We start from the raw sequence: 55365 nt of genomic DNA, 5'->3' as shown, positions 1-55365 counted from the left end.
ACCGTCAGCCGCCTGCTGGACGCAGGTCAGATTTCACCGCGAGCCCGGGCTTACATCATCGATGCCGGCGGCAATCTCGTTGCCCATTCCGACCCTGCTATCATGAGCAGGATCATCGGATTATGGTCGAGAACATCAGGCGCCTTTGCCGTAACGGCAAACAGTTTCGACCCGAGCCTCGAAACCGTGGCGCGGCTCAGGCAGGATCCGGCCTTTGCAGGCGGCGGCCTGGCACGGGTCGATTTCGATGGCGAAACCTATCTGGTGCAGATCGCCCCGGTCAGCGTGTCCGGCCTGTTCGAGGGCAGCGTGGCGGCAATCGTCGTGCCGCTGGAGGACCTGGTGGCGGAGGCCAATCGGCTGTTGCTGCGCAATCTCTTCGTTGCCGCCGCCTTCGTGATCGCCGGTGTCGCCGCATCGGTCCTGCTGTCCCGCATGGTCAGCATCTCGCTCTATCGCCTGGCCGACGAGGCGCGCAGGATCGGCGATCTGGATGTCGGCGAGCAAGGTGTGTCACATTCGTGGATATCGGAGATCAACACGCTGGCGACCGCGCTGGCGGCAAGCCGCCATGCCATCCGCCAGTTTGCCCTCTTCGTTCCGCGTGAAGTGGTTCGGCGGATCGTCAGTCCGGAAGGAAGAACGGTCGTCACGGCGAAGCGACAGGATGTGACCGTGCTGTTCACCGATATCAGAGACTTCACGACCATCGCGGAGCAGCATTCGCCCGAGGACGTGGTCGATATACTCTCGGCCTATTTCGAGCTGCTGAACACCATCGCCGAGCGCAATGGCGGGACAGTCGTGCAATATCTCGGCGATTCCATTTTCGTCATGTGGAACGCCCCGGTCGACGATATCAGCCATGCCGAACATGGTTGTCGATGCGCGCTGGCGATGAAAGCGGCGGTCGACGGCCTGAACGACGCCAATCTCAGCAATGGCCGCCCCGAACTGTTCACGCGATTTGGATTGAACACCGGCCCGGCCGTCGTCGGCAGCTTCGGAGCGATTTCGCGCCAGCAGTACACGGCCATGGGCGATACGATCAATATCGCCTCACGGCTGGAAGGCATGAACAGGGAGCTGAACACATCGATCCTGGTGAGTGCCGCCACCCGCGACGCCGTCGCCGATCGCTTCGACTTTCGGCCGTTCGGCCTGGCTGAGGTCAAGGGACGCGCCGAGAAGGTCGACATATGGGAGCTTGTCGGGGAAATCGGCGCCTAAAGCCTGGCGCGCGATGGCCTGCCCCGGTTGTGAAAGCAGCGCCCAGCCTTATCGGGAATGAGAGCGGGAAAATTCCCGGAGCGCGATCATCACCGGCATCAGGCCGCGGCCGGCATCGGTCAGCCGATATTCGACATGCGGCGGCTGCTCGCCAAAGTCTTGCCTCGCCACCAGCTCGTCGTTCTCCAGCTCCCGAAGATGTTGCGTCAGCATCTTCTGGGAGATGTCTGGAATGTCGCGCATCAGCTGCGACGTCCGCATCGATGGCGCGGCGAACAGACGAAACAGGATCGGCAGCTTCCATCGTCCGCTGATCATGCGCAGGACCCTGGTGACATGGGCAACCGATCCATCCGGCCCGAGGCAGGCATGCCTTTCCCCCCGGTCCATGGGCACTTTTAAGTGCGTAATTGCCTCATCCATCGTCCTGTCCTCTTAATCCGATCTCTCAAACATAGGAGTTGCGCCGTGGATTTGAAACTTGATGGGAAGGTTGCGCTGGTCACCGGCAGCAGCAAGGGCATCGGCGAAGGCGTAGCTCGAGGGCTGGCGCGCGAGGGCGCCATCGTCATCGTCCACGGCCGCAACAGGACGAAGACCGAGGAGGTCGCTCACGATATCATCACCGGCGGCGGGCGGGCGCATACGGTGATCGGCGACCTGACGGATGAAGACGCTGTGCAACGCCTGGCCGAGGAGGCGCAGGCCTTCGTTCGCCCCGTCGAGATTGTCGTCAACAATGCCGGCGGCTCCGGTGGAACGGAAGACTGGGCGACGGCGCGGCCGGAGACATGGGCGGCGAGCTATGACCGGAATGTGCTTGCGGCTCTCAGGATCACCACCCGGCTGTTGCCGGCCATGCGGGAGGCGAAATGGGGCAGGATCGTCAACATCTCCAGCCTTGCCGGGCTGATGCCTCCGCCCAGGAAGCCGGACTATGCGGCGGCAAAGGCGGCGATGATCGCAATGACCGCCTCGCTCGCCAAGGCCGTCGCCATGGACGGCATTACCGCAAATACCGTTTCACCCGGGACGATCCATAGCATCAGCCTCGATGAAGCCTTCCGCAAGGCTGCGATCAGCCAGGGGCTTGCCCCGGATGCGCCGTGGACGGAGATCGAGCAGAGCGTGCTGCCGATGTTCGCCCAGGTGCCGATCGGACGGGTGGGAACGCTCGAGGAGATTGCCGACGCCATCTGCTTCCTCGCCAGCCCGCGCGCCGGTTATATCACCGGCACAAACCTGCGGCTCGATGGCGGGGTCTGGCCTGGGCTCTAGCCTTCTCTTGGGGTTGAGGCCGCGCCATACTTGGCGGGCCGTTGCTTAGACCGCTCGAACTTCGGCAAGTCGCTTGATAGCGTATTCGTCCTCCCAGCAGACGGCGGCTTCCCATGCGGCCGATGCTTGGGCGGCAATGTCATTGGCACTGCCTTCCAGACCGGCGGCATTGTAGGGCAGGACGAGGTCAAGGTCGGGGACGTCAACATGCGACTCATCCCAGTCGATCAGTGCGACGCGGTTCGCGGTCATGCGGATGTTGCCAGGGTTATTGGGGTTGCCGTGGACGACGCTTGTCTCGCGACCGATAAGCCGCGCCCACGCTGCTCGGCATCGAGCGACGCCATTTGGCGGCATCGCGGCAAGATCGATCCTCGTCCCGGTTTCGGCGTGCAGGAGGTCAGTCGAGGATCGCCAACCGGGGCGCTGCTGCCAGCCCTGCGTCAACCGATGCAGCTCGCGGAGTGTCTCGGCCACGCGACGCCAGTCGGCCTCCGTCTCGGGTGGCCCGCCATGGATGTATTCCATCACCATCAGGCCATCGGCGAACAGGCGGCCATCGGCCGTCGGGATCGGCACCGGCACGCTCAGACCTTCGCTGTCAAGATGGCGTAGGAGCTCGGCCTCCCACGCGAGATCAGCGTCGCTCCTGATACCCAGACGACCGACTGCAAGTTGCCCGTGGACGCGAACGCTCCAGACATCATTGGCAACTCCGCCAGAGAGCTTTTCGATGCGAGCCGCGTCTTTGTCCCACAGCTCTAGTGCTTCCCATCCCACTAGCGGCATCCTCGACTAACCCGATGCGACTTGCGTAAACCAAGCTCCCGATCGGCACAAGTCGGACCAGCTCGGCCAAGACGACGCTGCTAAGCTGCCACTGGTCGGTCGCAGATCGCACGGCAGTCCTGGACCAATTAGCAGGCGAGAGGTTCTGGCAGAAACGGGCCAACGGATACATGCCTGGTATTGCCGACACAGGCCCCTCAGCGACCTGCGTTGATATCACCAGCGAGGAGGAGCAATTCGGCTTCCTCATCCGGCACGCCCTCCGCCAGGCGCGCCGCGGCGACCGGCGACAGCCAGGCGAATACATCGTGGGCCTTTATCCCAGCTTCGGAAACGTAGGCTTCGACATAGTCGTTCGCCAATTCGGGCGCAGCATGGCGCAACAAAACATACGTCCGGCACACGTCCGCTAACGGATCGCCCGTGCAGGCATCGAGCCAATCCACCACGATATCTCCAATCACGTTCCATGGATGGAAGTCTCCGTGACAGAGGCAGTCGCCGTCCGGCAAGTCATGAAGTTGGCGAATTAGCCGCTCACGCAGCGCATCGTCCAACAAACTGGCGCGTCGAATATTGGCCGCCAGTCTGGACTTCATGGAAGTCAGTCCATGACCGGGACATGCGTGAATTTGGCGATGTAACCGCGCCATCTTGTTGAGCATCGGCATCCGGTCCGTGGATGGCATCACATCGCCTAAACACGGACCTTGCACCCGGTCCATGACCACGCCCCAGCGGCCATCATATTCATTCACGGCATGAACTCTAGGAGCGGATAACCCATTCCTCTCGACGACAGCAAGGTGAGCAGCCTCTCTGAATGAGGATGCTTTCGACACTTCCGGCTTGTAGAGCTTGAGTGCCAGTTCTCCGAATGCGAACACCTCGGCTTCCTTGCCGACGCCAAGCAAACACCCGATTTCGTTCATGGCGAATCCAACTTATCAGTTCTCTCTCCTGCCACGATATAGGACGTTGCGGCGCGAACGCTGAGGATTTTGCGGGCGGGCTGACCTGTCACTTCGCGACGGCACCACAAGACTGCAAAGGGCCAAGAGCGATCATGACGCAGAAGCGCCCCTTGCTGTCATCGCAACAGTCAGCAACAACCCCTATGGGTTTTTCCGACCATTCGCCTATCTCCACCCAACATCGCCAACCATTGGAGCCCGAGACAATGATCTCAGCCGGATATTGCCGACTTATGGCCCGTTACAACAGCTGGCAGAACAGCTCTCTGGTGACTGCCGCCGATGGGCTTACGCCTGCGGAGCGCTGGAAGGATCGAGGGGCGTTCTTCCAATCGATCGCCGCGACGCTGAACCATCTTTATTGGGCCGACGCCCTGATACTGGAGCGATTGAAGGGCAATGGGCGCCCCGAGGAAACCATCAAGCACTCGCTGACAAGCCCATCGGATTGGGATGAGTTCAAGACACTGCGTCTGCAACGCAATGCGGAAATCGAAGCGTGGGCCGCAGGATTGCGCGACGCAGAGCTTGACGGCATGCTCGTCTGGTATCCCGGCGATGGTGCAACGCGGGTCGAGAGGCCAAAGGCGCACTGTGCCGTCGAACTGTTCAACCACCAGACCCACCACCGCGGCCAGGTGCACGCGATGTTGACGGCAGCGGGTGCAAAACCGGAGCCGACCGACCTTTCGCGTCTGCCATAGCCTGTCCGCCTCGGGCTCGACGAACCTGCCCCCAGCACTCGGCAAGCGCCACTGCCTAAACCTGCACGTTCCAGATTGTGTCGTTTCCGCATCACTTTCTGTCAGGTTGTAAATTCCCGGTTGGCAACGGCGATCGCCTTCGCTACAAGAGGCTTACCGCGTCAGATCGAACATAAGGGAGGCGTTGCATGACAGCAGTATTCACCAAAATCCTCCCGTGTGGAATGTCCCGACACTAGGTCATTTCCATTCGCGGCCCGCCTCGGGCGCGCCCGACATGCGGTTTTCACTCCCTTCATAGCCCGATTGATCTGACGGGATCATTTCGTCTCCCGCTTGGGCTGTGCCAATTCACTCTCGATTTTGAGGACCGGTTGCCGATATGCGGCCGGGTTGGTTCAAATGACTCGCAAGAAGCTCGATTTCCGCGCCGATGCCTATCGCAACGTACTCGGCTTTATCTTTCATCATTGGACCCACCGGCCTGCTTTGGTGGGGCTGATCATCGTGCTGGTGATATCGAGCACGCTGGCCGAAGTCATGGTGCCGGTCTTCTCCGGCCAGATCGTCGATGCCATCGCCGGCACGAATGCGGCCGACGGCGCGCTCAGGGCCTTCGTCATTGTCGTGGCTTTGGGCTTCAGCAGCGTGGCGCTGCGTTATTTCATCTTCAACGGCATCATCCGGCTGACGCTGCGCACCATGGCGGATGTCACCAATGGTGGTTTCCACAAGGTGCAGCGCTTCTCCACCGACTGGCACGCCAACAGCTTTGCCGGTTCGACGGTGCGCAAGATCACCCGCGGAATGTGGGCGCTGGATTCGCTCAACGACCTGCTGCTGGTGGCGCTATTGCCGTCGATCGTCATGCTGGTCGGCGCCAGCATCGTGCTCGGCAGTTACTGGCCGATCATGGGGCTGATCGTCGGCCTGGGATCGCTGATCTATATCGGCGTCACCGTGGCGCTTTCGATGGGCTTCGTGTCGCCGGCGGCAAGGCTTGCCAATGCCTGGGATACCAAGCTCGGCGGCGCGCTGGCCGATGCGATCAGCTGCAATTCGGTGGTCAAGGCATTCGGCGCCGAAAACCGCGAAGAGATCCGGCTCGGCCATGTGCTCGGCAGGTGGGACAAGCGCACGCGGCGGACATGGAAGCGCGGCACATTGAGCGGCACGATCCAGGGCTTCATGATGGTCTCCATGCAGGCCGGCATTCTGGGAACGGGCCTCGTCATGTGGCAGCAGGGGCTGGCGACGCCTGGAGATGTGACCTTCGTGCTGGCGATGTTCTTCGTCCTGCAGGGCTATTTGCGCAATGTCGGTCAGGACATCCGCAATCTGCAACGGGCCGTCAACGACATGGAAGAGTTGGTGCTGCTCGACAAGATGCCGCTCGGCATCGAAGACAGGCCGGACGCCACACCGATCAGGATTGGCAAGGGCGAGATCGTCTTCGATCACATCACCTTCCAATACGGCGCGCATCCCAGCCCGCTTTATGAGGATTTCTCGGTCGTCATCGAGCCGGGCGAGCGTGTCGGGCTGGTGGGGCATTCGGGCTCGGGCAAGACGACCTTCGTCAAGCTCATCCAGCGCCTTTACGACGTGAACTCGGGCGCAATCCGCATCGACGGGCAGAATATCGCCAGGGTCGAGCAAGCAAGCCTGCGCGGCCAGATCGCCATCGTCCAGCAGGAGCCGATCCTGTTTCACCGCACGCTGGCCGAAAACATCGCCTATTCCAGGCCGAACGCCTCGCGGCGGGAAATCGAGCAGGCGGCGAAACAGGCGAGCGCCCACGACTTCATTCTGAGCCTACCGAAGGGCTATGAGACGATGGTGGGAGAACGCGGCGTCAAACTCTCGGGCGGTGAGCGGCAACGCGTCGCCATCGCCCGCGCCTTCCTGGCCGATGCGCCGATCCTGATCCTCGACGAGGCGACCTCCAGCCTCGACAGCGAGAGCGAAGTGCAGATCCAGCAGGCGATGGAACGCCTGATGGACGGCCGCACCACACTTGTCATCGCCCATCGGCTATCGACGGTGCGGGCGCTCGACCGGCTGCTGGTCTTCGACAAGGGCAAGATCGTCGAAGAGGGCGATCATCAGGCGCTGATCCGGCGCAGCGACGGCATCTATCGCCGACTGTTCGAGCGGCAGGCGCTGGAGCTGACCAAGGGTCTTGTGGCCTGAACCGAAACGCCAGGGTTTTGCTCTGGCGTTTCCTTTCTCGTGTTCAGCGAACAATGGCTGCGCTGTTCTGCAGGCAGTCAGGAAAGTGGGTCTATGGGGGTGTCCGCTCAGACCTTCATATTTAGGAAGCAGTCGAGGAAACGATTAGATCGGCAGCTCTTCTAGCCGTGATGAGGAAATTCATCAATCGACTGCGAATGAGTGTCTCTGTGGATAGCGGAGCGCTTTGATCACCGCTTGGAAAGCCGGTGTGGCCTGCCGTTTACTTGGATAATAGATGTGATATCCGGAATAGGTGGGGCTCCAGTCGTCGAGCAGCAGGACCAACTGCCCATTCTGGATGTGCTGCACCACCATTTGCTCCGGCATATAGGCCAGGCCGTGGCCAGCAAACACCGCATGAAGGATCATGTGAGCCGTGTTGAACACGAGCTGCCCTTTGACGCGGACATTGACCTCTCTGCCATCTTTGCGGACTCCCACGGATAGACGCCGCCGTAGGTCGGAAGCCTGTGGTTGATACAGTCATGGGAGGTGAGATCCTTGGGATCGAGCGGAAGCTCCCGGCTTTCCAGATAGGTCGGTGAGGCGACCACCACCATGCGCATGTCCGGTCCGATGCGCACTGCAATCATGTCCTTGGCGATGTATCCCCCGGACCGTACGCCAGCATCATACTGCTCGGCCACGATGTCGCTGAGGCCGTAGTCGACTACGACCTCGACCTCAATGTCAGGATATTCGGGCAACAGGCGATGAATGGTCGGCCATAGGATGGATTCCGCTGCGTTTTCGTCAGAGGTCAATCGGACCTTGCCCGAAGGTTTGTCTCTAAGTTCGCTGAGCGCATCGAGCTCGTGCTTTATGCCGTCTACGTAAGGACCAACCGTGCGAAGCAAGCGCTCGCCGGCCTCGGTCGGCGCAACGCTTCGGGTCGTTCTGGTGAGCAGCCTGAGCCCCAGCCTCGCTTCCTCGCGACGGCGAGAAATGCCACGAGGTCCTGGATGTTGTCCTGCGCCATTCATGAGCTCCGTTTCTGAAATCATGCGCATATTAGCGGATTATCGTTCAGTGGGAAATCCGTTAGTTTCGTCTCGTTAGATGAGGAAAGGAATTTTGGATGAAGAAGAGAGTTTTGGGTCGCGAAGAACTGAACGTCTCGTCCATCGGCCTGGGATGCATGGGCCTTTCGTTTGGTTATGGCCCGGCGACGGATCGCGATGACGCCATTGCGCTGATCCGCGCAGCGCATGTTCGCGGTGTGACTTTTTTTGATACCGCCGAGACCTATGGTGCGGCAAACGAAGAACTGCTGGGCGACGCCGCCGCTCCATTCCGCAAGGACGTAGTGCTCGCCACTAAGTTCGGCATGAAGGATGGCAACGCGCGAGCGGGAATGGACAGCCGTCCCGAACGTATTCGCTTCGTCGCAGAGCAGTCGCTCAAGCGGCTCAAGACCGACGTGATCGACCTGTTCTATCAGCATCGCGTCGATCCCAATGTCCCTATCGAGGACGTCGCCGGCGCCGTCAAGGACCTGGTGGCAGAAGGCAAGGTGAAGCACTTCGGTCTGTCCGAGGCAGGGGTCGATACCATCCGCCGTGCCAATGCCGTTCACCCCGTCACTGCCCTGCAGAGCGAATACTCCATGTGGACGCGCGAACCAGAGAACGAGATCCTGCCGACCCTTAACGAACTGGGGATTGGCTTCGTCCCCTTCAGCCCACTCGGCAAGGGGTTCCTCACCGGCAAGATCGACACCGGCACCAGCTTCGGTGACGGCGATATTCGCAGCACGCTGCCTCGGTTCACCGAAGAAGCTCGCCAGTCTAACTTGAAGCTCGTGGAACTGGTGGGGCGCATCGCCGAGCGCAAGAGTGCAACGCCGGCTCAGGTGGCCCTTGCATGGTTGCTGGCGCAAAAACCTTGGATCGTTCCGATCCCCGGCACCACCAAGCTGCATCGTCTCGCGGAGAACGTCGGCGGCGCGGACGTCGAGCTGACCGAGGAGGACAGACAGGATCTGGCAAAGGTTCTTGCTGCGGTGAAGATCCAGGGTGAACGCTACAATGTCCAGCAGCAGAGCATGATCAACCGCTGATCAATGGGCTCGCGGCCAATCGCCGCGAGCCGCCCGGTCATCTGCCAATTGCACGAACCGCGGTGCACCCACGGGCAGGCTGCCGTTGGCATAAGCGAAACTGCGGCGATTTGGGACGAGATCACATGGACGAGCAGCGCACGGTAGCAGAGCGGATCGGGAGCAGCGTATCGACACCTTCGCGTCTGCGGGAATTTCAACGACTGGCGATCCTCAGCACGCTGATGGCCTTTGCGGCGATCTCGACGGACCTCTATCTGCCCGCCATTCCCAATATGAGCGCGTCGCTCGGTGCCAGTCAGAGCACTCTGGAATGGACGGTGTCGGGCTATCTTATCGGCTTCAGCCTGGGCCAACTCTTCTGGGGGCCGATCAGCGACCGCTTCGGGCGCCGTATGCCGATAGCGATTGGGATCGTCATATTCATTATCGGTTCGGCAGGGTGTGCCCTCGCCACGGACGGATGGCAATTGATTGGTTGGCGGATCATTCAGGCGCTTGGGGCATGTGCGAGCGTAGTGCTATCCAGAGCCATTGTCCGTGATCTCTACGGCAGAGATCGCGCGGCACGCGTTCTGTCGACCCTGATAACGGTTATGGCTATTGCACCATTGGCGGGACCAAGCCTTGGAGCCCAAATCCTTGTGTTCGGCTCGTGGCAAGTCATCTTCTGGGTGCTCGTCGTGATCGGTATGGCGACCTTGGCGGGCCTATTTACGCTGCCGGAATCTCTGGCATCAGACAACAGGAACCATGAACCCCTGACCAAAGCCTTAGCTGCTTATGGCTCACTCCTCCGAAACCGAAAGCTTGTCGGCTACGCGGGCACGGCCGGGTTCTTCTTCAGCGGCACCTTTGCCTATATAGCCAGTTCGGCTTTTGCGTTTATCGACTTCTATGGCTTGTCGCCTGAGAGATACGCATTGCTGTTCGCAGTGGGAATCGTGGGGCTCATGATCTCAAACCAGATCAATGCCCGACTGGTCACTCGGCTGGGTTGCGACCGAATGCTGTTGATCGGTGCTATCGGTGCAGCGATTACCGGACTTGTCGTGGCCGTGGTTACCTTCACTGGTCTTGGCGGCGTATGGGGATTGGCGATATCAACCTGGCTCTTTATCGGGATGAACGGCTTCATCGTTGCCAATTCGATCTCCGGCGCATTGGCGGATTTCCCGCATCGCGCGGGAACGGTTTCGGCACTCCTCGGTGCCATCCAATACGGTAGCGGTATAGGCGGCTCAGCGGCTGTTGGCCTCTTCGCCAACGGAACGCCCGCTCCCATGGGATGCATGTTCGCCGTGGCAGGGTTGGGCTGCCTATTGTCCGTCCTTTGGATGAGCAGCACTGGCGATCATGAAGTAGGACCTTCAACCAGCAAGAATGGCAGCTACGCAGCCTTGGGTGCTGGAAACCGGTGTTGCGGCTCTCCCAACCGTCGCCAAACTGATAAGGGGGTTGACGGCATCGTGCGAAAATCAAGAATTCTGCCCATGCGGTTGGCCTGGAATGGCAGGGCTTTTCAGAGTGGACTGTGTGGGAAGAAGCACAGGGCGGGTTCGCCCCGCCGTGTTTTATCGTTCGAAATTCGAGGTTTCTGCAGCGCTACTGCAGTTGTGTTTGTGCACAGCGTGCCAGGTTGGCCCTGACCACAAGGTGATGAAAAGGCCTGATCGCGTTGAGATAGGTGAAGCCCAAGGCATTGTGGGTATGCACAACGGTTGTCGCGATGAGCAACGTGCCTATTGGAGAATGCCGTCGGAGCAGAGATAGCCGGAAGTCCAGGTGTCGGTCATCCGTACCGAGCACAATTTCGTCCTTGGCCTCCCAGTGCACCGGGAAGAAGTCCACCCGTTCATGGCTATCCCGGGACGTCCTGACCGTATCGGAGGTTTTGATGCGAAAGGGCGTAACCATGGCGTCACGCAGCGCGATCAACGCCTTTTGCCACGCGGGTGGATTGACGAGTGTCCGCGTCGCCAGCTCGCGCATGCTCGACTGTTCCGATGCGCTCAAGTCAATGCTGTAGCTATCGAGTAAACTGGCGTTCTCGTACCAGCTCGCAATGACACTTTCCGACGGCGGCGTCGTGCTGCGTACCTGCGGTTTGCGGTCTAAACCCATGCTCATGATAATGCCACCTATTCAAGGGGCCATCAACTACGGGCGTGAAGACAAGCAAAGGTCAATGTTCGAGGCCGATTCAGGCTCAAACCAGGAGGGACTGATTGCGGCTAGCTGCATTGAGAAGGAAGTCCGCTCCGGGCCGAGAGCGGACGTCGATGCCATCGGCAGGACGCTACACCCAGGGATAGTGAGGACAACGCTGCAAAGTCGTTAAACGCGCGCCGACAGCGATTGAATTGACCAAGCCTATTGGAGTTTTATAAAATAGCTTTTTGCGAAACGCCGATTGGCCAAAATAATCATTTTAAATCAATGAGTTTTTACCGGATGGTGGCAAATCAAGAAAGCGGAGCCAGCGGATTGGCGAAGCGACGCAGTGCGGCTGTCTGCATCAGCCATGGAGAAACACGATTATCAAGATAATGGTATTGCTGCACAGCGCCGATGGCGTGGATTGGCAGTCTCCCCCTAAAGGCACAAGCCTGAAGACATTGAGCGAAGCCGAAGAGCAAGGCTTCATCCTGATCCGCGGGGAATTTCAGAAACGACAATTCCGTCTGACAAAGCTGGGCTCCGACTATGTCGGGCGCGATAAGCGGCGTCTGGAAGCTCGCAGGCTCTGAACCGATCCCGTCACGCTGAAACCAATGACGCACTTGCTTGGTTACGCTGGAGTTTTCACACAAGTTCGACCGATGGCCGTCATGACGCAGAAGCGCCAACCAGTCACTGTAGCTGTCGCAAAACTCCCTATCTCTGCTGGTCTTCGACAAGGGCAAGATCGTCGAAGAGGGCGACCACCAGGCGCTGATCCGCCGCAGCGACGGCATCTACCGCCGACTGTTCGAGCGGTAGGCGTTGGAGCTGACCAAGGGTCTGGTGGCCTGAACCGAAACGCCAGGGTTTTGCTCTGGCGTTTCCTTTTTGCGGGATCAACGAACGATGGCTGCGCTGTTCTGCAATTGTCATGTTTCCGCTTGATGGTCGAGATGGCGGCGGCCCCGGCGAAGCCCGCCTCGTGCAGATTGCGCCATTTGCGGACGACGGCTCGCGCTCGATGGGTGACCGATTTGGGGCCGGAAGGAGACCGTCCGATGCTAGGGCCAATAGGCCTTAAAGCGGACATTTGATTGATCTGCGCCAAAGCGGTGTAGCTTGGATCGACGTCGGCGGTCGAAGCAACTGCGCAGCCATCTCGTGCGTCGATCGCCGGAAGCCTCCTCTGTCAACCGGCGTACAAAACTTCCACGCCGAAACACATCCGAAAACACTTCTCAATCAATTGCGTGCGGAGTTTCTGGCCGTTATTCCGACGGTTTGGAGAAGCCGCGGTAGAAGCGTGTCGGCTGCAGCAGCGAACTGACGATGTTGGCGACGATCTGCCCATCCGCCTCGCTCTTCGCCTTCGCTTCCTGCCACTCGCGATCGGCCATGAACTCGGCCCATTTCTGCTCGCGCTCCGCCAGCGACCGCCATTCGAGCAGGTAGGTCAGATCGTTGCTGGAAGAACCGATCATCGTCGTCCAGAAGCCGAGTGAGCGGATGCCGAGGCGTTCCCAGATCGCCAGCGTCGCGGTCTCGAAACGCTGCTGCAGTGCCGGCAGCCTCCCCGGCAGACATGTATAGATGCGCAATTCGTGGATCATCGGATGCTCTTCATGTTGGATCAGGCAAGATCGTGCATATCGTTCAGCGCCGGAAAAAGCGAGGGGCCGCTTGCCAGCGGAATTCAAGCCATACCAAAATAGAGAATCCGGAGCCCCGTCGCTTCGGATAGGTTCTAGGCTTCAAGTCCGGAAACCGATAGGGTCCAACGATCAGGACGAACGCTTCAAACTCGTTTGGAAAAGCAAAATGGTTCGACCGGTCCGTGCGATCGTCATTGCAGTGCTCCTGTCAGTCGTCGCCGTTGCCGTTGCCTGGTCGTCGCTCGCGCTTTGGTACCGCTTGCCGTTGCCCGAGGTCGGCAGGCAAGCCAGCGCCATCTTGTTCGGGCTTTTTGGCGCCTCCGTCATCGTGGCGCTCTTTGGCAGGAGACGCATTCGTGCAGTCCTCGCGTTTGCGGCCGCGTTCGTCATTGTCCTCTTCTGGTGGAGCACGATCGAGCCGCAGGCAAATGGCGCGTGGGCTCCGGATGTTGCTCGTCAGGTCACCGGCGAATTCGACGGTGATCTGTTGACGCTGACAAATGTCCGCGATTTCGAGTGGCGCAGTGCCACCGACTTCACGGAACGATGGACGACGCGCAGTTACGACCTGAACAAGCTGAAGAGCGTCGACATGTTCATGTCGTACTGGTCAGGTCCGACCATCGCGCATGTCATAATGAGCTTCGGCTTCGACGACGGCCGTTATCTGGCGTGGTCTATCGAAGTGCGTCGCCTTTCCGGAGGTTCGTTCTCACCGCTGGCGGACCTCTTCAAAAGCAGTCCTCTGGTCATCATCGCGGCAGACGAAAGGGATGTGATCGGCCTCCGCTCCAATTTTCGCGGTGAGGACGTCCAGATCTACCGCCTGAGGGCGACGCCGGCGGCTGCGAGGCTTCTTCTGCGCGAGTACGTCTCCGACGCAAACGCGCTCGCAGCCAGGCCCGCCTTCTACAATTCGCTGACGACCAATTGCACGACGACCATCGTCAAGATGATGCGTGTGACAGGCGACGCCGTGCCGATGGACTGGCGCCTCATCGTCAACGGATACCTGCCGGAATACGCCTTTGACCGGCGCGCGCTGGACATCTCTGTTCCCTTGTCGCAACTGCGGTCGGCCGCACACATCGCGGCAAGAGCGCACGAGGACGGTCTTTCGCCGTCTTTTTCGCAGGCCATTCGCGTCGGCGTTCCGTCGCCACAGGGCGCGTTGTGACGTCTTCTATCGATGGGGTCTCGCTCGAAGAGATAGTCGAGGCTTATAAGAAGTCGCAGGAAGCCTGACCCTGTGACCCAATCGAAAAGCGGATTTCCTTTGCTTCTCACTGAGAGGCTGAACCTGCGCGAACCGGTTATGGTGGGTGGCTGGGCAAGGGTTGCCGCAAACATGAAAGTGTAAATCCGAGCCTATTTGAACGTGGCGCAACTTCCGGAATTCCGACGCTTTGGCTGCACGGAATCCATGACCAGTACTATCGGATCGAGCACTGCCGAGGTAATTTCGAAAGGTTTTTATCGGCTGGCGGACAGGGAGAGTTCATTGCTGCGCCCATGGGCCACGCTTTGATGTTCAAACCAGCGCTGTGGAAGAGCCATCTTGATCAGTACATGGGCGGCATGTCGCAGAAATCCTGACATATGCAGCATTCCGGCCTTCCGTCTCCGACGCCGGTTGGACCGAGAATGAGCGAGACGTGATGGCCGATCATCGCTGGTGGTCTGAGCAAGAGCTTGGAGAAACCAGCGACACCGTATTCCCTGACTGCCTCACAGACTTGCTGAGGAAGGTATGACCGCACGGGGCCGATAGCCGGCCTCCGGTTTTGGCAGGAACGCGCCAATTGCGGTCATATAGCTGCCGCAACTTAATAATTTGCGGCAGCGTCCAACAAAGACTGGAGATTGCTGGGGGGCAAAAAACAAGCGTGACATCCAGCTAGTCCCTGGCAGTCCACATGGGAAACGTCTCTCGTTCGTCTCCCGCTTTGACTGCCTCCAGGTAACGCGGCTTCCAAACCTCGCCAATGAACACCTCCATCGTTGTGGGCAATTTTGGGCGATCCTCGTGCTCCCCATGGAACTTTACGATGCCATTGTTCAAAGCGTTAGCAGTCAGGGTGTCGTCCTGCCATTTCTCCGGCGTCCCGAACCGCGCCAGAAATTCAGCTTCCACGTCTTTGCGGGTCGTCTCGATGTATCGATACTCCACCGGACTGCCGATCTTCTTGCCAATGAGCACGGCCAGTTCGTTCATCGAGACATCTTCCGAGCCAACTTCGAGATAGACGCGGTGTCTGCCCGTCGGATTGGTCAGTTCCTTCGCTGCCAGCCATGCAATGTCATCGGTGGCCACCCAGGGCATCTTCAAATCAGGTTTACAGAACCAGGCAATTCGACCGTATTTGGCAACCGGCCTCGTCCACATTGCCACGTCGTCCATGAACCAGGCGGCGCGCAGGTGGACCAAATTGATATTGCCGAGTTCGTTGAGCTTTTCGTCCAGATCGTGGAAGCACTCGAAATGACCCGTCTTCCCCTTCACGTCCGAACCCATGGCCGTCAGGCTTACGGCCAGTTTGACGGAGGATTTTTCAAGCGCATCGACAAAGCGCTGGGCAACAGCGGGGTAGTGTCCCTCGATGTTGTTCCAATCGGTCTTCACCATCAGGAACGCAGCATCTGCATCGTGGAAAAATTGGTCAAGGTCTCCCTCTCCTGTGTCAAAGCTTCCCAGGAATGGCTCTGCTCCAAGCGCGACCAACCCGTCCAACCCTGGGCCACCTCTCGACAACGCTCTGACCTGATGCCCGGCGCTCAGCAGGGTCCGGGTCAGCTTAGCGCCAATTCGTCCCGTTGCGCCGACGACAGAAATTCGCATGACAGTCTCCATTCGATTGTTGACCGCCCGATAATAGACTATGGCAGTCCGCAAGAATTTGGAGATAATGCCAAATGATCTCCAAATTGGGCCAATCCGCAAAACTGCTGCGTTCCTGCTACGACGACTTCGATCCAGACTGGTCGGATCGCCTGGCTGTCGCTGTCCGCCTCGACTTCAGTGACTATGAAGCTGAGGTGCCCCAGCACCAGCACAAGCAAGGGCAGCTCATTTTGGCCTTGCACGGGGCAGTCACATGCAGGACGGAGAATGGCCTCTGGATTGTCCCACCGGACTGCGGAGTCTGGATACCCGGCGGCATACCGCATAGCAACCTGGTCACGTCCAACGCACGCCTGTCCTATCTGTTCGTTCAACCCGACGCGGCGACGCTGCCGCAGGAGTGCTGCACTTTGTCTGTGTCGCCGATGCTCCGCGAGATGATCCTCCGACTGGCGGATGTATCGGTCAACTCTGCTCCGGACGATCATGTTGGCCGTCTGGTGCGGGTCTTGTTGGACGAACTCACGCAGATGCCGATACAGGGCCTGGAGTTGCCCGCTTCCAGCCATCCCAAAATCAACGCGATCACCGCTGCCCTGATGGCGGAGCCGAGCGACCGTCGCACCCTGGTCGATTGGGCGGCACACGTTGCCATGAGTGAGCGATCCCTGAAGCGGCTGATGGTCCAGGAAACGGGGCTGACCTTCGGCCGATGGCGGCGGCAACTGCACCTGGTCATCGCATTGCGCGAACTGGCCAGCGGCGCGACGGTCCAGAGGGTGTCGAGCGACTTGGGATACGAATCTGCTACCGCCTTTATCGTCATGTTCAAGAAGGCATTGGGCACAACGCCAACGCGCTACTTCGCGAGCTGATTTGCCGAATGGCCAATTTCGGCAACGCTGGCCGGCCTTTGCGGCACGTGCCATGACCGCTTCGGGCCGAGAGCGGACATCCATGGAAAACCAAAAGTGCCATCAGGCATTTGCAGCGATGCGGCTCAGAATAAATTGATCATCGTTGGCACCGCGCCGGTCCCGAATGCCCTATGAGGTGTTCGACGAGGCGGGGCGCTTCTTCGGTGATTGCCAATATGATGCCTGACTTGCGTGTGGAGGCGAAATCCAGTCCGGCAAAGTAGAGGCCCGGCAAGACGCCCACCCCATCGGCGTGAACGGGCTGCCCGGCAGCATCCAGCGCACCGGGAAGTCTCATAAAGCTGAAATCGCCCTTGAAGCCCGTGCACCACACCAGGCTGGTGATGCCGGATAGGGAGAGATCGAGCGAATTGATAGCCGGGTCCGGCCGACGCCACGCGACCGTCTCCGCCGGGTCGGGCTGCGAAACCGGTGCGTCGATCCCGGTGCGGCCGATATAGTCGTCAATATGGCGTTTGGCATTGTCAGAGGCTTCATCCGCAAAACGAACATTCGTTTCGAGATCGTCGGCGAAAGAGAGGCGGCCGCCACCCGCAACCCCGGTCAATCGCCCGAGAAGCACGATACCCTGTGCGCCAAGCCCTTGAAGGCTGATCGTGTGTTCCGATCCGAGCACACCACGCGGCGGGATGCGTCCCGCAAGCCGAATGACCTCCTCTCGCCGCACGTCGAGAAGCCCGCTTTCGAGGAGCCAGATCATGATGTCGCGACCCCGATAGCGGCGTGGAAGCCGCCCGACGCGACTGGTCGCAAGGAAGACCGTCCGGCCCGCTTCCGCCAGCTCCTCCACGATCTGGGCGCCCGATTGGCCGCTTCCGACCACCAGCACTGCTCCGCCGGGCAGATCGGCAGCGCTGCGATAGCCGGAAGCGTCGATCTGGCAAAGATCAGGCGGCAATGCATCTGGCGGGATCGGGCGCACGGGACAATTCAGGTTGCCGCTTGCGACGATCACCTTCCGCGCCCGAAGCGTGCCCTGCGAGGTGGTCAGCCGATAGACGCCATCCTCCCGCGCGAGTTCGCTCACCGCGGTATCCGCTTCGATCGGCAGCCCGTTGCGGCCGGCGAAGTCTTCAAGGAGAGCGACGAACTGATCGCGCGTGAAAACACCATAGGGATCCGGACCCTCATAGCGGTCGCCAGGCATGACGGTCTGCACGTTGGGCGTATTCATCCGAAAGGACTCCCAGCGCTGCGTGCGCCAGGTCTCGCCTATGCGACCCCGCTCCAGGACGCTATGACGCAGGCCCCGCCGTGCCAGCCAATAGCTGACACCGAGGCCCGCCCAGCCGGCGCCGATGACGACGACATCAAGAACATCGGCACTCCCATTCTTCTGCCACGATGATCTCACGAGCGGCATCCCCCAGCCATCCCCGCGCGGCATTAAGCCTTGTTCACGACAATGAGTCCAGCGTCGCCGATCTCCGTCCGACTGGCCCCGGCCGTGCCTCGTGCTGATGCCACGCATGGCATCGCAGACCTCAGCCATTTCCCATCTGGTAGCCAAATGACCGCGTCGCGCCGACTGCAGTCACGGCGCAGAAGCACGAGGATCAGTCATCGTGGCTGCCGCGTCGACGCGATCGATCCGGCAAATTGCCCGATCAGGCAGGAACATAGGTCAATCTGATCGCCTCCTCGCCGATCCGATCGCTGGCGACAAGGCGGAGCGGCGGCCGGGGGCCGGTGAAGAACGGCTTGCCGCGGCCGAGCACGACGGGGTGGAAGTTGAGCCGATATTCATCGATAAGGCCGAGGTCGGTCAGGGTTCCCGCAAGGTCCGGCCCGGCGACTTGGATCTCCCCGGCAAGCCCGGCCTTCAGCCCGCGGATCGCCGCCTCGACATCCTCCGCGACAAGGGTGGCATTGGGGCCGACCGACTGCAACGAGCGCGACACCACCCATTTCGGCTGGCTCCGCCACGCCATCGCGAAGTCGCGTAAATCCGGGGTCCATTCAGGATCGTCATCGTCCCAGTAGCGCATGACCTCGTACATGCGGCGGCCGTAGAGGCTACCGCTCAGGCCGCGCACCTGCTCGATCCAATGGCGAAAGAGGGTGGCGTCGGGCGCAAATTCCTGGTGGTCGACGTAGCCATCCAGCGACAGGTTCATTCCGAAGACGAGCTTCGCCATGTCATATTCTCCATCCCGGGTTCTTCAGGATAGCTTACGCCACTGATAGGGGTAAGTGAGCTAGGCATAAATTGCACGATTTACCGGTATTGTGGAGCAAGCGCCGCAAGAACCTGACGAGCACTAACGTCCGCACGCCACGTTGATGCGCGGCGCGACGAAGGCCGATGATCATCGTAGTGCTGGCGCCCCACTTTATCTTACCAATCAGGATTGACATTCTTCGCGTTGACTGCTTCTGCGAACTTTTCATTCTAGCGATCTATAGATGTACTGTCATCCAGGATCGTAGTTGCAATAATCAGGACAATGTATACTTTGCGAGCAACGCGGGGAGAGGTAAATGGCAGCAAAAAATTCCGGAACCTTAGCGGTGCTGATTGATGGCGACAACGCTTCGCCGAAGATCGTCGTCGGCCTCATGGCGGAGATCGCCAACTGCGGAACGGCCAGCGTCAAACGCATCTACGGCGACTGGACGGGTCCGAACCTAAAGGGCTGGAAGGAATGCCTGCTCGAATATTCAATCCAGCCTATTCAGCAATTCGCCTATACGACCGGAAAAAACGCGACCGACGGCGCAATGATCATCGACGCCATGGACTTGTTGTATACTGGTCGTTTCTCGGGCTTCTGTATCATCTCCAGTGACAGCGATTTTGCGCGACTGGCGGCGAGAATCCGGGAACAATGCGTTACTGTCTATGGGTTCGGTGGGAGGAAGACGCCTCGTTCCTTCATCACGGCCTGTAATAAATTCGTCTATTTCGACGTCCTCAATGCTCAGGCTGCAGAAGTCGACGAAGCAGCGGCCCCCGCCCAAAAAACCACAGTCCAGGCCAAACCTACGGCTACGAAGGCGCCGTCTAAAAAGGCTGGATTGGATAAAGCGACACGAGACATGTTGACCAAAGCGATCACCGCAACTTCTGATCAAGACGGTCGAGCAAATCTAGCTGAAGTGGGAGGGCATCTGGTGAAGCAAGCGCCTGACTTCAAACCACGCAAGTACGGCTTCCCCAAGTTGAAGGATCTCGTGAGGTCGTCAGGTATCGTCGATGTAGAGCACGCACCGAATAACCCGAAAACAATCCTAGTTCGCCTTAAGAAGGCGTAAGCCAGCAATAGACGTGAGACCGGGATTGCCCCGCCAGCCGATCGGGCAACGCGTCGCGGACCAGGGAACAAAGTTATCTGGCGAAAGTAAGGGTGCTGAGCCGTGCAGAGGCAAAGCATTGAAGTGCTGCCTCCCAAGCTACTTCAGCATCTCTGCACGGCTCACCGAACAGTAACCCGGCCGCGGCTGAAATTGTTCCCGCTCGCTCTTTTCGCCCAGATCCAGAATCGCCTAGACCTGTCATTGTGGCTGTCGCAAAACTCCCTATCCTGCGATGTTGCAGACGGCGGTAAAATCATTGCCGGTTTGATCTCGCAACGGGAAAGGCAACCATAGCGACATGGAGGAAAAGAAACGCTGGACCAACCATAGTCAGATGTCCGATCCAATCCATCACAGGCCTTTGATGGCGGATTTGCCGAACGGGGTCGGGCGATTGAATGAAATTATTCAAGGCGTGCTCGTTCACGCCGATTGGGCAGCAGAATACGGTCTCGACCAAACAAGGTTGGACGCATCGGCGAGAAAAACATTGCCGATCGCGCAACGCTTCGACGATGTGTTCGCCAGAGATCCTCAGCCGCTCCACTGCCGGCGTCCCGCAGAGAGACGATCCACCGGCACGTGTCGCGATTTTGCACTCGCATTGTCTTCGATCCTTCGCAGCAAAAGTGTTCCCGCACGCGTGCGCTGTGGCTTCGCCTCCTACTTCTCGGCAGGATGGGAGGATCATTGGGTTTGTGAATATTGGAGCGCGGCAACCAGACGCTGGCATTTGAGCGACGCGCAAATCGACCGGATGCTGAAAGAGAAAAAACAGATCAAGTTCGACCCAGCCGACGTACCGCGTGACTTTTTCATGCCCGCAGGAGAGGCCTGGCTGAAATGCCGTCGAGAGACGGTCGATCCTCAGGCATTTGGCCACGGTGAGGTGAATGGCCTGTGGTTTGTGAAGATCAATGTCATCAGAGATCATTACGTGCTGAATGGCCGAGAAACCTCCGATTGGGATCGGTGGCGCGAAGCAGATTCTTCTCAAAGGCTGATACGTCCGCAAGACCTGCCGCTGCTGGACAAACTCGCCCATGATCCCGCGCAGGATTTGATCGAGGTTTTGCCGGACTGGCTGTCATGAGATGCCTGAAGCCGGCTAGGCTTAAAGTCTTTTCGCGCGGTTTAGTGGGATTCATTCCCGCTGCTTGTGGTTGGATCCTCGGTCAAGCGAACTTCAATAACGGAAATCATGCTTGGAAAAAGCTTATCTGATAATCTTCGAATTCACCTGATCTCTCCGGCTGAACAAGCTCTACGACGAATGTACGATCAGGAAATTGCCACCCAAGCTTTGCGATGTAGATTTCGCGCAGGCGTTCGCCCAGGATCGCCAGCTTGTCGCCGGCTACATCCGTGCATGCCGAGTGCTGAATGTCAGCGATGTGAAAATGATTCATCACCCATTCGATAGACTGGCGCGTTGCCTCAGGATTTCGTTCAAAGGATCGCAAGCCCTCCAAATTGAAACCGTCAACGAGAACGTATTTTTCAAACGCGACGAAGCGGGGCCAGAATATCTCTGAATAGCCTACTGCGAGCGAGAAATTTCCGCTGTTGGCGGTCCAGTCCCGGAGGCTGATCCCTCGACCATCATTCCAGGCTGCGAGTTCTGATTTCATACTATCTGGAATGTTCGCCAATCGTGCCCTCCCGGTCATGTAAACGTGCCGAGACCAGAAGAGCCTAACTCGTCGCTTCTTTCAAGGAACGGTGGGAACTCTTGGCGTCCGGTTGCGCCGGAAGCTGCCCACCCCGCCCCGAACCATCGTCATCTTCACTGCGGCCGGCGCTATGCCGTTGGTCAGTGATCTCAAGGAAGGGTCGGCGCGCGCATGTAGCGGGCTGTCGCGTAGACGACCGTCGCTATGATGGCAAGGAGGAAACCAAGACTGGTGGTGACGGTGCCGAGGCCGAGGCCGCCATATTCCATCGGCTGGGACAGGAGGTCGCCGAAGGACGCGCCGAGCGGGCGGGTCAGGATGTAAGCCAGCCAGAAGGCGGTAGTGGCATCCAGCCTGAACTTGTAATAGGCCACCGCGATCACCACGATGATGCCGCCAAACAGAAGGCCCGTATTCAGGTAGCCCAGTTCGAAGCGTTCCGCGACCTGGTCGCCGACCGATGTGCCGAGGGCAAAGGTGAACAGGATGGCGAGCCAATAGAAACTCTCGCGCCGTGGTGTCAGGATCGAGTGGATGGAGAGCGTGCGGTCCACCCCGTACCAAATGGCGAAGGTGACGGCGAGCGCAATGCTGAAGCCCACCGTGGTGGTCATCAGCGAGACCCCGAAATTGTCAACGAGGTTATCGGTGACAAGGGTACCCACGACGCTGATCAGGACGACCGTCAGCCAATACGACCACGGAACATACTTGCCCTGGTAGAACTGGATGGCGAGCGCGCAGAGAAACACGCAGGCCATGAAAATCGACGTGGCGGTAAGGCCATAGCCGAGGTTGACGTTGAGAAAGTCTGCTGCGGTCTCCCCCATGGTGACCGCCAGCAGCTTGATCAGCCAGAAGTCGACCGTGACCTCGGGGACGCGGCTGGCAGATTGACTGAATGATGTGCTCATCTTGGTATCTCCTGAGGTCACGGGCGCGGCTTACTTGCCAAGAAGCTTCATGGCGTCCATCAGGAACTGGTCGGCACGCTTGTCGTCATCGGCATTGCAGCGCTCGACCGCCTTGGTTTCCAGCTCGTCGGCCTTCTTCATCACATCGGCCGACACCTTGGCGGTCCCCTTGGCCGCGCGGTATTCCTTCAATACGTCCTCGCACGGGCGCGAGGCTGCATTGGCCTGCGCGACGAAGGCTGCGGAGCCGAGCGTGAGGGCGGTGAAGATCAGTTTGGCGGAACGGTTCATGGTGTTTGTCTCCATTGGTTTGTCGTGCACCTGTCGGGGTACGCTCAAAGCATGGGGCGCAAGGCTTAGGAGAAACTTAGAGCCGCCGGATCAGGCGAGAGGCCATTCGAGAACGACCCGCAGGCCGCGTCCTGCAGGATTGTCCATCAGCCGGATGGTGCCACCGTTGCGGCCGGCCAGATTGCGGGCGATCGCAAGGCCGAGGCCGCTTCCATCTGTTTTAGACGGATCGATACGGTAGAAGCGGTCGAACACGCGCTCGCGCAGTTCGGCTGCAATCCCCGGCCCGTTGTCGGTCACGGAGAGAACCGCGTGATCGTTGCGTGTCAGCACGGCAAGATCCACTTGCCCGTGGTCCGGCGTGTATCGCAGCGCATTGTCAACGACGATATCGAGGATGGCGGCCAGTTCCACGGGGTCGCTCCTGACCACGCAGGGAACCGATTGCACCATGCCGAGATCGATCGCTTTTGCGTCGGCCGCTGCCAGGAACCGGCTCAGGCACTCTTGAAGCGCTTCGCCAAGATGGACTGTGGCCGCCTCGCGGCCGGCCCCCTCGCCGCTCTCGCTGCGAGCCAACCTGAGAAGCTGGGTAGACACCTGTGTCGCCCTGCGCACGCCGGCCTCCAGGTCGGCGACGGCCGCGTCGCGCTCCTCCGGCTGCCCTGCCTGCCTGAGATTATCGATCTGGAGGGAAAGTGCCGTGATCGGTGTCCTGAGCTCATGGGCCGCATCTGCAAGAAAGGCACGCTGTTGCTCCAGCGTGGCGCGGACGCGGTCAAACGCGCGGTTGATCGCCAGCACCAGCGGACGCACCTCCACAGGGGCGTCCTTGACCGAAAGAGGGTCAATGTCCTCCACGACGCGGCTTTCCACCCGGCCGGCCAGGATATGGAGACGCTCCATGATCGCACCCACCAGCCAATAGGCGGCAAGCCATGACAGGGGTATGGCCAGCAGGAACGGCCATGCGGTGTTCCAGGCGGCGTCCGCCGCAAGCTCATCGCGCTCGGCCGTGCGCTGGGCGACCATGACGGTACGGGCTGGATCGCCCTTATCGGTAAAAAGCCGCCACTCCTCCCCATTCGCCAGAAAGGTGGAGAATCCGCCAGAGGCGGGTGGTGGGAAAACCACACGCGGATCGTTCGTTCGGGTCGCTCGCGCATCCGCGAAAGTGATCCTGACAGCCACAATCTCATCGCTGGAGGCTCCCGCGCTCGCCAGAGGTTCAAGACCGCTGCCATCGCCGACCACATGAGCGATCTGCTGGAGCTGGAAGTCCAGGATGCTCCACGCCTCAAGACGTGCGCTGTAATAGGAAAAGGCTGCGGCAAAGGCCGCAAGAGCCGTTAAAAGCGCGGAAAAGACGAGAATGAACGAGCGGCGGAGCGACATGTCAGGCCTTCGGGATCATCCAGCCGGCGCCGCGCACATTGCGGATAACATCCTTATGGAAGCGCTTGCGGATATAATGGATCAGAACGTCTATCGCATTGCTTTCGATTTCCTCGCCCCAGCCGTAGATACGCTCTTCAAGCTGACCGCGCGAGAGGATCAAACCCGGTCGCTCTGCCAGTGTCCGCAGAAGTGCGAATTCCCGCGCAGACAGGGTTTCCGTTGCCTCCCTGAACGTTACAGCATGCGTTGCGAGATCCAGCGTCACCTCTCCCGCCTGAATCAGCGACTGGGCATGCCCGGCCTTGCGGCGCATCACCGCCCGGATACGGGCCAGCAGCTCATCGAGCTCGAAAGGTTTCAGCACATAGTCGTCGGCGCCGAGGTCAAGGCCCTTCACACGGCTTGGCAGATCGTCGCGTGCGGTGAGGATGAGGATGGGAACGCCTTTGCCTGCCTTGCGGATCGATTCCAGCACCTGCATGCCATCGATCCGGGGCAGCCCGAGATCCAGCAGGACAACGCCGTATTCCGCGAGGCCGACGGCTTCCAGCGCAGTCTTTCCGTCCGTCACCCAGTCCACGGACATGGCACGCCGCTCCAACCCTTTCAGCAGGGCTTCGGCAATCATCCGGTCATCTTCGACAAGCAACAATCTCATCTATCAAACGTAAGCGGTCTGGTGAAATTTGTCTTCTGCTGACTTGGGCAGACGACAAGCATGAAAACCATAAAGATCGAATTTTCCAGCAGTGCCTTCTGCCGAGGACAGCGGCCTTTATTGTGATCTGTGTTTGGCACACACCATTTTGAGCGAGTTCTATCTGGTTTGAGCGAGTTCTATCTGGCACAAATAGAACGTCGCAAAAGTCAGCGTTTCGCGATCGACTTTGACATCTCGCGGACAACGACGTTTGGACGAGGCCGTCATCGATCGGCTGGCGGCGTCCGGTTCGCCGGAAGCTGCCCACCCGCCCCTCACCTTACCAATCCGTAAGTTGTCGCCCAACTGCCCGCTCAGCTAGATTACCCCCACACCTGCCGGGAATGATCGGGCTGATGCGGATCCTGCTTATCGAGGACGATCGGAAGACGTCCGATTATATCGCCAAGGGCCTTTCCGAGGCAGGCCATGTCTGCGACGTGCTCGGCGACGGCCGCGATGGGCTGTTTCAGGCGCAGCGCGAAGCCTATGACGTCGTCGTCGTCGATCGCATGCTGCCGGGGCTCGACGGGCTGGCGATCGTCCGCTCGCTGCGGGCGGCCAAGGTCGGCACATCGGCGCTGTTCCTGACGTCGATCGGCGGCGTCGACGATCGGGTCGAGGGGCTGGAGGCGGGCGGCGACGATTATCTCACCAAACCCTTTGCCTTCTCCGAGCTTCTGGCGCGCGTCAATGCGCTTGGCCGCCGGCCGCCGGTGCAGGAGCAGAGGACGGTGCTGAAGGTTGCCGATCTCGAGCTCGATCTGATCCGCCGCGAAGCCCGCCGCGCCGGCCAGGTGGTCGAGCTGCAGCCGCGCGAGTTCACCCTGCTCGAGGCGCAGAAGGCTGGCGCGCCTCTGATTCCTCGCCGGGGCAGATCATCGAATATGCCGAGCCGGAATTGAAGTGTTGGATGCCGATGCCCTCGGCCAATCTCGCTCGCATCTCGATGCCCTCCCCCTGGGAAGGCGACGACGCCCAGCAGCTCGATGGGTCGGGGATTTAAGAGATAACACTCATCGATAAAGTCTTCAGCCCGCGCGGATCACCGCGCGGCGTCATCCGCGAGAAGTGTGGCTGACTGACTGCAACGAGCGCGACACGGCCCACTTCGGCCAGCGCTGCCATGAGTTTCAGGTGTTGACATCTATGCAGAGGTTGATGGCTGTTGACCGCTTATTCTGAGTCTACTGTGAATAGCGCACCCACCATAATGAGACTTCGTGTCGCCCTTTTCCGTAATCGAAATAATCCACCGGCAGACCAGCCGCTATCTTAGCATCCGACATCGCCATTCGTTCCGCCATGCATGAGTTATCAAGCATTGCCGAGCGCAATGGCGGGGCCGTCGTGCAATATCTCGGCGATTCCATTTTCGTCATGTGGAATGCCCCGGTCGACGATATCAGCCATGCCGAACATGGTTGGCGATGCGCACTGGCGATGAAAGCGGCGGTCGACGGCTTGAACGAAGCCAATCTCAGCAATGGCCGCCCCGAGCTCCTGACGCGATTCGGATTGCACACCGGCCCGGCCGTCGTCGGCAGCTTCGGGGCGATTTCGCGTCAGCAGTACACGGCGATGGGCGATACGATCAATGTGGCATCACGGCTGGAAGGCATGAACAAGGATCTGAACACATCGATCCTGACAAGCGCCGCCACCCGCGCCGCCGTCGCCGACCGCTTCGACTTTCGCCCCTTCGGCCTGGCCCCGGTCAAGGGACGCGCCGAGAAGGTCGACATATGGGAGCTTGTCGGGGAAATCAGCGACGAGAGCAGATCCTGCGATCGATGAATGACGGCGCAGGTCGAAGCCGATTCAAGATTCACTTTGGAGAGGTAGATGATGGCACGAGTCTTAAGCGATGATCTTCGATTGCGAGTGTTGAAATATGCGGAATTGTGTAGCAACGGAAAGGTGCCCATCATTCCAGCTTCTCGAAGAACCGCCACGGCCGGTTAAGTCCACTAGCTTGCTCCCCCGAAAATCTAAACTCTCGAAGAGGATTTCCATGCAAAGTTCGCGCAAGGACCTGCTGATCGCACTGGCTCTGATAGCTGCGGGCTTCGTAGGCTTTTTTCTTTTTCTCTATCTCACAGGACACGATCCGGACGAGCGTCCATTGACCCTGATCGAATGGGTGATCGGTGGCATCCTGATCGTGCCGGGGTTTGGATATCTCGTGAAGTGGAGACGGGCGAAGGATGGCTAGAGCAATTCCAGAAAAAGTGCGAAGCGGTTTTCCGTCCGGAATTGCGTAAAAACAAAAATTTAGAGCGGTTCTGCGCTTCCGTGAAAAGCTGAACCGCTCTTGCTGCTCAGTTGAGCTCCTGCGCGAGTCCGACAAGAAGCCCCTCAGGCCCGCGGATGTAGCAAAGCCGATAGGACTCCTGATACTGAACGACTTCGCCCACTAGCTCCGCGCCCCGCACACGCAGTCGTCCAAGCGTCTCGTCGACGTCGTCGACGGTGAACATGGCACGGAGGTAGCCAAGCGCGTTAACCGGGGCATCGCGGTGATCGGCGACGACAGTCGGCCGCAGGAAGCGGGAGAGTTCTAGCCGGCTGTGTCCGTCCGGCGTGCGCATCATTGCGATCTCGACATGCTGATCTCCCAGTCCGGTGACGCGCCCGGCCCACTCTCCCTCAATCGTGGCCCGCCCTTCGAGTTCGAGGCCCAGTTCGCGAAAGAAATCAATCGCCACGTCGAGGTCTTCGACGACGATCCCTACGTTGTCCATCCGCTTGAGCGCCATGCTTGTACTCTCCCCCTTGTCGTTCGATTTCCTTCCAGGACGTGCATGGGCCATCGCTCCCGACATCGCTATCAGAATCTTTAGGGAAAATGTCTGGAAGGATCGATCGGGCGCGCACTCTGCAATTCCGAACAATAAAAAAGGCCGGGCGAAACGCACCGACCTTCTCAACATCGCTCTTCACACCAGTGCCAGTACATCCGTGGTCAAGGGCAGATTAACGACTTCGGCGTCGCGAACGCTCCTGTGGAGCACTCACCAGCGATGCCGATGGGCAGTATGTAGCCGCTGATTGTGTTCAATTCAAGTCCACAGCGTCAAGTTATGCCGGACTAGGTCCTGTTGACAAAGTTCTCCATCATCGAATTCCAGCGAGAGCGTGGGAAACGGGTCGGCGCGCAGAGCTTCGAGACGCTCGGTCGTGCGGCGACCTGACGCAGAGCGCGCATGTGCCTTCGTTCGGCGTAGTCCGCCCCGAACAGCAAGAAGTCACGGACGAACGCATTCATCTTGCCGAGCACACGCTGGATCGTGCGGCCCGAAATCTTGCAGACGCCGTCCTCGTCGACGACGAGGACGCGGAGATGATGATAATCGCCTCCGGGCTTCACGAGCCTCGTCATGATGCTCCCGGTGCTCTCCCAGTCGCCGCTGTTCGAAACCGCGGTCTGTGCCGCCTCCTCGATGAGCTTGCTGACAACGGTTCCGTACCGGGCGGAGCGGTTACAGCTATCGATCGCCGTCGTCCGTCCGCCGGGCAGCGAAGCCGCCGCATACCAGTCCGCCGCCCGGATCTACGTCGGCGGCCGCCGCTTCGAATCCGGCAGGGTTGTCGACTTCTCGAAGGAAAAGCCCCAGTCGGCGCTTGAACGAAGTTTGTTGGAATGCGTTTACCGCGGTATTCATGAAAGGAAAATCCCATGAACAAGCTCATGATGACCGCAGCCGCAGCTACCCTCGGCGTCGTTCCCTCGTTCGTCCCGGCAGCAGAGGCTGCCAGCCAGCCCAAGCAACCGAAGCATGCCGCTCAGCAGGTCGTAAATACACCGAAGACCCGTCTTGGAACCCTGTCTTGCGAAGTCGCAGGTGGCGTCGGCATGGTCCTCGGTTCGAGCAAGGCGATCGACTGCAGCTTCAAGCAGAAGACCGGCAAGGTTGAGCACTACACCGGTACGATCGGAAAGCTCGGCCTTGATATCGGCGTAACCGGCAAATCGTACCTTAGCTGGGTCGTCGTCAATACTGCCCCTACGCGCGTAGGCGACGGCGCCCTTGCGGGTACCTATGTCGGCGCGTCAGCCAGTGCGTCCGTCGGCGTCGGCCTCGGTGCCAACGCGCTGGTGGGAGGAAATGCGAAAAACTACGCATTGCAACCACTCAGCGGTGAAGCCGGAACCGGCCTGAATGTGGCTGCAGGCGTCTCCCGTCTCCAGCTTAAGGCTGCGCGGTAGCGCTAGGAATTGCCTAAAACGCGAATCTAGGAGTTGCGTGAAGCGGCCAAGGGTGCTTGCCTCCTTTAGCCCATAGCGGACATGGGCTAAAGCACTTTTCTCTCATTTTCCAATGACATCATCTATAATTGCGCCGAATCGCCGGGATACCAGCATATGACAAGTTCAGCCCGCTCCGCCGAAGGTCGCGCCCGCTTTGAAAATGTGCAACGGGCGGTCCGCCTATTGGCAAGACTTAGCGCGATCGGCTTCGACGATCTTCCCGGCCTGCGCTCCGCCTTTGAAGAGCTAGTAGGAAAGCCAGTGGGCGATCGGTTCATGGTGATCCCTCCTTTCTCGACCGACTGCGGCTTGAACATAAGCGTGGGAGCCAACGTCTTCATCAACCAGGGTTGCCACTTCATGGATATGGGCGGCATCGCTATCGGCGATGACGTAATGATAGGGCCGAAGGTAACCATTGTTTCCGCGGGACACCCTGTGTCTCCTTCGAAGCGTCGAAACGGTATCACTGCGGCACCTGTCATCATTGGCAAGAATGTCTGGATCGGCGCTGCGGCTACCATCCTCCAAGGCGTCACCATTGGTGAGAATGCCGTAATTGCAGCCGGTGCAGTGGTTAGTCGAAGCGTCCCGGCGAACTCTATGGTAGCCGGGGTGCCAGCCCGAGTGATCAAGCATCTGTAGTCGAGCCTCTCGCCATGTCCGACATTGGCCCAAACCGGGCTTCCTTCTCAATGCAGCTGGCCGCAATCAGTCCCTCGTGGTTTGAGTGTGAATAGGCCTCGAACATTGACCCTTTACTTGTCTTCACGCCCGTAGTTGATGGCCCCTTGAATAGGTGGCATCATCATGAGCATGGGTTTAGACCGCAAACAGCAGGTACGCGGGACGACGCCGCCGTCAGTAGAGCAGCAGAAACCTCGAATTTCGAACGATAAAACACGGCGGCGCGAACCCGCCCCGTGCTTCTTCTCACACAGTCCACTCTGAAAAGCCCTGCCATTCCAGGCCAACCGCATCGGGCAGAATTCTTGATTTTTGCACGATACCGTCAACCCCCCTTATCAGTTTGGCGACGGTTGAGAGAGAGCTGAACGACCATCGCCTCGCTCGTCGAGACCTGCAAACTCAACGGCGTTGATCCGCTGGCCTATCGGACCGCCACGCTCACCGCCATCGTCAACGGCCACAGACAGAGCCGGATCGATCAACTGCTGCCAGATTCCTGTCGCAGGACCGCTGAAGATCATGAGGTTGCGGCAGGACGCCCGCGGTCATGCGTGCCGCCATACCTTGATTGCGGAAATCACCAGGATCACAGCAAGGGCAGGCAGCAGCACGACACTCGGGACGATGCCGAGGAGCTGTCCGCCGATAAACGCGCCAAGGATCGATCCAAGGGCCATGACGAGCAGGAACATACGGTTGCTTCTGATGACGGCAAAGCTTTGGTCACGGCTGTAGCGGGTAAAGCCGACGACCATCGTCGGCAGGCTGACAGCCAGGGAAAGGCTACCTGCGAGCTTGATGTCTGCGCCGAAGAGAAGAATGAGGGTTGGAATCAGAAGCTCGCCGCCCGCGACCCCGAGCAGGGATGCCACGATACCAATCACGAGCCCCGCGACCACGCCTGCTATGATCTGCGCAGTCCCCGTCACAAGGGCCGACCCGGCTGAGATGTCGTGACCTAACACCAGCACGCCCGCGATCATGAGCAGCAAGATGGCGATCACCTTGTAGAGCGTCTCGGACTTCAGTCGCGTCGCCCAGCCCGCGCCGAGCCAGGCACCCGCGAGACTTCCGGCCAGGAGGTTGACGATGATTGGCCAATGCGCCGCAATCTGGTCGAAAGGAACCGTCGCCGCCCGAAATGGCAGAGCGAATGCTACGACGACCAGGCTCATGGCCTTGTTGAGGATCACCGCCTCCAACGCTGCAAAGCCGAACGGAGCGATCAGAAGGGGCAGACGGAATTCTGCTCCTCCAAGTCCGATCAGGCCACCAAGGGTGCCGATAGCCGCTCCGCAGATAAACGCCGCTGGCCGATTGCTGGAAAGGTCCTTCAAGGCGGGATCGGCCATGGCGTTATGTTCTCAAGGAAATCACGGGCCATGACCTATGACCCGGAAGCCGCGCATCGACAAGGGTAGCATGGCGCGTGTCACCGCGAGTGGCGCATGGCAAACCTGCGAACCATGCGGCGCCCAGAACATGAGTTTCTCGGTCAACCTGCCTATGTCGCCGAGTGCGCTCTTCACGTCATCCGTCTCTGTACATATGTAAGTATCCTGACTTTTGCGGCGAGAATTGTTGTGATTTTCATCGCAAAAATGGCACTGGATGAATTCAGTGCCAGATAACCTTGAAAGCCACACCCCATGACGACCGTGATCCGCCCCATCGCTTCGCCGGACGAGGCACAATGGCTGCCGCTCTGGCAAGGCTATCTGCGCTTCTACCGCCACCGCCTGCCGGAGGAACTCACGTCGCTCGCCTTTTCGCGCCTGGTCGATCCCGGATGCCAGCCGCATGGGCTGGTGGCCGAGCGCGACGGCGCTCTGATCGGGTTTGCCCATTATCTGTTCCATCCATCGACCTGGGCAGCCAACGACGTCTGCTATCTCGAGGATTTGTTCGTTTCGCCTGAGGCGCGCGGCAGTGGCGCCGGGCGGGCCCTGATCAAGGCGGTCTACGACTACGCCGATGCGTCCGGCGCGGCCACCGTCTATTGGATGACGCAGGAGTTCAACGCCGATGGTCGTGCGCTCTACGATACGCTGGCGCGACGCACCTCTTTCATCCGCTACGAACGCTGACAGAGCCGTGCCGGATGCCGGCGGGCGTCAGCGAGGTGAAATCGACAGCGATGCCGATATTCATGCCTGGGCGCTCGCGCGGGATGATCGGATTGCATGTCCTGTCGAAGCTGTTCCGGGACGCGGGTGGGCTGTGGCTCTACCGACGTGATCCCGGCCAAATCGTCGAATACGACCGGGATGCTGGCCCTGAACACGTACCAAGCTTGCGAGGAACCTGACCATGACATGTCATATCTGCACCGCCTGCGGCACTCAGTTCGGCGAAAGCACGGAGCCACCCTCTGCCTGTCCCGTTTGCGAAGATGATCGACAGTTCGTGCCGCCATCAGGTCAGGCATGGACGAACATGGCGGTCATCGGCTCGACCCATAAAATACTCTGGACCGAGGAAGCCAAGGGCCTTCACTCTCTTCAGATGTCACCAGAGTTCGGGATCGGCCAGCGAGCCTTCCTCATCGAAGGCCCCGACGGCAATATTCTGTGGGACTGCCTCAGCCTGCTGGACGAGACCAGCATCACGAAAATTGCTGCCATGGGCGGCCTTGCGGCCATCGCGATTTCGCACCCGCATTTCTATTCGTCGATGATGGCGTGGAGTGAAGCCCTTGGCGACGTGCCTGTCTATGTCCACGCCGATGATAGCCAATGGGTGCGGAGATCAGGGCCGGCACTCAGCCCATGGACGGGCGAAATCTTCGAATTGAACCAGGCGACCCTGGTCCGCTGCGGCGGCCATTTCGCCGGCAGTTCGGTGCTCTATTGCCCCTGGCTGGAAGACGGACGGGGTGCGCTGTTTGCTGGTGACACAATGCAGGTAACCCTCGATCGCAGATATGTCAGCTTCATGCGCAGTTATCCGAACCTCATACCGTTAAATGCGCGCGCGGTGAAAGGCATAGGAGAAGCGGTGCGTCCCTTCCGGTTCGAGGCGATCTATGGAGGATTTTCAGGCAGGACGATCAAACGCGAAGGATCGCATGTCGTGGAGCGATCAATCGCGAGATACATCCGGGCGATCGAGGCCGACCCACAACAGGACTAGGCCGTGAACCCATAAGTCTTGATGACCGCCCTGGGTGGAACCCGTCATGCAAATCGACTAGTCGTAGTCCATGCTTAAGTTTGTAGAACAACAGCTCGGCCAAGGTTGGGTCGCCGAGCCAAATGCGCCAGAGCCTCAGGTTTCAGTTGCAGGCCCCTCGGTCAACGTCTGTTTCCGCTCGTATAGGCCCGTGCAAGACAGAAAACCGTCGGGTATTCTCAGGGCTTTGAACCTATTTTCGAAGGCCGGTCCGAAGTTTGATGAGACATGGGGCACTCTAAGCTTCATTGGTTGCAGCCGGTGGCGCTGGGACGACACCAACGATCATGAATGGTATAAGGTAGATGGCCATGGTCGCTACAGTGGCATAGCCCCGCGTTGGGGCGAGTTCTATGAGTTAGTTGGCCACGACACGATCCGCGATGCCGTGCCTTGGGAGACAATCCGGGCAGACACCGCTAACTCCCGACATTTCCTCTATTATTTTCGCGACGAAACGCTTGAGTTCATGGCCGAGGAGTGGTCTTTCATCCCTAGCCTGACGGTCTAATTTTGCGTTCGTTTGGAGCTGAGACTTTCCTGTAGTAGCGGAACCTGATTCAGATTCCAGGATGAGCCGCTATGATCTAACCGACGTTGAATGGCGCGTAGTTGCGCGGATTTTACGAGCTTGGGTTTAAGCGCCATCTCTCTCGCTCATTGAGCAAGCCGCCCCAAGGCTGCCACCATGACGGACGGCAACTTCGCGCAGTAGCGCGTTATATCTACACGATTATGCATCCGTTTCTTCAGGCTGGACTACGGAGACCATCACCGTCGTCCAGATAGCGAGCCTTCAAGTTATTGGCGACCGATAGATAATAGTTTCGAGCAGTGGCGTTCATTTGGCGCTCCCCTAGCTCGCGCAGCGCTTTCATCTTGACTGTCATCGCCGCGCGGTTGCCGGGCTCGAGGTCGAGCAGATAGTCCGCTTGCTCTGCAGCCCACTGAAACTCACCGGCTGCGAGCGCCGCTTCAGCACTTTCCAGCATTTTGGCGGAGCCGCCCGACATCGCTACGAGTTTTCCCGCTCGCTCTTTCGCAGGAAGGGGCCAAATATTGGTTGGGTTACCATCGAACCAGCCTGCATTCTGGCAATAAATGCCACGGATCGACCACGGCACGGTCCCATAGAATTCCTGCAGGTAGGGATGCTGCGCTAGCTCTTCAGGCAACTTGATTTGCTGTACCAGCTCATCAGGGGTCATACCCTTGGCAATGCCTTCCATCGTCTTTTCGTACACGAACTTGATGGCATCCCGATAAGCCGTCAGTGCGTTGCGAGCATCGGCCGCATTCTCGATCACACCCATGTGGCCCGGTACAATAAAATCCGCTTCGAGCGAGAGCAGCTTGTCCAAGCTCTCGATCCACTTATCTGCCGGGCGCGTCGGCAGGCCGCGCAACGGAGCGATATTCGGAAAAGTCTTCAGCAAGACATCGCCGGCGATGAGTACCTTTTGCTCCGGGAGCCATACCGAAATGTTGTCGTCCGCTTCCCCAGGGGTCAAAATCGGTTGAAGTGCGATACCTGCGATAGTGATAGGTTTCTCATCACCATCGAACGTATTGGTCGGCGGCAAAAAACCTTGGCGGGTATGAGGCATCGTCCTGCCGTATTCCAACTGCGTGCCCGCGTTGATGAAGTCCTCGGCCGGAAGATGCATGCCGAAGGCATCGCCTCCATCGCGCTGACCGCGACCCATGCTGGGTGTCGCAGAACGCAAAAGCTCGTGGCTATAAATTCCTGGGTTTTCATTGCCCGCGAACACAGTCGCACCGCCCGTATGGTCGGGGTGATTATGGGTATAGATGATCGCCTTGACGGGACGAACGAGGTGAGAACCAAACGCCTCTACGATGGCCGTCGCATCAACAGGATTGGCGGCGGTGTCGACGATAATCGAACCTACCCGGCCGGCAATCAAGGTGACGTTGCTCGCCGAGTAGCCGATGGCGGCATATACCCCGTCGGTGACGTGGACGACGCGTGGCCGAAATTCCTCCGAATGGGCAATCAGCTTCTCCCTACCAATGAACTCGTCTTGAGAGCCGGTTTGGAGTGTAGGTTTAATGGTCATGGCATCCCGTTTCCGTCTGTCGTCGCGAAGGCATCTTACTAATCGGGGGCCTGAGGTCGAGAACTTCATGGCCGCAATTGAACCTATAGAGCCTTTGGAAACATATACCCTGCGGGATAATTCCACGGCAGGAGGCCCTGACTGAGCAGGGCCCCCGCACCTTACCAATCCGTAAGTTGTGGCCAAGCCGGCGCCTCGGCTAAATTGCCCGCTCCAGGCATGTCGGGAACGATCGGGCCGATGCGAATCCTGCTTATCGAGGACGATACCAAGACGTCCGACTATATCGCCAAGGGCCTTTCCGAGGCAGGCCACGTCTGTGACGTGGTCGGCGACGGCCGCGATGGGCTGTTTCAGGCGCAGCGCGAGGCCTATGACGTCATCGTCGTCGATCGCATGCTGCCGGGGCTCGATGGGCTGGCGATCGTTCGCTCGCTCCGGGCTGCCAAGATCGGCACATCGGCGCTGTTCCTGACGTCGATCGGCGGCGTCGACGACCGGGTCGAAGGGCTGGAGGCGGGCGGCGACGATTATCTCACCAAGCCTTTCGCCTTCTCCGAGCTGATGGCGCGCGTCAATGCGCTTGGCCGCCGGCCGCCGGTGCAGGAGCAGAAGACGGTGCTGAAGGTTGCCGATCTCGAGCTCGATCTGATCCGCCGCGAAGCCCGCCGCGCCGGCCAAGTGATCGAGCTGCAGCCGCGTGAGTTCGTCCTGCTCGAAGTGCTGATGCGCGGCGAAGGCCGGGTCATCACCAAGACGATGCTTTTGGAGCGGGTCTGGGATTTCCACTTCGATCCGAAGACCAGCGTCGTCGAGACCCATATCAGCCGCTTGAGGGCCAAGGTCGACAGACCGTTCCAAGCCCAGCTTCTGCACACGGTCCGCAACACCGGATACAGCCTGCATGCGCCGCGTTAGAACATGATGGCTCCCAACCCCACAGGATTTTTGGCATCGTTCTCCAGCCTGCGCCGGAGCACGCCGTTCCGGCTTGCCGTCACCTTCGGCTTGCTCTTCGTCGTCACCTTCTTCTTGAGCGGCGCGATCATCTATCACATGCTGGACCTTGGCCTCTCCCGCGATCTCGAACAGTCGCTCACCGAGATGAATTCGCTGATCGTTTCGACCTACGAGCCCGGTGACACCGGGGATCTCGTCAACACGCTGAACAATTATGCGAGCTTCCAGTCGACCTCCGACGGGCTTTATTCGCTGACCGACCATGCCGGCAAGAAGCTCGCCGGCAATTTCGCCGCACCGCCCATCCCGAACGGCGTCTATACCGTCAGCTCGGGCGATGTCGGGCTGAAGGGGCATGAACGCTACCGGATGCAGGTGTCGACGATCGGCCCCTACAGCCTGGTGGTCGGCGACAACTTCAACGATGTCGACGAGATGCTGAGGATCGTGCTTGAAAGTTTCGAATGGGCCGCGGCGATCGTCGTGGCGACGGCGATCGGCGGCGGCGCCTTTCTCGCCGTTCGCGCCCAGGCGCGGCTGGACAGGGTGGCCAACACCATGAACGACGTGTCCCACGGCGCGCTCGACGCCCGCATTCCGATCAGCGGCAACGGCGACGATCTGGATACGGTGGCGATCCAGATCAACGCGGCGCTGGTGCGGCTGCAGACCTTGGTCGAGAGCATGCGGCAGGTGAGCACCGATATCGCCCATGATCTGAAAACGCCGCTGAACCGGCTGCGGCTGACGCTCGATGCCGCGGTGGCGGGCAATGACCGGCAGGCGGATGTGTCGGTCCTTCTCGACGAAGCGAGAAACGAGAGCGACCGGATCAACGCCACTTTCGAGGCGCTGCTGCGCATTTCCCAGATCGAGGCCGGCGCCCGCAAGGAGCGTTTCCAGCCGACCGATCTCGATGCCGTGCTTGCGGTGATTTCCGAGGTCTATGTCGATGTCGCCGAAGATGCGCAGAAGTCGCTGCGGATAACGGCGCGCGCTCCCGCCATCATCCGCGGCGACCGCGATCTGCTGACCCAGATGATCGCCAACCTGGTGGAGAATGCGATCAACCACTGCCCGGCTGGAACGGTGATCACGGTTTCGCTGCGCCGTGAGCACGATCGCGCCATCCTCTCGGTCGCCGATACCGGCCCCGGCATTCCCGCCGGCGAAAGGGACAAGGTGTTCCGGCGGCTCTACCGGCTGGACAAAAGCCGCACGACGCCCGGAAGCGGGCTCGGGCTCAGCCTCGTCAAGGCGATCGCCGAGCTGCATGCGGCCGAGATCACCATGGGAGACAGTCAACCCGGCCTCATCGTCTCGATCGCCTTCCCCCTACTCTCCGGGGAGCGGTCCTGACAGCTCAACCCGGCGAGCGATCCTGACCTTTCATCCCGGGTGAGCGGTCCCGACCGCTCACCCTTGATGCCGCGAGGCGGCTGAAGCGGGCAGCAAAGCGGCGTATTTCGGCAGCAGTGCGATAGGGCAGAACGCTCCACGGCCGGCGGCGGCCAAGCCGGTAGGCCGAAAGCCCTGCCTGGATCTGCGAGCAGGCATCCGCCCTTTGGCTGACCGGCAGCGGATCGACGAAGCAGGCGCTTAAGCCCTCGTCGAATTCCAGGTCGAAGGCGAGATCATAGGGCAGCCGCATCGGCAGCAGCGCGCCGACCATCCAGCCGGCCGCCTTGCGGTTGATCAGATAGGCGCCGGAGCCTTTCTCGCGGGTGAGCGCGATGGCGAGCGAGCGCGATGCCGTCAGCGGCGCCACTTGGTGTTTGCGCCCGGTGTTGACGGTGGAGAGACGCAGGATGTCCCAGCGCTCCTGGTGCTGCAGGGCAGCTTCCACCACATCGGCGAGGTCATCGTCGAAATCGAGGTCGTCTTCCAGAATGAGGGCGAATTCGGCATCGCCGGAGAGGAAGCGCCAGGCGCATTCGACGTGGCTGAGATAGCAGCCGATCTCGAAAAGGTTCGGCCGGCGGCCATGCCGGCTCAGATAGGAGGCTTCGTCGAAATCCGGATGCGGCAGGCTGAGCGTTGCGCCATCCACCGCCGCCACCCGCTCGAAGGCAAGGCCGATGCCGGAAAGCAGGCGCTCCATGCGAAACCGCCGCAATGGCGCCCGGTCGAGATTGATCAGATAGGTGTTGACCCGCAGGCTGACCGGATGGATCGCCGGCATCAGGGCGGCAGGTGTAGCGTGCATGTTCATGAGAAATCTGGCCTTCGACTTGGCAATGACTGCGCCAAACTTGCGCTCGAAATCTCACCGGCACCTCGCCGGGGCTATACATTTTCGTAAGGTGGCAAGGGTTCGAGTGTGGGGCGGCTGACGTGCGGGCGCCTGCACCCGGACGAGACATCCGGCGGCGGTCCCCAGACGGCAGACTTTGCTAAGCGACAAGAAGACGGTTGCCGCGATCCGGATCGCCGATCCTCAATCGGATTTGCAGCCCTTGGAAATCCCGCCGATTCAAGACAGACTCGTCCCGCTCTAACTCTTGGGGACAATCTGATGGAAAACCACGAGCCGTTTTTACGCGAGGCGATTGCGCTCTCGAAATCCGCGATGGACCGAGGCGACGAACCATTCGGCTCGGTGCTGGTGAAGGACGGCGAGATCATCCTGCGCGCCGAAAACAGCGTCTTCACCGGCCACGATATGACGAACCACGCCGAGATGAACCTGGTTAAATCTGCGGCGCAGCACTACGACACCGGTTTTCTCGCCGACTGCACGCTCTACACCAGCACGGAGCCGTGCGCGATGTGCTCCGGGGCGATTTACTGGTCGGGCATCGGGCGTATGGTGTTTGCGTGCTCCGAAGCCCGGCTTGGCGAGATCGCCGGGATCGGATTGAACGTGCCGAGCCGGGCGGTGCTGCAAACCGGCGCGCGCATTGTCACTGTGGTTGGGCCGGTCCTCGAAGACGAAGCCGCCGCAGTGCATCAGGAATTCTGGCCGAAACATCTGGGCAAGGCTTAGCCTCAGCCGGGAGTTTGGCGAAACGTCTCCCCAACCTCCGTCATCCCAGGCCTTGAGCCTGGGATCCATCCCCGCTGCCGACGGAGCCCGCCGTGGATCCTCGGGTCAAGCCCGAGGAGGACGGAGGGTGGGGTGAGCGCTGGGGCAAATACAGCGACGCACCGGGCCTGGCGGGCAACAGAGGCAACGTAAAGACTGCGGTTCACATAGAACGCCGACGCGCCATCCGTTGCGCAGGCCGGGAGTTTGGCGAAAACACATCCCCAATCTCCGTCATCCCAGGCCTTGAGCCTGGGATCCATGCCCGCCGCCGACGGAGCCCGCCGTGGATCCTCGGGTCAAGCCCGAGGAGGACGGAGGGTGGGGTGAGCCCTGGGGCAAACACGGCGGCGTGTCAGGACATGGGGGCAATGAGCCGAAGCGGTCATTGAAGAAGGGGAAAATCTTGGCCGAGAATGATTATGATGCCTTCGCGGCGGCATACGACGCGGATAATGAGGCCAACGCCTGGAATGCCTATTACGAGCGGCCGGCCATTCTTGCCCTGGTCGGCGAGGTCGCCGGGCTTTCCGTGCTCGATGCGGGATGCGGCGGCGGGGCGCATGCGGCAGCGCTTGTCGAGCGTGGGGCTGTGGTGACCGGGATCGATGCCAGTGCCGGCATGCTGCAGATCGCGCAACGTCGCCTCGATGGGCGGGCGCGCCTGCTACAGGCGGATCTCGGCGACGCCCTGCCGTTCGAGGATCACGCTTTCGGGCTGATCCTCGCTTCGCTGGTCCTGCATTATCTGCCGGACTGGTCGGGGCCGCTCATGGAGTTCAACCGGCTGCTGCCGCAAGGCGGCCGCCTGGTTTTCTCGACACACCATCCCTTCATGGATCACCCGTCGAGCGGCCGCGACAACTATCTCGAGACCTACAGCTTTGACGAGACCTGGCAGCGCGGCGAAAAGCAAATCGCCATGCGCTTCTGGCATCGGCCGCTGCACGCCATGTTCGACGCACTCAAATCGGCTGGATTTCAGATCGATATCGTCAGCGAGCCGCAGCCAGATCCTGGCGCCCGGACGCTATTCCCTGAGGCCTATCGGAGCCTGACGATGACGCCGCGGTTCCTGTTCTTTTCGGTGGTGAAAACATGACGATGTGGATGATAAAAATTTTCCCTCCGCTCGGGAACAACAGCCTCCGCCAATCGTAAGTATGATGGGCCGTGCGGAGGTGCGTCATAACACAGCCATGCACTTCGATACTCTGTGCGGCCCACTCCTGCCCCACCCCCAGTGATCCTCACCCCACCTCGCCCAGATGGCGTTGGACCCACTTTGTCTCTTCCGATGCGGTGCGGCCGAAATGGCGTTTGAAGTCGCGGCTGAATTGGGCCGGGCTGGCGTAGCCGACGGAGGCTGCGACCTCGGCGATCGTGCGCGTCTGGCGGGCGATCATCAACCGTGCTTCGTGGAGGCGGATCGCTTTGACATATTGCATCGGGCTGCTGCCGGTCAGTTCCTTGAAGTGGACATGGTAGGAGGGAATGCTCATGCCCACCTCCTTGGCCAGATCGGCGACCGCGATCTCGCAGCCAAAGTTTTCCCGCAACCAGGCGAGGCTCCGGATGATCTTTCCGGATCTGCCTTTTTGCTGCAGCGCCGCGATCATCGCGCCGCCTTGCGGCCCGACCAGCACCCGGTAGTGCAGTTCACGCAGCAGGCCGGCGCCGAGCACGGCGACGTCGGCGGGGCTGCGAAGCGCCGTCAGCAGCCGCAGCAGGACATCCTCGATATCGCCAGCCATCCGGCTCGACACCAGACTTTTCGGCGCGTCGCTTCTCAGTTCGGCGTGTTTTTCCACCTGCAGGGCGATCTCGGCCGCCATCTGCATGTCGAACTCGACATAGACGGCCAGCAACGGTCGCTCGGCGCTGGCCGTCGACTTCATCCGGAAGGGAACGGGCAGCGACACCGCCAGATAATGGTCCTCATCGTAAGCGAAGACTTCCCCTTCGAGGATGCCCTGCTTGCTGCCCTGCAGGACGAAAACCGCGCCTGGCTTGTAGAGCACCGGCACGTCGTCGAGCACCGCTTCGGTCCGCAAGATGCGGACGTAGCCAAGCGCCATCGGATTGTAACCATGGCGGGGCGCGAGCGCTGCGGCCAGCTCGACCATTTCTCGCCGCCTCGACGGGTTTCGATCGTTGATAGGATTTGGCAACATATTCAAACAATCCGCCATCGAAGCACCGATCGCTTCATATTATTTGTCAAACACCCGCAATCAAGGAGTGTTTGCAGATCATGTCGAAAAAGACCTTTTTCATCACCGGCGCCAATTCCGGCTTCGGGCTGGCCATTGCGACGGCGGCGGTCGCGGCCGGCCACAGGGTGATTGGCACCGTTCGCTCGGAGGCCTCACGCGCAGCGCTCGCCGCAGCCCTGCCTGCCCTGCGGCCGGTCCTCTGCGATGTCACCGAGTTCGACCGTATCGCTGACGTGGTCGGCCAGGCGGAGGACGCGCATGGGCCGGTCGACGTGCTGATCAACAATGCCGGCTACGGCCATGAGGGCGTGCTCGAGGAGTCGCCGATCGAAGAGATGCGGCGTCAGTTCGAGGTGAATGTCTTCGGCGCGGTGGCGGTGGCCAAGGCGTTTCTTCCGAGGTTCCGCGCCCGACGCAAGGGGTTCATCGTCAACGTCACCTCGATGGGCGGGATGATCACCATGCCCGGCATCGGCTATTACTGCGGCAGCAAGTTTGCGCTGCAAGGCATATCGGAGGTGATGCGCTCGGAAATGTCGCCGTTCGATGTGCATGTGACGACGCTCTGCCCCGGCTCGTTCCGAACCGACTGGGCCGGTCGATCGATGGTCCGCACGGAGCGGACGATCGCCGATTACGATGGCCTGTTCGATCCGATCCGCCAAGCGCGGCAGGCGGTCAGCGGCAAGCAGCTCGGCGATCCCGCCAAACTGGCCGCCGCCGTCCTGGCGCTGGTGGAATCCGACACGCCACCGCCGCAACTTCTGCTCGGCAGCGATGCGCTGAAGCATGTGACGGGCAGGATCGCCCGCCTTAGCCACGAGATCGAGGCGTGGAAGCCTGTCACCCTCTCGACCGATGGGTGACAGGAAGGAAGGCGGCAAGTGCACCCGGCGCCCCGGATATTTGGGCCAAGACTTACGACGCCTTGCGCTTTGCGAAGCCGAATGTCTTTCGCAGACTGCTGTCGACCGCGTTTGCCGGCATGAACCGGCGCAGCCGGCTGAGAAGCGTCGCCTGGCCACCGGCCGGTTGACGCATTTTGTATGGACCGTTGATTGCGGCGAGGATTTTCTCGGCGACTGCCAGTGGCGACGGCGCGGTTTTGATCTGGGCCTGTACCGCCTTGATGGTCGCGTCGGCCTGCGTGGCGTAAGCGCCCAGGGGCGCTGCGGTTTGGGCCGCGTTTACATCGAGCTTGGTGTTGGTAAAGGTCGGTTCAACCAGCACGACGCGCACGTTGAACTCTCGGATCTCATGGTCCAGCGACTCCGACAGTCCTTCGAGTGCATGCTTGCTGCTGGCATATAATCCCATGAACGGGGCCGGCAGGAAGCCGAGGACCGAGCTGATATTGATGATCAGACCGCTCCGAGCGGCGCGCATGGAGGGCAAGGCCGCGCGGATCATGCGCAGAGGGCCGAAAACATTGGTATCGAAGACCGCTTGAGCTTCGGCAGGCGACGTGTTCTCGACCGGGCCGACCAGCGAAACGCCGGCATTGTTGATCAGGATGTCGATCCTGCCTGCCTCGGACAAAACCCATTGAACGAAATCGGAGACCGAGGCGTCATCGGTCACGTCGGCAGTCCCATAACGCACGCCGGGAATGGCATTGACGCGCTGCGGGTTACGCACGCCGCCAAACACCTGGAAGCCGTTTTGGGCAAGAAGACGGGCCGACGCTTCGCCTATTCCGGAGGATGCCCCGGTGATGACGACAACTTTATTTTGAGACATGGATGCTCCTGGTTGGGCGCGAGTGGTTGATTGCGGGCTTCGCTAGAAAGGTCGGACTTTTCACCCTGTCGGCAAAGGACAGCAGAACCTGGCATCCAAGCGCGTAAGATTTCGATCGACATCTATCTACACTTTAGATGTCAATCGAAATATAAAATCAAGCACTTTTTGCTTTACGGAGATTTTTTTCGGTGATCACGCCTCCGGACGCGCCGGGGCATAACGCCGAGCCCGTGCGGCCCGCCGAGGTGACCAAGCAGCACGAGCCTCACGAACTCAGGATTTCGGAGCGGCAGTCCCGGCTCGGTTTCGAGCGACCATTTCGTCGTGGGTCAGGCTCGTGCCTGCCGCGAAGAATTCCTTGATCAGGGCGTCGCGATGATCGGCTGCGCGGGATCGATCCGCCGATCGCAGCGCCTCTTCCAGCTCACTTGCTGCAAGCTCGGTGCAATAGGCTGGGTTGCCGGGCTGCTGACGCCAGGACTCCGCCAGCCCTCCTGCATCCAGCGCATTAAAGCCGGTGGCCTCAACCAGCTCCATGGCAGTCGCCTTGGCTTCCGGAGCATCGCCTGCAACCGGAATGGCGATGCGTCCATCCGTGCCGTCAGGCCGCCCCTTCTCCGAGAGCGTTGCCGCCAGTACGGCATTCCACGCCTTGACGACGGGTCGGCCGATTTGCCCGCTCACCCAAACGCTTTCGGGCATCCCGCCATCGACGTCCGCGATCGCACCGTCGCGAAACGGATAATAGTTTGACGTATCGATCACCACGACCTCTTTGGGTACGTCATTGAAGAGCCCACCGAGATCGCGACAGCTTGCGAATGGGATCGAAAGAACCACCACCTCGACGCCCCGGACGGCTTCTTCCTTCGAAACGGCGGCCGCTCCGATATCGCCGGCAAGATCGCGGATGGTGTCCGGCCCCTTCGAATTGGCGAGCTTGACCTCATGGCCGCCGGCGGCGAATTTTCTCGCCAGCGTCGCGCCGATATTTCCAGCGCCGATGATCCCGATCTTCATGGGATGTCCTTTCTCTGATGTGGAGGGACGCCCGGCTCAATCGCGGGCGGGGCGAGCGAATGCGTGCAGCGTGTCGCGCAGATCGGCCAGCCCCTCGTCCGCGAGCTGGCAGGCGGTTTTGATCTTGTCGGTGACGGCCCAAAGTTCCTCGCGCAGGGATTCACCGGCTTTGGTCAGATGGATGAGCACCCGCCGCTCGTCATGGTGATCGCGCGTCCGGGTCACCGTGCCGGCCGATTCCAGACGCTTCAGCAGCGGCGTGATCGTTCCGGTGTCCATATCGAGCTTTAAACCCAACTCTCCAACGGCGCGGGGCGTACCGCTATAAAGTTCAAGCATCACCAGGTATTGCGGGAATGTCAGGCCGAGCGGCTGCAAAAATGGCTTGTGAAGGCGCGCCATCCGATTGGCGGCGCCATAAAGCGCAAACGAAAGTTGGGTGCCGACCGCGCGGCGGGATGCGATCTCGTTGTTCGACATGGCTTCATCTAGTGTGCATTTATCTAGTGTGCTAGATAATGGCTTTATCGGAAAGAACAAGGCCGGCAGCGCTAAATTACGCGCTGATCCCTTTCGGTGACGTCGCGCGGTCTGACGTGCCGAGCGCTGTCAGGATGAAGCGGATTTGGGCATGGACGCTGACTGCGGTCGCCTCACCCTCCTGAACGCGCTGCTCGACCAGAACCGGATGGAAGAACGGCAGGAAGGCGGTGATGATGCCGCGCGCGGCTTCGTCGGCGTCTTCAACCTTGAACTCGCCTGTCTGCACACCCTCGCGGACAAGCGCTTTGAGGATTGCCAGGATCTGCTCATTATGGGCGTTGATGGTTGCCCAACTTCCATCCGCGGCGGCGACGAGCAACTGGTGCATGGGTCTATCCTCCACCAGCCTTCTCGCGCTGTGCCCATGAATGGCGGTCAAGAGATCCGCCAGCTTTTTGCTCGCCGGCGCATCGGTTTGTGCGATTGCCAGAGCGATTTCAGCAACCTCTTTGACCACCAGCCCGCAGACGGAACTGTTGATTGCCGTCCTCGAGGGAAAGAAGCGATAGATATTGGCGCGGCTCATGCCGAGTTCGGCGGCGATGTCGGCGACCGACGTCTTATGATAGCCGATCCGCCGAAAATACCTTTCCGCCACTTCGAGTATCCGCGTCCGCGACTGCTCGAGGTCAGTTGCTGTCGGATCCGCAAAAGTCATGACCGCCTCCGGAGATATCACTCGGCAGCCATTGCCGTCGGTAACTCCACCGCCTTCGGTGAATTTTCATGGCTCTCGTTTTTTGTCGGCTTGATGCGGAACCAGATGGCGTAGAGAGCGGGAAGGAAGAGCAGGATCATCACCGTGCCGACCGCCGTTCCGCCGATCAGCGTGTAGGCCATCGACCCCCAGAACACCGAGTGCGTGAGAGGAATGAAGGCAAGCACGGCGGCAAGGGCGGTCAGGATCACCGGTCGCGTCCGCTGCACCGTCGCTTCGATGACGGCGTGATAATCGTCGAGACCGGCTGCCTTATTGTCCTTGATCTGTTCGGTCAGGATCAAGGTGTTGCGCATCAGGATGCCGGCCAGCCCGATCAATCCGAGAATGGCATTGAAGCCGAAGGGCTTGTCGAAGAGCAGCAGAACCGGAACCGCTCCGGCAAGACCGAGAGGCCCCGTCAGCATGACCATGGTCATCGTCGCCAGGCTACGGACCTGCAGCACGATAACGATCAGCATGGCGGCAATCATCATCGGGAAGATTTTCACCAGGGCGTCGTTGGCCTTGGTTGATTCCTCGATGTTGCCGCCCATCTCGATCCGATATCCGACAGGAAGCGAGGCAATCAGCGGCTGAAGCGCCTTCATGACCTGCTCCGAGACTTCAGGCGGCTGCGACGCCTCGCTGATATCGGAACGGATGGTGATGACAGGCGTACGATCGCGGCGTTTCAGGATCGGTTCTTCAAACCGGATTTCCGAGTGGCCGATCTGATCGAGCGGAACCTGTCGCCCATCCCGGCTCATCAGCGAGAAGTCTGCCAATCTGGACGGATCGAGCCGGTTGCCGCCGGCACTGCGGGCAACGACAGGCACGTTGCGGATATTCTCGCGAACCTCGGTGATCGGAACTCCGCTCAGCAGCAATTGCAGCTGTTGGGCCGCCTCGGCCGGCGACAGGCCGATCAGGTTCAGCCGATCCTGATCGGGAACGAAGCGCAACACCGGCGTGCGGTTGCCCCAATCGCGGTTTGCCTGGCGCACATCCGGCACGCTCTTCATGATATCGAGGGCTTTGTCGGAGATCTGGTACAGTTGCTGCGGATCCGGGCCGGTGATCCGGAATTCGACCGGAAACGGCGTGTAAGGACCGAAGACCAGCTGCGTGACGCGGACATAGGCTTCAGGGGCGAGCCCGTCCGAAACGGCGGCGCGCAGGCGAAGCTTCAAGTCCTCGCGTGTGTGAGCGTCAGGGGTCAGCACGACGATCTTGGCGAAGGACGGGTCCGGCAATTCCGGCGCCATGGCAAAGAAGAAGCGGGGAGCGCCCTGACCGACATAGCTGGTGACGGTCTTTGCCTCCGGCTGCTTCTGCAGCCAGTCTTCAAGCTTCTCAACCGTTGAAGTCGTCGTCTCGATGCTGGTGCCTTCGGGCATGCGGACTTCGACGAGGACTTCGGGACGGTCCGAGGTCGGGAAGAACTGCTTTTTCACCGATCCCATTCCAACGACGGAGGCCCCCATGGCGATGGCGACCACCACACAGGTGACGAACTTGTGGCGCACGGTGAACTCGATAACCCGCCGCAGGCGCCGGTAGTTCGGGGTGTTGTAGATGGCGTGATGGCCACCTTCGACCGGCTTGATCGCCGGCAGCATCTTGACGCCGAGATAGGGCGTGAAGGTTACCGCGACAATCCAGGAGACGATCAGGGCAAAGCCGACGACCCAGAAGATGTTGCCGGCATATTCGCCGGCGGTCGACCGGGCAAAGCCGACCGGCATCAACCCGATGATCGTCACCAGCGTGCCCGACAGCATCGGGGCCGCGGTATGGCTCCAGGCATAGGCTGCCGCCTTGATGCGATCCATCCCCTCCTCCATCTTCACCACCATCACCTCGATGGCGATGATGGCGTCGTCGACCAGGAGGCCAAGCGCCAGGATGAGCGCACCAAGGGTGATGCGATCGAAGAACCGGCCGGTTTCCAGCATGATGAGGAAGACGACGGCAAGGGTGAGCGGAACGGCCAGGGCGACGACGATGCCGACACGCCAGCCGAGCGCAATCAGGCTGACGAACAACACGACGCCGAGCGCCATGGCGAATTTCAGCATGAACTCGCCGACGGCTTCGTCGATGTTGACGGCCTGGTCGCTGACCTTGGCGAGCGTCATGCCGAGCGGCAAGGTCTTTGCGATGGCGACGGATCTTTCTTCCAGCGCCTTGCCGAGGTCCAGACCGTTCCAGCCCTGTTGCATCACCGCGGCGAGCATGATGGCGGGTTCGCCGTCATGGCGAATGAGATAGGTGGCCGGATCTTGATAACCGCGCCGCACTTCGGCAAAATCCGAGAGCTTCAAGGTGCGTCCGGCCGCAGCGATCGGCGTGTCTGATATCGCCTGGATGCTGTCATAGGCGCCGTCGAAGCGAATGAACACCTGGGGCCCACGCGTATCGATCGATCCGGCCGGCGTCAGGGTGTTTTGCCGCTGCAAGGCGGCCGCGATGTCCTGTGCCGAAATGCCGAGGGTGGCGAGCTTGGCATAGGAGAACTCGACGAAGATCTGTTCGGGCCGCTCTCCGAGGATGTTGATCTTCTTGACGCCAGGCACATGCAGGAGATCCTGGCGGATCACCTCGGCCTGGCGCACAAGCTCGCGCATCGGCATGCCCTTGGCCTTCAGCGCATAAAGCCCGAAGCTGACATCGGAATACTCGTCGTTGACAAAGGGACCGAGCACGCCCCTGGGCAGGTTGCGGGCCTCGTCTCCAAGCTTCTTTCGAGCCTGATAGAATTCCTCCTCGACGGCCGTGGCCGGCGTACTGTCCTTCAAGGTGACGGTCAAAAAGGCGTAGCCGGGCCGCGTTGTCGTCTCGACACGATCGTACCAGGTGAGTTCCTGGAGACGTTTTTCGAGCGGCTCGGCGACCAGATCCTGCATTTCGCGCGCTGTCGCGCCCGGCCACACCGTTGTCACGGTCAGGGTCTTGATGGTGAAGGACGGGTCCTCGGCGCGCCCAAGCTTGACGAAGGCATAGGCCCCGGCGGCGGCGAGCAGTACGATGAAGAACAGGGTGACGGCCCGCTCGCGAACGGCGAGCGCGGAAAGATTGAAGTTCATCAGTTTGCCGCCTCTGCCTGTTCCACCTTGGCGCGCACGCTGGCGCCGTCCTGCAGCAGATGGGCGCCGAGAGCGACGACCGGCTCGCCTGATTTGACGCTGGAAACCACCGCCACCTCCTCACCCATCTGTTCGATTTTCACCTGCCGGAAGTGGACGGTCGACGATGTCTGATCGAAGACCCAGACGCCGGTGCGGCTGCCATCGTCCAACACGGCGCCGACCGGCACCGCGGCATGCGATTGGCCGCTGCTGTTGGCGATCCTGATCGTCACCGTCGCGCCCAGCGGCGCTGACGCTGCAGCGCCATCCAGAACCCAGCGTGCCTCATAGGTGCGGGTTTGCGGATCGGCAGCGTCGGAGATCTGGCGCAGCCGCGCCTTGCCCTGTCGGCTTTCGTTTCCGTAGAGACTGGCATCGGCTATCTCGCCGAGCTGCGGCCTGAGGAATTCCGGAAGCCAGACCAGCGCTTCACGCGGGCCGGCCTGTGCGAGCCGGGCCACGGTTTGGCCCGCGGTCACGACCTGCCCCGGCTCGCCCAGCGTTTCGACAACCGTTCCATCGGTATCGGCAACCAGGACGGAATAGGCAGTCTCGTTTTCCGCCACCTTGGCGTCCGCCTCCGCCGCGGCAAGCTGCGCGGTGGCGGTGTCAAGCGCTGCCTTTGCCTGCTCGTAGCGCTGCGGCGTCGCGGCCAATCCGTTTTTCACCAAAGCGGCGTAGCGTCTCTCGTCTGCCTGCGCTTGGGTCAGCACGGCCTCAGCGGCAGCGACCGCGTTTCGTTTCGCCGTCAGGGCGAGCCGCAGATCGGTTTCGTCGATGCGCATCAGCGGCTGACCGGCCTTGACCTGCACGCCGACGTCCACATAACGCTGGACGATCTTGCCGGGCACCCGAAATCCAAGATTGCTCTGCACCCGCGCGGCGATGGTGCCGGTGAAGCTGCGCTCGGCTGTCTCCGGCGTCGTTGCTTCAACCAGCTTGACGAAAGGCGGTGCGGTGCGGGGATCGGCAGCTTGTGCGCTTCCTTGCGAGGACGCCCCGACAAAGAAGTATGCCATGGCGCCGGCAGCTGCCAGCAGGCCGAACGAGGCGAGGAGAATTTTGCGGTTCATGTCGGTAAGCCTTCTTGACCTGCGCAGTGATTAATTTAGATTGCGATCTAACTCTAATTCTGGTATAGATGTCAAATGAAATCTAATTGGAGATCGATATGAGAGTCAGTCGCGCTCAGGCCGAGGCCAATCGTGAGACGGTGATCGATGTCGCAAGCCGGCTCTTCCGCGAGCATGGCTTCGACGGCATCGGCCTGAAGGACCTGATGAAAGGAGCCGGCCTCACCCAAGGCGGGTTCTACAAGCAGTTCGAATCGAAGGATGATCTTGTGGCGCTGGCATCCGGGCGAGCGATGGAGAGCGCGGTGCGCAGATGGTCGAGGGTTGCCGCCGGAAGTCCCAATCCGCTTGAAGCGGTTGTCGATCTCTATCTCTCGCCCGGCCACCGGGAGGAGAAAGGCGATGGTTGTCCCTTGGCGGCGCTCGGCGCCGATGCGGCCCGCCAGAGCGAAGAGGTCCGCGCTCCATTCCAGAACGGCATCGAAGCTCATCTTCAGATTCTCGACGAGTTGATCCCCGCGTCGGACGGCGCAAAACCCTATGACAAAGCCATGGTCATCCTGTCGCTGATGGTGGGCGCCGTCACCATCTCGCGCGTCATGACCGATCAAGGCATGTCGGAGCGTGTGCTCGAAACCGCGACCGATGCGGTCAAACGGATCGCCGGCGAGACAGCGGCGGAATGACATCCCGGTTCTTCGGCTCAGACGTTATTCCAAGCCTTGCAGAGCGCCAGGGTCGCGAACCACTCGCCGATGCGGGGGCGGGCAGCCAATGACGGCGCTCGGTCGTATGGGGAACGTAAAAAGCCCCGCCAACATGGCGAGGCTCTCCGACTGCTGATCTGGCCGACAGTTCATAGAACTTTGCGCCGATACCGAACTTGAGCTCGTGCTGGTCGAGGTCGACATCAACACCCAGAATATCTTTTTGCCGAAGTCGTTGAAGCGATATTCGCCACAGACGAAGATATTGTCGGTGAAGGCAAAGTCGACGCCAGCGCCGACGGTGTAGCCGTTGAACGTTTCCGTTTCCTTGTCGAGGCCCGGCAGGTCGACGTAACCGCGTGGCAGTCCAGCGAGCTGCGCCGAAGACGAGTGCCTTGTCGAAAGCGCAACCAACAGCGCCGGCCCAATCGGTTTAACAACTATCGTTTTCCGCTTGACGGCCTACCTACTAGAAGGTAGAAGCAACCCATGATCAATCTTCTCACGACATCCGATGAGATCCTTGCCTCGGCGCGGGCGCTGATTACCAACGGCGGCTATAACGGCTTCAGCTATGCCGATATTGCCACGGTCGTCGGCATCCGCAAGGCCAGCATCCATCACCATTTTCCCAGCAAGACCGATCTGGTCCGCACGCTTATCCGGCGATATCGGGACGATGCCGAGATGGGCGTAGCGGCTCTGGAGCGGAACGTGCAGGACCCGCTCGAGCTCCTCAAAACCTATGCGGGCCATTGGGCCAAGTGCATCGACGATGCCAGCCGGCCGTTTTGCGTCTGCGCGCTGCTGGCCAGCGAACTGCCGGCGTTGCCGCCAGAGGTCGCCGAGGAGGTCAAGGGGTTTTTCCGCTTTCTCTCCGCCTGGCTGACTTCGGTCATGGAACGCGGCGCCAAGACCGGGGCTTTGAGCCTGTCGAGCGAACCCCGCGTCGAGGCCGAAGTGTTCATGGCATCCGTCCATGGCGCCATGCTTTCCGCACGGGCTTACGGGACGCCGGAGGTGTTTCCCACCATTCTGGCCCCGACCCTGCAGCGGCTGTCTCCGACCGTCGCTCGATAAGGTTCCGGGCGGAATGGCCGCCCGGAGTGACAATTCCGGCCTACAAAACTACCAACTAGTAGGAAGAACAAGATGAAAACGAACTTTCTCCCCGCCCTTATGCTCAGCCTGTCGGCGATCTCGTCGGCGGCGATAACAGCCATGCCGGTCTTTGCTCAGGACCAGAAGGCCGAGCAGATTCACGTCAGAGGCAGCATCGTCAATTACAGCGGCTCGACCCTCACGGTGAAGACGCGCGAAGGGGCGAGCGTCGATGTCACCCTCGCCGACGACTTTAAACTTGCGGGCGTCGCCAAGGCCGAGGTCAGCGACATCAAGCCGGGCGACTTCGTCGGCATCGCCTCGCTGCCGAAAGAGGGCGGCGGTGACGGCGCGCTTGAGGTGCTGATCTTCCCGCCGGCCATGAAAGGCGCCGGTGAAGGCAGCTACGGCTGGGATCTCAAGCCGGACAGCAGCATGACCAATGCCACCGTCGCCGACGCCGTCAAGGGCGTCGACGGCCGGACGGTCACCGTCTCTTATCACGGCAAGGAAAAGAAGATTTCCATTCCGGACGGCACGCCGGTCGTCACCATCGCTCCGGCAACCAAGGATGATCTTGTTGCCGGCGCCGTCGTCTTCGTGCCCGCCGAGAAGGCCGCCGCCGGCACCATCGCCCATCAGGTGCTTGTCGGCAGGAATGGCGTGGTTCCGCCGATGTGAGCCACGCCGTCGCCGGTCGGCCCGGCCGCCCCGGGTCGATCGGCGACCAACAATCCCAAACTCAGGAAAGAACTCATGATGACCTACGATCAAACCACCGTCGCCGCTGGCGACAGGGAACAATGGCTGACGCGGTATTATTTCACCCGCGCAGCGTTTTCTCTCCTCTGGGTCGCAGCCGCCCTGACTGCCGGCCGCCAGTCCTTCTCGGTGGCGGCAGCGCTGCTGATCCTCTACCCGGCCTGGGATGCCGCCGCCAATTTCGTCGATGCTGCTCGACATGGCGGCCTGGCAAATAACCGCAGCCAGGCGATCAACGTCGCCGTCAGCGCAGTGACAACGGCCGCCGTGATCGCCGCGCTGACCATGAGCATGAGCTCAGTCCTCGCCGTCTTCGGCCTGTGGGCGATCTTTTCCGGTCTGCTGCAGCTCGGAACGGCCGTTCGCCGCTGGAAGACCAACGGCGGCCAATGGTCGATGATCCTCAGCGGCGGCCAGTCGGCCGTCGCCGGCGCCTTCTTCATCGCCCAGGCGCAAATGCCGGAACCACCATCCATCGCCAACATCGCCGGCTACGCCGGCCTCGGCGCCTTCTATTTCCTGGTCTCGGCGGTATGGCTGGCTGTGACGCAGATGCGGCGGAGATAGCAGGACGCCTCGGCTGTCCGGTTCGCGCCGGCGGTTAAAACAAAGACCAGGCGCGGAGCCACGGCGTCAACAGGACGTGGACCCAAAGCCATCAATCGCCTCCGCCGCCACAACAATCGCTGCGGCAGAATTCAGCGCAGTTGTTCGGCCAGATCGGCAACGCGTTTGTCGAAAGCAGGCCCTCAACCTCCGTCATCCCAGGCCTTGAGCCTGGGATCCATGCCGCAGCTCGTGGAGGCCAAACTGGATCCTCGGGTCAAGCCCGAGGAGGACGGAGGGTGGGGTAAGCTCTCCGGTAAACACAGGATGGCGGACAGAGGAAGCGGCGGATTTCGCTTGGGTCATGCAAAGGCGTCCGCGCTTACGCCGCCAGTCCGTAATCATAAGCCTTGCCCCTCTCCGTTCCCCGCCCGCTCTACCATGCACGTCCCCTCTCCCCATTTTTCGGGAGTTCGAAGGACGGGTCGAGCCACGCCGCGCCAACCGGACCGCCTTGGGCCGGCAGCAGCCACAATTGCCAGTTGCCTTGCCAAGCTCGCGGTCAGCGACAGGCTTTCGCGTCTTATGCTATCTGGTTGTTCCAGAGCGATCAGCGGAAAAGTTCGATTCGAAAGTGGAACGGAATGGGCAAACCGGCGACAGAAGCGTCAAAACGCAGCGAGATCCCGCAGCCCTCACGCGACCTCACGCACCCGAGCATCCCCTCTCAGTTGTCTGCAAAACGCGGGAGCAGCGCCGATGCTCGACTTTGATCCGCTGTATTCGACCCCGCGGGTTGAGGCTGTCAAACAGTTCATCGATCAGCACTATTCGCTTGCCGGGCCGGTCTCTTGCCGAATGCTGCAACGCGGCCTGAACGATGTTTATCTTGTCGTTGGGAGCAACGGCGAGCGTTATGTCTTCCGACTTTCCCATCAGCGGGCGCGGGGTCCGGCCGACGTCAGAACCGAAACGGCTTTCCTCACACATCTCACGCAATCGACCGTTCCGGTCGCAGCACCGATCCCGACACGCGAGGGCGCCTTGTTCCTGCAGGGATATGCGCCGGAGGGGGCGCGCGAGGGGGTGCTCTTCCGGGCGATCGATGGCCGCAAACCGCAGGCGGCGGATGCCGGCGATGCCGTCGCCAACGGCAAGACCCTTGCTCTGATGCACAATGCAGCCGAGACATTTTCGCCGGACGGAGCGCTCTACCGGCTTGACCTCGAATACCTGCTGTTTCGGCCGCTGGCGCGGATACGCGACAGCGGCGTTGTGGAAGACGCCGACGTCCGCAGCGATCTCGAAACCATCGCTGCGCGGACCGCAAAGGCGATCGAAGCCTTCGGCAATCTGACCTGGACCTATTGTCATGGGGACTGTCACGGCTTCAACTCGCGGATCAACGATGCTGGTGAAGCGGTATTTTTCGACTTCGACGACGGCGGCCCCGGATACCTCGCTTACGACCTCTCGGTCTTTCTATGGGCGCAAGTCTCCTTCGGCCGGAGCTCGACCGCCATGTGGAACGCCTTCATCGACGGCTATCGCGCCGTCCGGCCGATCACGCCGGACGATTTTGAGGCAGCCCTTCGCTTCGTGATCGTCCGCCACTTCTGGCTGATGGGCGAATATGCCAGCCGGGCACAGGAATGGGGAAGCGAGACCGTCGGCTGGATCGCGCGGGAAGCGGATTTTCTGAAGACCTGGGAGACAGAGCAATTTGTCGATCGTCTGTTCTGAAAGAGGTTCTCGGCCTGGTCAGCAACGATATTGCCAAGTTCCTCGGCTTCAACTAAATTAAGAGCGCACACATCAGGGTTGAGGGTATAACTCAGTCCGTTGCACGCTATCAGCGGCCGAGTGCGGGTGGGCTCTTCGAGCTAAGCAACTTCTGGATCAACGAAAAGATCTCAGGAGTTTACGTGTCAAAACAGTTACAGAAATTGAGAAACGAAGCGTCCGTCCGTCAGGCCGGTTGCTGCTGGTATTGTGATTGCAAGATGATCAATAGCACTGCAGCTTCAATCCGCCGGTGCACAGCTGAGCACTTGGTGCCGCAATCATGCGGCGGCAAAGATAACGTTGGGAACGTGGTGGCTGCCTGCTGGTTTTGCAACCAAATCCGACACAGGCAGAGGCAGGTGCTATCACCCGAGAAATATCGCGAGGTCGTCCAGAGGAGGCGCGCTATAGGCAAATGGCACGGGTTCTCATAGCAAGCGTCGCCCGCTCGCAAATGTTGCGCTCGATCGGCGAGGCGTTTGTCGAAAACGCGCCCCCCAACCTCCGTCATCCCAGGCCTTGAGCCTGGGATCCATGCCCCAGCTGATGGAGGCCGGCGTGGATCCTCGGGTCAAGCCCGAGGAGGACGGAGGTGGGGTAAACTCTCTGGCAAACTCAGCGACGGCGGACGGAGGAAGGGGCCAAGTTTGCTTCGGTCCGCAATCATCGTCATGCCGCCAATCCGACGCTCAACCACAAGCCTCACCCCCTCCATCACCCACCCC

55 protein-coding genes and 5 pseudogenes (1 of these 60 only partly in view) are annotated in these 55365 nt (G+C 60.4%); 32 read left to right on the top strand and 28 right to left on the bottom strand.

Annotation, left to right across the window (positions count from 1 at the left end; genetic code table 11):
* Positions 1 to 1230: the 3' portion of an adenylate/guanylate cyclase domain-containing protein gene (locus HJB89_RS07675; protein ID WP_221149478.1), read on the top strand. Its footprint begins 684 nt before the window's first position; the window shows 1230 of its 1914 coding nt (coding positions 685–1914); its start codon lies beyond the left edge, outside the window; its stop codon occupies positions 1228 to 1230.
* A 48-nt stretch (positions 1231 to 1278) separates the two neighbouring features.
* Here the strand turns inward: HJB89_RS07675 and HJB89_RS07670 are convergent, their stop codons facing one another.
* A complete protein-coding gene (locus HJB89_RS07670) occupies positions 1279 to 1653 on the bottom strand; it encodes a helix-turn-helix domain-containing protein (RefSeq protein ID WP_207583352.1) in 375 nt (124 codons plus the stop codon).
* A gap of 45 nt (positions 1654 to 1698) precedes the next feature.
* Between HJB89_RS07670 and HJB89_RS07665 the strand changes: the two genes are divergently transcribed.
* Complete coding sequence (locus HJB89_RS07665) at positions 1699 to 2508, top strand: SDR family NAD(P)-dependent oxidoreductase (protein WP_207583351.1); 810 nt, start codon at positions 1699 to 1701, stop codon at positions 2506 to 2508.
* 45 nt (positions 2509 to 2553) lie between these two features.
* Here the strand turns inward: HJB89_RS07665 and HJB89_RS07660 are convergent, their stop codons facing one another.
* Positions 2554 to 3288, bottom strand: coding sequence for a phosphotransferase (locus HJB89_RS07660; RefSeq protein WP_207583350.1), 735 nt, complete (start codon positions 3286 to 3288; stop codon positions 2554 to 2556).
* A 206-nt stretch (positions 3289 to 3494) separates the two neighbouring features.
* Positions 3495 to 4229 (bottom strand): phosphotransferase family protein, encoded by a 735-nt coding sequence (locus HJB89_RS07655; RefSeq protein ID WP_221117056.1) that lies wholly within the window; start codon positions 4227 to 4229, stop codon positions 3495 to 3497.
* 248 nt (positions 4230 to 4477) lie between these two features.
* Here HJB89_RS07655 and HJB89_RS07650 point away from each other — a divergent pair, with 248 nt between their 5' ends.
* Both HJB89_RS07650 and HJB89_RS07645 read left to right on the top strand, forming a co-directional pair.
* Entirely contained in the window at positions 4478 to 4975 is a 498-nt protein-coding gene (locus tag HJB89_RS07650) for a DinB family protein (RefSeq protein ID WP_207584272.1), read from the top strand.
* A 402-nt stretch (positions 4976 to 5377) separates the two neighbouring features.
* Positions 5378 to 7168 (top strand): ABC transporter ATP-binding protein, encoded by a 1791-nt coding sequence (locus HJB89_RS07645; protein ID WP_221149476.1) that lies wholly within the window; start codon positions 5378 to 5380, stop codon positions 7166 to 7168.
* A 183-nt stretch (positions 7169 to 7351) separates the two neighbouring features.
* Here the strand turns inward: HJB89_RS07645 and HJB89_RS07640 are convergent.
* Positions 7352 to 8139: pseudogene (locus HJB89_RS07640) on the bottom strand (LysR family transcriptional regulator); the annotation flags it as partial.
* 149 nt (positions 8140 to 8288) lie between these two features.
* Here HJB89_RS07640 and HJB89_RS07635 point away from each other — a divergent pair.
* Positions 8289 to 9269 (top strand): aldo/keto reductase, encoded by a 981-nt coding sequence (locus HJB89_RS07635; RefSeq protein WP_221149475.1) that lies wholly within the window; start codon positions 8289 to 8291, stop codon positions 9267 to 9269.
* A 125-nt stretch (positions 9270 to 9394) separates the two neighbouring features.
* On the top strand, positions 9395 to 10918 hold the full coding sequence (locus tag HJB89_RS07630) for a multidrug effflux MFS transporter (protein ID WP_221149473.1): 1524 nt from the start codon (positions 9395 to 9397) through the stop codon (positions 10916 to 10918).
* Here the strand turns inward: HJB89_RS07630 and HJB89_RS07625 are convergent.
* Positions 10875 to 11399 (bottom strand): DUF2867 domain-containing protein, encoded by a 525-nt coding sequence (locus HJB89_RS07625; RefSeq protein WP_221149471.1) that lies wholly within the window; start codon positions 11397 to 11399, stop codon positions 10875 to 10877. The two genes, HJB89_RS07630 and HJB89_RS07625, sit on opposite strands and share 44 nt — an antisense overlap.
* Positions 11400 to 11734: 335 nt before the next feature.
* Positions 11735 to 12169 (bottom strand): hypothetical protein, encoded by a 435-nt coding sequence (locus HJB89_RS33715; RefSeq protein ID WP_207583340.1) that lies wholly within the window; start codon positions 12167 to 12169, stop codon positions 11735 to 11737.
* Between HJB89_RS33715 and HJB89_RS33140 the strand changes: the two are divergent.
* Positions 12153 to 12251 (top strand): annotated as a pseudogene (locus HJB89_RS33140) (ATP-binding/permease fusion ABC transporter); the annotation flags it as partial. The gene HJB89_RS33715 and the pseudogene HJB89_RS33140 sit on opposite strands and share 17 nt — an antisense overlap.
* Before the next feature lie 449 nt (positions 12252 to 12700).
* Here the strand turns inward: HJB89_RS33140 and HJB89_RS07610 are convergent.
* On the bottom strand, positions 12701 to 13042 hold the full coding sequence (locus HJB89_RS07610) for an NIPSNAP family protein (protein ID WP_207583338.1): 342 nt from the start codon (positions 13040 to 13042) through the stop codon (positions 12701 to 12703).
* 208 nt (positions 13043 to 13250) lie between these two features.
* On the opposite strand from HJB89_RS07610, the gene HJB89_RS07605 reads away from it, so the two are divergent.
* Positions 13251 to 14261 carry a DUF4105 domain-containing protein gene (locus HJB89_RS07605; protein ID WP_207583337.1) on the top strand — a complete coding sequence of 337 codons (1011 nt, stop codon included), beginning with the start codon at positions 13251 to 13253 and terminating at the stop codon, positions 14259 to 14261.
* 720 nt (positions 14262 to 14981) lie between these two features.
* Here the strand turns inward: HJB89_RS07605 and HJB89_RS07600 are convergent.
* On the bottom strand, positions 14982 to 15923 hold the full coding sequence (locus tag HJB89_RS07600; RefSeq protein ID WP_221116987.1) for an NmrA family NAD(P)-binding protein: 942 nt from the start codon (positions 15921 to 15923) through the stop codon (positions 14982 to 14984).
* A 74-nt stretch (positions 15924 to 15997) separates the two neighbouring features.
* Here HJB89_RS07600 and HJB89_RS07595 point away from each other — a divergent pair, with 74 nt between their 5' ends.
* Complete coding sequence (locus HJB89_RS07595; protein WP_221116986.1) at positions 15998 to 16801, top strand: helix-turn-helix domain-containing protein; 804 nt, start codon at positions 15998 to 16000, stop codon at positions 16799 to 16801.
* A 139-nt stretch (positions 16802 to 16940) separates the two neighbouring features.
* On the opposite strand, the gene HJB89_RS07590 is transcribed toward HJB89_RS07595, so the two are convergent.
* Together HJB89_RS07590 and HJB89_RS07585 are read right to left on the bottom strand one after the other, a co-directional pair.
* Positions 16941 to 18227, bottom strand: a complete 1287-nt coding sequence (locus HJB89_RS07590; RefSeq protein WP_221149467.1) for an NAD(P)/FAD-dependent oxidoreductase — start codon at positions 18225 to 18227, stop codon at positions 16941 to 16943.
* Between the two features lie 244 nt (positions 18228 to 18471).
* On the bottom strand, positions 18472 to 19002 hold the full coding sequence (locus HJB89_RS07585) for a dihydrofolate reductase family protein (RefSeq protein WP_221149466.1): 531 nt from the start codon (positions 19000 to 19002) through the stop codon (positions 18472 to 18474).
* Between the two features lie 343 nt (positions 19003 to 19345).
* Between HJB89_RS07585 and HJB89_RS07580 the strand changes: the two genes are divergently transcribed.
* Together HJB89_RS07580 and HJB89_RS07575 are read left to right on the top strand one after the other, a co-directional pair.
* Positions 19346 to 20119 carry an NYN domain-containing protein gene (locus tag HJB89_RS07580; protein ID WP_207583330.1) on the top strand — a complete coding sequence of 258 codons (774 nt, stop codon included), beginning with the start codon at positions 19346 to 19348 and terminating at the stop codon, positions 20117 to 20119.
* A gap of 340 nt (positions 20120 to 20459) precedes the next feature.
* Positions 20460 to 21254 (top strand): transglutaminase domain-containing protein, encoded by a 795-nt coding sequence (locus tag HJB89_RS07575; RefSeq protein WP_221116983.1) that lies wholly within the window; start codon positions 20460 to 20462, stop codon positions 21252 to 21254.
* A 106-nt stretch (positions 21255 to 21360) separates the two neighbouring features.
* On the opposite strand, the gene HJB89_RS07570 is transcribed toward HJB89_RS07575, so the two are convergent.
* From HJB89_RS07570 to HJB89_RS07550, 5 genes are all read right to left on the bottom strand, one after another.
* Positions 21361 to 21813 (bottom strand): hypothetical protein, encoded by a 453-nt coding sequence (locus HJB89_RS07570; RefSeq protein ID WP_221116982.1) that lies wholly within the window; start codon positions 21811 to 21813, stop codon positions 21361 to 21363.
* A gap of 170 nt (positions 21814 to 21983) precedes the next feature.
* Positions 21984 to 22748: a hypothetical protein gene (locus HJB89_RS07565; protein ID WP_221141164.1), complete on the bottom strand. Its 765-nt coding sequence runs from the start codon at positions 22746 to 22748 to the stop codon at positions 21984 to 21986.
* Between the two features lie 30 nt (positions 22749 to 22778).
* On the bottom strand, positions 22779 to 23039 hold the full coding sequence (locus tag HJB89_RS07560; RefSeq protein WP_207583326.1) for a hypothetical protein: 261 nt from the start codon (positions 23037 to 23039) through the stop codon (positions 22779 to 22781).
* Positions 23040 to 23129: 90 nt separating this feature from the next.
* A complete protein-coding gene (locus HJB89_RS07555) occupies positions 23130 to 24434 on the bottom strand; it encodes a HAMP domain-containing sensor histidine kinase (RefSeq protein ID WP_221132195.1) in 1305 nt (434 codons plus the stop codon).
* A 1-nt stretch (position 24435) separates the two neighbouring features.
* Positions 24436 to 25095 (bottom strand): response regulator transcription factor, encoded by a 660-nt coding sequence (locus HJB89_RS07550; RefSeq protein WP_221149464.1) that lies wholly within the window; start codon positions 25093 to 25095, stop codon positions 24436 to 24438.
* A gap of 398 nt (positions 25096 to 25493) precedes the next feature.
* On the opposite strand from HJB89_RS07550, the pseudogene HJB89_RS07545 reads away from it, so the two are divergent.
* The 3 genes and pseudogenes from HJB89_RS07545 to HJB89_RS07535 all read left to right on the top strand — a co-directional run.
* Positions 25494 to 25988, top strand: a pseudogene (locus tag HJB89_RS07545) (response regulator transcription factor); the annotation flags it as partial.
* A 463-nt stretch (positions 25989 to 26451) separates the two neighbouring features.
* Positions 26452 to 26934, top strand: a pseudogene (locus tag HJB89_RS07540) (adenylate/guanylate cyclase domain-containing protein); the annotation flags it as partial.
* A 217-nt stretch (positions 26935 to 27151) separates the two neighbouring features.
* Positions 27152 to 27352: a hypothetical protein gene (locus HJB89_RS07535; protein ID WP_207583323.1), complete on the top strand. Its 201-nt coding sequence runs from the start codon at positions 27152 to 27154 to the stop codon at positions 27350 to 27352.
* Positions 27353 to 27458: 106 nt separating this feature from the next.
* Here the strand turns inward: HJB89_RS07535 and HJB89_RS07530 are convergent, their stop codons facing one another.
* Together HJB89_RS07530 and HJB89_RS07525 are read right to left on the bottom strand one after the other, a co-directional pair.
* Positions 27459 to 27896, bottom strand: a complete 438-nt coding sequence (locus tag HJB89_RS07530; protein WP_221149463.1) for a VOC family protein — start codon at positions 27894 to 27896, stop codon at positions 27459 to 27461.
* A 332-nt stretch (positions 27897 to 28228) separates the two neighbouring features.
* The gene (locus tag HJB89_RS07525) at positions 28229 to 28519 is read right to left on the bottom strand and encodes a hypothetical protein (protein WP_221116977.1); all 291 of its coding nucleotides are present in this window, start codon (positions 28517 to 28519) and stop codon (positions 28229 to 28231) included.
* Position 28520: 1 nt separating this feature from the next.
* Between HJB89_RS07525 and HJB89_RS07520 the strand changes: the two genes are divergently transcribed.
* The 4 genes and pseudogenes from HJB89_RS07520 to HJB89_RS07505 form a co-directional block, all read left to right on the top strand.
* Complete coding sequence (locus HJB89_RS07520) at positions 28521 to 28820, top strand: hypothetical protein (RefSeq protein ID WP_221149462.1); 300 nt, start codon at positions 28521 to 28523, stop codon at positions 28818 to 28820.
* Complete coding sequence (locus tag HJB89_RS07515) at positions 28817 to 29347, top strand: DUF992 domain-containing protein (RefSeq protein WP_221116975.1); 531 nt, start codon at positions 28817 to 28819, stop codon at positions 29345 to 29347. The genes HJB89_RS07520 and HJB89_RS07515 overlap by 4 nt, the downstream gene beginning before the upstream one ends.
* A 156-nt stretch (positions 29348 to 29503) precedes the next feature.
* Positions 29504 to 30034 carry a sugar O-acetyltransferase gene (locus HJB89_RS07510; protein ID WP_221149460.1) on the top strand — a complete coding sequence of 177 codons (531 nt, stop codon included), beginning with the start codon at positions 29504 to 29506 and terminating at the stop codon, positions 30032 to 30034.
* A 416-nt stretch (positions 30035 to 30450) separates the two neighbouring features.
* Positions 30451 to 30570, top strand: a pseudogene (locus HJB89_RS07505) (transposase domain-containing protein); the annotation flags it as partial.
* Positions 30571 to 30624: 54 nt separating this feature from the next.
* Here the strand turns inward: HJB89_RS07505 and HJB89_RS07500 are convergent.
* On the bottom strand, positions 30625 to 31431 hold the full coding sequence (locus HJB89_RS07500) for a sulfite exporter TauE/SafE family protein (RefSeq protein WP_207583318.1): 807 nt from the start codon (positions 31429 to 31431) through the stop codon (positions 30625 to 30627).
* Positions 31432 to 31728: 297 nt separating this feature from the next.
* Between HJB89_RS07500 and HJB89_RS07495 the strand changes: the two genes are divergently transcribed.
* From HJB89_RS07495 to HJB89_RS07485, 3 genes are all read left to right on the top strand, one after another.
* On the top strand, positions 31729 to 32166 hold the full coding sequence (locus HJB89_RS07495) for a GNAT family N-acetyltransferase (RefSeq protein WP_207583317.1): 438 nt from the start codon (positions 31729 to 31731) through the stop codon (positions 32164 to 32166).
* Positions 32167 to 32389: 223 nt separating this feature from the next.
* Positions 32390 to 33211 (top strand): MBL fold metallo-hydrolase, encoded by an 822-nt coding sequence (locus HJB89_RS07490; protein ID WP_207583316.1) that lies wholly within the window; start codon positions 32390 to 32392, stop codon positions 33209 to 33211.
* 70 nt (positions 33212 to 33281) lie between these two features.
* Positions 33282 to 33761 carry a hypothetical protein gene (locus tag HJB89_RS07485; protein ID WP_207583315.1) on the top strand — a complete coding sequence of 160 codons (480 nt, stop codon included), beginning with the start codon at positions 33282 to 33284 and terminating at the stop codon, positions 33759 to 33761.
* Between the two features lie 238 nt (positions 33762 to 33999).
* On the opposite strand, the gene HJB89_RS07480 is transcribed toward HJB89_RS07485, so the two are convergent.
* Positions 34000 to 35331, bottom strand: coding sequence for an alkyl/aryl-sulfatase (locus tag HJB89_RS07480; protein WP_221149458.1), 1332 nt, complete (start codon positions 35329 to 35331; stop codon positions 34000 to 34002).
* A 240-nt stretch (positions 35332 to 35571) separates the two neighbouring features.
* On the opposite strand from HJB89_RS07480, the gene HJB89_RS07475 reads away from it, so the two are divergent.
* On the top strand, positions 35572 to 36249 hold the full coding sequence (locus HJB89_RS07475; RefSeq protein ID WP_207583313.1) for a winged helix-turn-helix domain-containing protein: 678 nt from the start codon (positions 35572 to 35574) through the stop codon (positions 36247 to 36249).
* A 3-nt stretch (positions 36250 to 36252) separates the two neighbouring features.
* A complete protein-coding gene (locus HJB89_RS07470) occupies positions 36253 to 37650 on the top strand; it encodes a HAMP domain-containing sensor histidine kinase (protein WP_207583312.1) in 1398 nt (465 codons plus the stop codon).
* Positions 37651 to 37654: 4 nt separating this feature from the next.
* On the opposite strand, the gene HJB89_RS07465 is transcribed toward HJB89_RS07470, so the two are convergent.
* Complete coding sequence (locus HJB89_RS07465) at positions 37655 to 38503, bottom strand: glycosyltransferase family 25 protein (RefSeq protein ID WP_221149457.1); 849 nt, start codon at positions 38501 to 38503, stop codon at positions 37655 to 37657.
* 303 nt (positions 38504 to 38806) lie between these two features.
* Between HJB89_RS07465 and HJB89_RS07460 the strand changes: the two genes are divergently transcribed.
* Together HJB89_RS07460 and HJB89_RS07455 are read left to right on the top strand one after the other, a co-directional pair.
* Complete coding sequence (locus tag HJB89_RS07460) at positions 38807 to 39277, top strand: nucleoside deaminase (protein WP_207583310.1); 471 nt, start codon at positions 38807 to 38809, stop codon at positions 39275 to 39277.
* 445 nt (positions 39278 to 39722) lie between these two features.
* Positions 39723 to 40418, top strand: coding sequence for a class I SAM-dependent methyltransferase (locus HJB89_RS07455; protein WP_207583309.1), 696 nt, complete (start codon positions 39723 to 39725; stop codon positions 40416 to 40418).
* 148 nt (positions 40419 to 40566) lie between these two features.
* On the opposite strand, the gene HJB89_RS07450 is transcribed toward HJB89_RS07455, so the two are convergent.
* Positions 40567 to 41490, bottom strand: a complete 924-nt coding sequence (locus tag HJB89_RS07450; RefSeq protein WP_221149456.1) for an AraC family transcriptional regulator — start codon at positions 41488 to 41490, stop codon at positions 40567 to 40569.
* An 80-nt stretch (positions 41491 to 41570) separates the two neighbouring features.
* Between HJB89_RS07450 and HJB89_RS07445 the strand changes: the two genes are divergently transcribed.
* Positions 41571 to 42398, top strand: coding sequence for an oxidoreductase (locus tag HJB89_RS07445; protein ID WP_221149455.1), 828 nt, complete (start codon positions 41571 to 41573; stop codon positions 42396 to 42398).
* A 52-nt stretch (positions 42399 to 42450) separates the two neighbouring features.
* On the opposite strand, the gene HJB89_RS07440 is transcribed toward HJB89_RS07445, so the two are convergent.
* The 6 genes from HJB89_RS07440 to HJB89_RS07415 form a co-directional block, all read right to left on the bottom strand.
* Positions 42451 to 43272 carry an oxidoreductase gene (locus HJB89_RS07440; RefSeq protein WP_207583306.1) on the bottom strand — a complete coding sequence of 274 codons (822 nt, stop codon included), beginning with the start codon at positions 43270 to 43272 and terminating at the stop codon, positions 42451 to 42453.
* Positions 43273 to 43548: 276 nt separating this feature from the next.
* Positions 43549 to 44295: an NADPH-dependent F420 reductase gene (locus HJB89_RS07435; protein ID WP_207583305.1), complete on the bottom strand. Its 747-nt coding sequence runs from the start codon at positions 44293 to 44295 to the stop codon at positions 43549 to 43551.
* Between the two features lie 36 nt (positions 44296 to 44331).
* The gene (locus HJB89_RS07430; RefSeq protein ID WP_207583304.1) at positions 44332 to 44775 is read right to left on the bottom strand and encodes a MarR family winged helix-turn-helix transcriptional regulator; all 444 of its coding nucleotides are present in this window, start codon (positions 44773 to 44775) and stop codon (positions 44332 to 44334) included.
* Positions 44776 to 44851: 76 nt separating this feature from the next.
* Positions 44852 to 45496 carry a TetR/AcrR family transcriptional regulator gene (locus HJB89_RS07425; protein ID WP_207583303.1) on the bottom strand — a complete coding sequence of 215 codons (645 nt, stop codon included), beginning with the start codon at positions 45494 to 45496 and terminating at the stop codon, positions 44852 to 44854.
* A 17-nt stretch (positions 45497 to 45513) separates the two neighbouring features.
* Complete coding sequence (locus HJB89_RS07420; RefSeq protein ID WP_207583302.1) at positions 45514 to 48624, bottom strand: efflux RND transporter permease subunit; 3111 nt, start codon at positions 48622 to 48624, stop codon at positions 45514 to 45516.
* A complete protein-coding gene (locus tag HJB89_RS07415; protein ID WP_207583301.1) occupies positions 48624 to 49739 on the bottom strand; it encodes an efflux RND transporter periplasmic adaptor subunit in 1116 nt (371 codons plus the stop codon). The genes HJB89_RS07420 and HJB89_RS07415 overlap by 1 nt, the downstream gene beginning before the upstream one ends.
* Before the next feature lie 98 nt (positions 49740 to 49837).
* Here HJB89_RS07415 and HJB89_RS07410 point away from each other — a divergent pair, with 98 nt between their 5' ends.
* On the top strand, positions 49838 to 50425 hold the full coding sequence (locus tag HJB89_RS07410; RefSeq protein WP_207583300.1) for a TetR/AcrR family transcriptional regulator: 588 nt from the start codon (positions 49838 to 49840) through the stop codon (positions 50423 to 50425).
* Between the two features lie 24 nt (positions 50426 to 50449).
* Here the strand turns inward: HJB89_RS07410 and HJB89_RS33135 are convergent, their stop codons facing one another.
* Complete coding sequence (locus HJB89_RS33135; RefSeq protein ID WP_259671991.1) at positions 50450 to 50860, bottom strand: outer membrane protein; 411 nt, start codon at positions 50858 to 50860, stop codon at positions 50450 to 50452.
* Between the two features lie 75 nt (positions 50861 to 50935).
* On the opposite strand from HJB89_RS33135, the gene HJB89_RS07400 reads away from it, so the two are divergent.
* The 5 genes from HJB89_RS07400 to HJB89_RS33710 all read left to right on the top strand — a co-directional run bounded on the left by HJB89_RS07400 (position 50936) and on the right by HJB89_RS33710 (position 55074).
* Complete coding sequence (locus HJB89_RS07400; RefSeq protein ID WP_221149454.1) at positions 50936 to 51526, top strand: TetR/AcrR family transcriptional regulator; 591 nt, start codon at positions 50936 to 50938, stop codon at positions 51524 to 51526.
* Between the two features lie 72 nt (positions 51527 to 51598).
* Complete coding sequence (locus tag HJB89_RS07395; RefSeq protein ID WP_221149453.1) at positions 51599 to 52228, top strand: hypothetical protein; 630 nt, start codon at positions 51599 to 51601, stop codon at positions 52226 to 52228.
* Positions 52229 to 52303: 75 nt separating this feature from the next.
* Entirely contained in the window at positions 52304 to 52876 is a 573-nt protein-coding gene (locus tag HJB89_RS07390; RefSeq protein WP_221149452.1) for a DUF308 domain-containing protein, read from the top strand.
* A gap of 738 nt (positions 52877 to 53614) precedes the next feature.
* On the top strand, positions 53615 to 54598 hold the full coding sequence (locus HJB89_RS07385) for a phosphotransferase enzyme family protein (RefSeq protein WP_221149451.1): 984 nt from the start codon (positions 53615 to 53617) through the stop codon (positions 54596 to 54598).
* A 182-nt stretch (positions 54599 to 54780) separates the two neighbouring features.
* Positions 54781 to 55074 carry an HNH endonuclease signature motif containing protein gene (locus HJB89_RS33710; RefSeq protein ID WP_221149450.1) on the top strand — a complete coding sequence of 98 codons (294 nt, stop codon included), beginning with the start codon at positions 54781 to 54783 and terminating at the stop codon, positions 55072 to 55074.
* Positions 55075 to 55365: the final 291 nt, after the last annotated feature.

Source organism: Rhizobium sp. NZLR8 (genome assembly GCF_019685025.1).
GTDB lineage: Bacteria > Pseudomonadota > Alphaproteobacteria > Rhizobiales > Rhizobiaceae > Rhizobium.
Note: the sequence above shows the minus strand (reverse complement) of the source record. Positions and strands in the feature narration are given on the sequence as shown.

What these genes read in the sequence shown, in the direction of transcription:
- HJB89_RS07670 (WP_207583352.1), bottom strand. Translation starts at nt 1,653, where the DNA reads ATGGATGAGGCAATTACGCACTTAAAAGTGCCCATGGACCGGGGGGAA.
- HJB89_RS07655 (WP_221117056.1), bottom strand. Translation starts at nt 4,229, where the DNA reads ATGAACGAAATCGGGTGTTTGCTTGGCGTCGGCAAGGAAGCCGAGGTG.
- HJB89_RS07650 (WP_207584272.1), top strand. Translation starts at nt 4,478, where the DNA reads ATGATCTCAGCCGGATATTGCCGACTTATGGCCCGTTACAACAGCTGG.
- HJB89_RS07645 (WP_221149476.1), top strand. Translation starts at nt 5,378, where the DNA reads ATGACTCGCAAGAAGCTCGATTTCCGCGCCGATGCCTATCGCAACGTA.
- HJB89_RS07635 (WP_221149475.1), top strand. Translation starts at nt 8,289, where the DNA reads ATGAAGAAGAGAGTTTTGGGTCGCGAAGAACTGAACGTCTCGTCCATC.
- HJB89_RS07630 (WP_221149473.1), top strand. Translation starts at nt 9,395, where the DNA reads ATGGACGAGCAGCGCACGGTAGCAGAGCGGATCGGGAGCAGCGTATCG.
- HJB89_RS07625 (WP_221149471.1), bottom strand. Translation starts at nt 11,399, where the DNA reads ATGAGCATGGGTTTAGACCGCAAACCGCAGGTACGCAGCACGACGCCG.
- HJB89_RS07610 (WP_207583338.1), bottom strand. Translation starts at nt 13,042, where the DNA reads ATGATCCACGAATTGCGCATCTATACATGTCTGCCGGGGAGGCTGCCG.
- HJB89_RS07605 (WP_207583337.1), top strand. Translation starts at nt 13,251, where the DNA reads ATGGTTCGACCGGTCCGTGCGATCGTCATTGCAGTGCTCCTGTCAGTC.
- HJB89_RS07600 (WP_221116987.1), bottom strand. Translation starts at nt 15,923, where the DNA reads ATGCGAATTTCTGTCGTCGGCGCAACGGGACGAATTGGCGCTAAGCTG.
- HJB89_RS07595 (WP_221116986.1), top strand. Translation starts at nt 15,998, where the DNA reads ATGATCTCCAAATTGGGCCAATCCGCAAAACTGCTGCGTTCCTGCTAC.
- HJB89_RS07590 (WP_221149467.1), bottom strand. Translation starts at nt 18,227, where the DNA reads ATGCCGCTCGTGAGATCATCGTGGCAGAAGAATGGGAGTGCCGATGTT.
- HJB89_RS07585 (WP_221149466.1), bottom strand. Translation starts at nt 19,002, where the DNA reads ATGGCGAAGCTCGTCTTCGGAATGAACCTGTCGCTGGATGGCTACGTC.
- HJB89_RS07580 (WP_207583330.1), top strand. Translation starts at nt 19,346, where the DNA reads ATGGCAGCAAAAAATTCCGGAACCTTAGCGGTGCTGATTGATGGCGAC.
- HJB89_RS07575 (WP_221116983.1), top strand. Translation starts at nt 20,460, where the DNA reads ATGGAGGAAAAGAAACGCTGGACCAACCATAGTCAGATGTCCGATCCA.
- HJB89_RS07565 (WP_221141164.1), bottom strand. Translation starts at nt 22,748, where the DNA reads ATGAGCACATCATTCAGTCAATCTGCCAGCCGCGTCCCCGAGGTCACG.
- HJB89_RS07560 (WP_207583326.1), bottom strand. Translation starts at nt 23,039, where the DNA reads ATGAACCGTTCCGCCAAACTGATCTTCACCGCCCTCACGCTCGGCTCC.
- HJB89_RS07555 (WP_221132195.1), bottom strand. Translation starts at nt 24,434, where the DNA reads ATGTCGCTCCGCCGCTCGTTCATTCTCGTCTTTTCCGCGCTTTTAACG.
- HJB89_RS07550 (WP_221149464.1), bottom strand. Translation starts at nt 25,095, where the DNA reads ATGAGATTGTTGCTTGTCGAAGATGACCGGATGATTGCCGAAGCCCTG.
- HJB89_RS07535 (WP_207583323.1), top strand. Translation starts at nt 27,152, where the DNA reads ATGCAAAGTTCGCGCAAGGACCTGCTGATCGCACTGGCTCTGATAGCT.
- HJB89_RS07530 (WP_221149463.1), bottom strand. Translation starts at nt 27,896, where the DNA reads ATGGCGCTCAAGCGGATGGACAACGTAGGGATCGTCGTCGAAGACCTC.
- HJB89_RS07525 (WP_221116977.1), bottom strand. Translation starts at nt 28,519, where the DNA reads ATGACGAGGCTCGTGAAGCCCGGAGGCGATTATCATCATCTCCGCGTC.
- HJB89_RS07520 (WP_221149462.1), top strand. Translation starts at nt 28,521, where the DNA reads ATGCTCCCGGTGCTCTCCCAGTCGCCGCTGTTCGAAACCGCGGTCTGT.
- HJB89_RS07515 (WP_221116975.1), top strand. Translation starts at nt 28,817, where the DNA reads ATGAACAAGCTCATGATGACCGCAGCCGCAGCTACCCTCGGCGTCGTT.
- HJB89_RS07510 (WP_221149460.1), top strand. Translation starts at nt 29,504, where the DNA reads ATGACAAGTTCAGCCCGCTCCGCCGAAGGTCGCGCCCGCTTTGAAAAT.
- HJB89_RS07500 (WP_207583318.1), bottom strand. Translation starts at nt 31,431, where the DNA reads ATGGCCGATCCCGCCTTGAAGGACCTTTCCAGCAATCGGCCAGCGGCG.
- HJB89_RS07495 (WP_207583317.1), top strand. Translation starts at nt 31,729, where the DNA reads ATGACGACCGTGATCCGCCCCATCGCTTCGCCGGACGAGGCACAATGG.
- HJB89_RS07490 (WP_207583316.1), top strand. Translation starts at nt 32,390, where the DNA reads ATGACATGTCATATCTGCACCGCCTGCGGCACTCAGTTCGGCGAAAGC.
- HJB89_RS07485 (WP_207583315.1), top strand. Translation starts at nt 33,282, where the DNA reads ATGCTTAAGTTTGTAGAACAACAGCTCGGCCAAGGTTGGGTCGCCGAG.
- HJB89_RS07480 (WP_221149458.1), bottom strand. Translation starts at nt 35,331, where the DNA reads ATGACCATTAAACCTACACTCCAAACCGGCTCTCAAGACGAGTTCATT.
- HJB89_RS07475 (WP_207583313.1), top strand. Translation starts at nt 35,572, where the DNA reads ATGCGAATCCTGCTTATCGAGGACGATACCAAGACGTCCGACTATATC.
- HJB89_RS07470 (WP_207583312.1), top strand. Translation starts at nt 36,253, where the DNA reads ATGATGGCTCCCAACCCCACAGGATTTTTGGCATCGTTCTCCAGCCTG.
- HJB89_RS07465 (WP_221149457.1), bottom strand. Translation starts at nt 38,503, where the DNA reads ATGAACATGCACGCTACACCTGCCGCCCTGATGCCGGCGATCCATCCG.
- HJB89_RS07460 (WP_207583310.1), top strand. Translation starts at nt 38,807, where the DNA reads ATGGAAAACCACGAGCCGTTTTTACGCGAGGCGATTGCGCTCTCGAAA.
- HJB89_RS07450 (WP_221149456.1), bottom strand. Translation starts at nt 41,490, where the DNA reads ATGTTGCCAAATCCTATCAACGATCGAAACCCGTCGAGGCGGCGAGAA.
- HJB89_RS07445 (WP_221149455.1), top strand. Translation starts at nt 41,571, where the DNA reads ATGTCGAAAAAGACCTTTTTCATCACCGGCGCCAATTCCGGCTTCGGG.
- HJB89_RS07440 (WP_207583306.1), bottom strand. Translation starts at nt 43,272, where the DNA reads ATGTCTCAAAATAAAGTTGTCGTCATCACCGGGGCATCCTCCGGAATA.
- HJB89_RS07435 (WP_207583305.1), bottom strand. Translation starts at nt 44,295, where the DNA reads ATGAAGATCGGGATCATCGGCGCTGGAAATATCGGCGCGACGCTGGCG.
- HJB89_RS07430 (WP_207583304.1), bottom strand. Translation starts at nt 44,775, where the DNA reads ATGTCGAACAACGAGATCGCATCCCGCCGCGCGGTCGGCACCCAACTT.
- HJB89_RS07425 (WP_207583303.1), bottom strand. Translation starts at nt 45,496, where the DNA reads ATGACTTTTGCGGATCCGACAGCAACTGACCTCGAGCAGTCGCGGACG.
- HJB89_RS07420 (WP_207583302.1), bottom strand. Translation starts at nt 48,624, where the DNA reads ATGAACTTCAATCTTTCCGCGCTCGCCGTTCGCGAGCGGGCCGTCACC.
- HJB89_RS07415 (WP_207583301.1), bottom strand. Translation starts at nt 49,739, where the DNA reads ATGAACCGCAAAATTCTCCTCGCCTCGTTCGGCCTGCTGGCAGCTGCC.
- HJB89_RS07410 (WP_207583300.1), top strand. Translation starts at nt 49,838, where the DNA reads ATGAGAGTCAGTCGCGCTCAGGCCGAGGCCAATCGTGAGACGGTGATC.
- HJB89_RS07400 (WP_221149454.1), top strand. Translation starts at nt 50,936, where the DNA reads ATGATCAATCTTCTCACGACATCCGATGAGATCCTTGCCTCGGCGCGG.
- HJB89_RS07395 (WP_221149453.1), top strand. Translation starts at nt 51,599, where the DNA reads ATGAAAACGAACTTTCTCCCCGCCCTTATGCTCAGCCTGTCGGCGATC.
- HJB89_RS07390 (WP_221149452.1), top strand. Translation starts at nt 52,304, where the DNA reads ATGATGACCTACGATCAAACCACCGTCGCCGCTGGCGACAGGGAACAA.
- HJB89_RS07385 (WP_221149451.1), top strand. Translation starts at nt 53,615, where the DNA reads ATGCTCGACTTTGATCCGCTGTATTCGACCCCGCGGGTTGAGGCTGTC.